62 protein-coding genes and 1 riboswitch (2 of these 63 cut by a window edge) are annotated in these 57,671 nt (G+C 40.8%); of the genes, 16 read left to right on the top strand and 46 right to left on the bottom strand.

Translation table 11 applies throughout. The features are described 5' to 3' along the window. Both AC6CIB_RS18345 and AC6CIB_RS18340 read right to left on the bottom strand, forming a co-directional pair. Window positions 1-148, bottom strand: the beginning of a protein-coding gene (locus AC6CIB_RS18345) for a PQQ-dependent sugar dehydrogenase (protein WP_498283098.1). It extends 950 nt beyond the left edge of the window; only the first 148 of its 1,098 coding nucleotides appear in the window; it begins with the start codon at window positions 146-148; its stop codon lies off the left edge, out of view. Between the two features lie 56 nt (window positions 149-204). Next, window positions 205-1,077 (bottom strand): HAD family hydrolase, encoded by an 873-nt coding sequence (locus AC6CIB_RS18340; RefSeq protein ID WP_498283096.1) that lies wholly within the window; start codon window positions 1,075-1,077, stop codon window positions 205-207. Between the two features lie 160 nt (window positions 1,078-1,237). On the opposite strand from AC6CIB_RS18340, the gene AC6CIB_RS18335 reads away from it, so the two are divergent. Both AC6CIB_RS18335 and AC6CIB_RS18330 read left to right on the top strand, forming a co-directional pair. Then, the gene (locus tag AC6CIB_RS18335; RefSeq protein ID WP_498283094.1) at window positions 1,238-1,474 is read left to right on the top strand and encodes a hypothetical protein; all 237 of its coding nucleotides are present in this window, start codon (window positions 1,238-1,240) and stop codon (window positions 1,472-1,474) included. A gap of 13 nt (window positions 1,475-1,487) precedes the next feature. Next, window positions 1,488-2,801, top strand: coding sequence for a short-chain fatty acid transporter (locus AC6CIB_RS18330; protein WP_498283092.1), 1,314 nt, complete (start codon window positions 1,488-1,490; stop codon window positions 2,799-2,801). Between the two features lie 141 nt (window positions 2,802-2,942). On the opposite strand, the gene sda is transcribed toward AC6CIB_RS18330, so the two are convergent. Then, window positions 2,943-3,074, bottom strand: coding sequence for a sporulation histidine kinase inhibitor Sda (gene sda, locus AC6CIB_RS18325; RefSeq protein ID WP_498283090.1), 132 nt, complete (start codon window positions 3,072-3,074; stop codon window positions 2,943-2,945). Between the two features lie 390 nt (window positions 3,075-3,464). Here sda and AC6CIB_RS18320 point away from each other — a divergent pair, with 390 nt between their 5' ends. Beyond that, window positions 3,465-4,826, top strand: coding sequence for a YjiH family protein (locus tag AC6CIB_RS18320; RefSeq protein ID WP_498283088.1), 1,362 nt, complete (start codon window positions 3,465-3,467; stop codon window positions 4,824-4,826). 180 nt (window positions 4,827-5,006) lie between these two features. Here AC6CIB_RS18320 and AC6CIB_RS18315 read toward each other — a convergent pair whose 3' ends face one another. From AC6CIB_RS18315 to AC6CIB_RS18300, 4 genes are all read right to left on the bottom strand, one after another. Further along, window positions 5,007-6,251, bottom strand: a complete 1,245-nt coding sequence (locus tag AC6CIB_RS18315; RefSeq protein WP_498283086.1) for an ATP-binding protein — start codon at window positions 6,249-6,251, stop codon at window positions 5,007-5,009. A gap of 53 nt (window positions 6,252-6,304) precedes the next feature. Continuing rightward, window positions 6,305-7,855, bottom strand: coding sequence for a hypothetical protein (locus AC6CIB_RS18310; protein WP_498283084.1), 1,551 nt, complete (start codon window positions 7,853-7,855; stop codon window positions 6,305-6,307). A gap of 897 nt (window positions 7,856-8,752) precedes the next feature. Continuing rightward, on the bottom strand, window positions 8,753-9,694 hold the full coding sequence (locus tag AC6CIB_RS18305; protein WP_498283082.1) for an L-threonine 3-dehydrogenase: 942 nt from the start codon (window positions 9,692-9,694) through the stop codon (window positions 8,753-8,755). Window positions 9,695-9,800: 106 nt separating this feature from the next. Further along, the gene (locus AC6CIB_RS18300; protein WP_148996291.1) at window positions 9,801-10,991 is read right to left on the bottom strand and encodes a glycine C-acetyltransferase; all 1,191 of its coding nucleotides are present in this window, start codon (window positions 10,989-10,991) and stop codon (window positions 9,801-9,803) included. Window positions 10,992-11,267: 276 nt separating this feature from the next. On the opposite strand from AC6CIB_RS18300, the gene AC6CIB_RS18295 reads away from it, so the two are divergent. Continuing rightward, window positions 11,268-11,621: an L-lactate permease gene (locus AC6CIB_RS18295; protein WP_498283080.1), complete on the top strand. Its 354-nt coding sequence runs from the start codon at window positions 11,268-11,270 to the stop codon at window positions 11,619-11,621. A 491-nt stretch (window positions 11,622-12,112) separates the two neighbouring features. Here AC6CIB_RS18295 and AC6CIB_RS18290 read toward each other — a convergent pair whose 3' ends face one another. From AC6CIB_RS18290 to AC6CIB_RS18245, 10 genes are all read right to left on the bottom strand, one after another. Continuing rightward, on the bottom strand, window positions 12,113-13,291 hold the full coding sequence (locus AC6CIB_RS18290; protein WP_498283078.1) for a MalY/PatB family protein: 1,179 nt from the start codon (window positions 13,289-13,291) through the stop codon (window positions 12,113-12,115). Window positions 13,292-13,363: 72 nt separating this feature from the next. Next, window positions 13,364-13,870, bottom strand: a complete 507-nt coding sequence (locus AC6CIB_RS18285) for a cupin domain-containing protein (RefSeq protein ID WP_498283076.1) — start codon at window positions 13,868-13,870, stop codon at window positions 13,364-13,366. Beyond that, window positions 13,860-14,558 carry a DNA alkylation repair protein gene (locus tag AC6CIB_RS18280; protein ID WP_498283074.1) on the bottom strand — a complete coding sequence of 233 codons (699 nt, stop codon included), beginning with the start codon at window positions 14,556-14,558 and terminating at the stop codon, window positions 13,860-13,862. The genes AC6CIB_RS18285 and AC6CIB_RS18280 overlap by 11 nt, the downstream gene beginning before the upstream one ends. After that, window positions 14,548-14,700 carry a hypothetical protein gene (locus AC6CIB_RS18275; protein ID WP_498283072.1) on the bottom strand — a complete coding sequence of 51 codons (153 nt, stop codon included), beginning with the start codon at window positions 14,698-14,700 and terminating at the stop codon, window positions 14,548-14,550. Before AC6CIB_RS18275 ends, AC6CIB_RS18280 begins: the two co-directional genes overlap by 11 nt. Continuing rightward, on the bottom strand, window positions 14,697-15,164 hold the full coding sequence (locus AC6CIB_RS18270) for a DinB family protein (protein WP_498283070.1): 468 nt from the start codon (window positions 15,162-15,164) through the stop codon (window positions 14,697-14,699). The genes AC6CIB_RS18275 and AC6CIB_RS18270 overlap by 4 nt, the downstream gene beginning before the upstream one ends. 456 nt (window positions 15,165-15,620) lie before the next feature. Further along, complete coding sequence (locus tag AC6CIB_RS18265; protein ID WP_498283068.1) at window positions 15,621-16,265, bottom strand: YczE/YyaS/YitT family protein; 645 nt, start codon at window positions 16,263-16,265, stop codon at window positions 15,621-15,623. A 122-nt stretch (window positions 16,266-16,387) separates the two neighbouring features. Further along, on the bottom strand, window positions 16,388-16,522 hold the full coding sequence (locus AC6CIB_RS18260; protein WP_498283066.1) for a VOC family protein: 135 nt from the start codon (window positions 16,520-16,522) through the stop codon (window positions 16,388-16,390). A 17-nt stretch (window positions 16,523-16,539) separates the two neighbouring features. Continuing rightward, complete coding sequence (locus AC6CIB_RS18255; RefSeq protein WP_498283064.1) at window positions 16,540-16,743, bottom strand: VOC family protein; 204 nt, start codon at window positions 16,741-16,743, stop codon at window positions 16,540-16,542. Between the two features lie 11 nt (window positions 16,744-16,754). Next, window positions 16,755-17,813 carry an S-adenosylmethionine:tRNA ribosyltransferase-isomerase gene (locus AC6CIB_RS18250; protein WP_498283062.1) on the bottom strand — a complete coding sequence of 353 codons (1,059 nt, stop codon included), beginning with the start codon at window positions 17,811-17,813 and terminating at the stop codon, window positions 16,755-16,757. Then, window positions 17,767-18,501: an SDR family NAD(P)-dependent oxidoreductase gene (locus AC6CIB_RS18245; RefSeq protein WP_498283060.1), complete on the bottom strand. Its 735-nt coding sequence runs from the start codon at window positions 18,499-18,501 to the stop codon at window positions 17,767-17,769. Before AC6CIB_RS18245 ends, AC6CIB_RS18250 begins: the two co-directional genes overlap by 47 nt. 196 nt (window positions 18,502-18,697) lie before the next feature. After that, a riboswitch (ZMP/ZTP riboswitch) is annotated at window positions 18,698-18,795 on the top strand. A gap of 46 nt (window positions 18,796-18,841) precedes the next feature. On the opposite strand from AC6CIB_RS18245, the gene AC6CIB_RS18240 reads away from it, so the two are divergent. From AC6CIB_RS18240 to AC6CIB_RS18225, 4 genes are all read left to right on the top strand, one after another. Continuing rightward, the gene (locus AC6CIB_RS18240; protein WP_498283058.1) at window positions 18,842-19,696 is read left to right on the top strand and encodes a bifunctional 5,10-methylenetetrahydrofolate dehydrogenase/5,10-methenyltetrahydrofolate cyclohydrolase; all 855 of its coding nucleotides are present in this window, start codon (window positions 18,842-18,844) and stop codon (window positions 19,694-19,696) included. 123 nt (window positions 19,697-19,819) lie between these two features. After that, complete coding sequence (locus tag AC6CIB_RS18235; RefSeq protein ID WP_498283056.1) at window positions 19,820-21,361, top strand: FAD-dependent oxidoreductase; 1,542 nt, start codon at window positions 19,820-19,822, stop codon at window positions 21,359-21,361. Window positions 21,362-21,545: 184 nt separating this feature from the next. Then, a complete protein-coding gene (gene ypzF / locus AC6CIB_RS18230) occupies window positions 21,546-21,680 on the top strand; it encodes a protein YpzF (RefSeq protein ID WP_258549622.1) in 135 nt (44 codons plus the stop codon). A gap of 156 nt (window positions 21,681-21,836) precedes the next feature. Then, window positions 21,837-22,301 carry a DinB family protein gene (locus AC6CIB_RS18225; protein ID WP_498283054.1) on the top strand — a complete coding sequence of 155 codons (465 nt, stop codon included), beginning with the start codon at window positions 21,837-21,839 and terminating at the stop codon, window positions 22,299-22,301. A gap of 90 nt (window positions 22,302-22,391) precedes the next feature. Here the strand turns inward: AC6CIB_RS18225 and msrB are convergent, their stop codons facing one another. The 3 genes from msrB to AC6CIB_RS18210 form a co-directional block, all read right to left on the bottom strand. Beyond that, window positions 22,392-23,336, bottom strand: a complete 945-nt coding sequence (msrB, locus tag AC6CIB_RS18220; protein WP_498283052.1) for a peptide-methionine (R)-S-oxide reductase MsrB — start codon at window positions 23,334-23,336, stop codon at window positions 22,392-22,394. 59 nt (window positions 23,337-23,395) lie between these two features. Beyond that, on the bottom strand, window positions 23,396-23,725 hold the full coding sequence (locus tag AC6CIB_RS18215; protein WP_498283050.1) for a CHY zinc finger protein: 330 nt from the start codon (window positions 23,723-23,725) through the stop codon (window positions 23,396-23,398). 291 nt (window positions 23,726-24,016) lie between these two features. Beyond that, complete coding sequence (locus AC6CIB_RS18210) at window positions 24,017-24,688, bottom strand: haloacid dehalogenase type II (protein WP_498283048.1); 672 nt, start codon at window positions 24,686-24,688, stop codon at window positions 24,017-24,019. A 144-nt stretch (window positions 24,689-24,832) separates the two neighbouring features. On the opposite strand from AC6CIB_RS18210, the gene AC6CIB_RS18205 reads away from it, so the two are divergent. The 3 genes from AC6CIB_RS18205 (at window position 24,833) to AC6CIB_RS18195 (ending at window position 28,109) form a co-directional block, all read left to right on the top strand. Continuing rightward, window positions 24,833-26,176 (top strand): MFS transporter, encoded by a 1,344-nt coding sequence (locus AC6CIB_RS18205; protein ID WP_498283046.1) that lies wholly within the window; start codon window positions 24,833-24,835, stop codon window positions 26,174-26,176. Between the two features lie 130 nt (window positions 26,177-26,306). Continuing rightward, window positions 26,307-27,776 (top strand): phospholipase D family protein, encoded by a 1,470-nt coding sequence (locus tag AC6CIB_RS18200; protein ID WP_498283044.1) that lies wholly within the window; start codon window positions 26,307-26,309, stop codon window positions 27,774-27,776. Window positions 27,777-27,851: 75 nt separating this feature from the next. Next, entirely contained in the window at window positions 27,852-28,109 is a 258-nt protein-coding gene (locus tag AC6CIB_RS18195) for a GlsB/YeaQ/YmgE family stress response membrane protein (protein WP_098438646.1), read from the top strand. Between the two features lie 82 nt (window positions 28,110-28,191). On the opposite strand, the gene yxzF is transcribed toward AC6CIB_RS18195, so the two are convergent. From yxzF to AC6CIB_RS18100, 19 genes are all read right to left on the bottom strand, one after another. Further along, complete coding sequence (yxzF, locus tag AC6CIB_RS18190) at window positions 28,192-28,296, bottom strand: small protein YxzF (RefSeq protein WP_498283042.1); 105 nt, start codon at window positions 28,294-28,296, stop codon at window positions 28,192-28,194. Between the two features lie 255 nt (window positions 28,297-28,551). Then, entirely contained in the window at window positions 28,552-28,956 is a 405-nt protein-coding gene (gvpU, locus tag AC6CIB_RS18185; protein WP_498283040.1) for a gas vesicle accessory protein GvpU, read from the bottom strand. Between the two features lie 19 nt (window positions 28,957-28,975). Then, a complete protein-coding gene (gene gvpT, locus AC6CIB_RS18180) occupies window positions 28,976-29,791 on the bottom strand; it encodes a GvpT/GvpP family gas vesicle accessory protein (RefSeq protein WP_498283038.1) in 816 nt (271 codons plus the stop codon). Window positions 29,792-29,806: 15 nt separating this feature from the next. Continuing rightward, window positions 29,807-30,136: a gas vesicle protein gene (locus AC6CIB_RS18175; RefSeq protein WP_498283036.1), complete on the bottom strand. Its 330-nt coding sequence runs from the start codon at window positions 30,134-30,136 to the stop codon at window positions 29,807-29,809. A 22-nt stretch (window positions 30,137-30,158) separates the two neighbouring features. Next, on the bottom strand, window positions 30,159-30,443 hold the full coding sequence (locus AC6CIB_RS18170) for a gas vesicle protein K (protein WP_148970611.1): 285 nt from the start codon (window positions 30,441-30,443) through the stop codon (window positions 30,159-30,161). Beyond that, window positions 30,409-30,684 carry a gas vesicle protein gene (locus AC6CIB_RS18165; RefSeq protein WP_044340208.1) on the bottom strand — a complete coding sequence of 92 codons (276 nt, stop codon included), beginning with the start codon at window positions 30,682-30,684 and terminating at the stop codon, window positions 30,409-30,411. Before AC6CIB_RS18165 ends, AC6CIB_RS18170 begins: the two co-directional genes overlap by 35 nt. Window positions 30,685-30,707: 23 nt before the next feature. Further along, window positions 30,708-31,514 (bottom strand): GvpL/GvpF family gas vesicle protein, encoded by an 807-nt coding sequence (locus AC6CIB_RS18160; protein WP_498283034.1) that lies wholly within the window; start codon window positions 31,512-31,514, stop codon window positions 30,708-30,710. A 10-nt stretch (window positions 31,515-31,524) separates the two neighbouring features. Beyond that, complete coding sequence (locus tag AC6CIB_RS18155; RefSeq protein WP_498283032.1) at window positions 31,525-31,779, bottom strand: gas vesicle protein GvpG; 255 nt, start codon at window positions 31,777-31,779, stop codon at window positions 31,525-31,527. Beyond that, entirely contained in the window at window positions 31,779-32,543 is a 765-nt protein-coding gene (locus AC6CIB_RS18150; RefSeq protein WP_498283030.1) for a GvpL/GvpF family gas vesicle protein, read from the bottom strand. The genes AC6CIB_RS18155 and AC6CIB_RS18150 overlap by 1 nt, the downstream gene beginning before the upstream one ends. 14 nt (window positions 32,544-32,557) lie before the next feature. Then, window positions 32,558-33,481, bottom strand: coding sequence for a gas vesicle protein GvpN (gvpN, locus tag AC6CIB_RS18145; protein WP_498283028.1), 924 nt, complete (start codon window positions 33,479-33,481; stop codon window positions 32,558-32,560). Between the two features lie 28 nt (window positions 33,482-33,509). Beyond that, complete coding sequence (gene gvpO / locus AC6CIB_RS18140; protein WP_034764910.1) at window positions 33,510-33,776, bottom strand: gas vesicle protein GvpO; 267 nt, start codon at window positions 33,774-33,776, stop codon at window positions 33,510-33,512. 85 nt (window positions 33,777-33,861) lie between these two features. Beyond that, on the bottom strand, window positions 33,862-34,122 hold the full coding sequence (gene gvpJ, locus AC6CIB_RS18135; RefSeq protein ID WP_034764908.1) for a gas vesicle protein GvpJ: 261 nt from the start codon (window positions 34,120-34,122) through the stop codon (window positions 33,862-33,864). A gap of 21 nt (window positions 34,123-34,143) precedes the next feature. Continuing rightward, entirely contained in the window at window positions 34,144-34,617 is a 474-nt protein-coding gene (gene gvpQ, locus AC6CIB_RS18130) for a gas vesicle protein GvpQ (protein WP_498283026.1), read from the bottom strand. 36 nt (window positions 34,618-34,653) lie between these two features. Beyond that, window positions 34,654-35,145, bottom strand: a complete 492-nt coding sequence (gene gvpT, locus AC6CIB_RS18125) for a GvpT/GvpP family gas vesicle accessory protein (protein WP_498283024.1) — start codon at window positions 35,143-35,145, stop codon at window positions 34,654-34,656. 50 nt (window positions 35,146-35,195) lie between these two features. Next, the gene (gene gvpA / locus AC6CIB_RS18120; RefSeq protein WP_060674023.1) at window positions 35,196-35,456 is read right to left on the bottom strand and encodes a gas vesicle structural protein GvpA; all 261 of its coding nucleotides are present in this window, start codon (window positions 35,454-35,456) and stop codon (window positions 35,196-35,198) included. 862 nt (window positions 35,457-36,318) lie between these two features. Further along, window positions 36,319-36,915: a hypothetical protein gene (locus AC6CIB_RS18115; RefSeq protein ID WP_498283022.1), complete on the bottom strand. Its 597-nt coding sequence runs from the start codon at window positions 36,913-36,915 to the stop codon at window positions 36,319-36,321. A 9-nt stretch (window positions 36,916-36,924) separates the two neighbouring features. Beyond that, the gene (locus AC6CIB_RS18110) at window positions 36,925-38,103 is read right to left on the bottom strand and encodes an Alp7A family actin-like protein (protein ID WP_498283020.1); all 1,179 of its coding nucleotides are present in this window, start codon (window positions 38,101-38,103) and stop codon (window positions 36,925-36,927) included. 467 nt (window positions 38,104-38,570) lie between these two features. Continuing rightward, the gene (locus AC6CIB_RS18105) at window positions 38,571-39,272 is read right to left on the bottom strand and encodes a GNAT family N-acetyltransferase (RefSeq protein ID WP_498283018.1); all 702 of its coding nucleotides are present in this window, start codon (window positions 39,270-39,272) and stop codon (window positions 38,571-38,573) included. Between the two features lie 12 nt (window positions 39,273-39,284). Continuing rightward, window positions 39,285-40,394, bottom strand: coding sequence for a mandelate racemase/muconate lactonizing enzyme family protein (locus tag AC6CIB_RS18100; protein WP_498283016.1), 1,110 nt, complete (start codon window positions 40,392-40,394; stop codon window positions 39,285-39,287). Between the two features lie 92 nt (window positions 40,395-40,486). Between AC6CIB_RS18100 and AC6CIB_RS18095 the strand changes: the two genes are divergently transcribed. Continuing rightward, window positions 40,487-41,752, top strand: coding sequence for a transcriptional regulator (locus AC6CIB_RS18095; RefSeq protein WP_498283014.1), 1,266 nt, complete (start codon window positions 40,487-40,489; stop codon window positions 41,750-41,752). A 5-nt stretch (window positions 41,753-41,757) separates the two neighbouring features. On the opposite strand, the gene nhaC is transcribed toward AC6CIB_RS18095, so the two are convergent. From nhaC to AC6CIB_RS18060, 7 genes are all read right to left on the bottom strand, one after another. Continuing rightward, window positions 41,758-43,179 (bottom strand): Na+/H+ antiporter NhaC, encoded by a 1,422-nt coding sequence (gene nhaC, locus AC6CIB_RS18090; protein WP_498283012.1) that lies wholly within the window; start codon window positions 43,177-43,179, stop codon window positions 41,758-41,760. Window positions 43,180-43,701: 522 nt separating this feature from the next. Next, complete coding sequence (gene essA / locus AC6CIB_RS18085) at window positions 43,702-44,184, bottom strand: type VII secretion protein EssA (protein WP_498283010.1); 483 nt, start codon at window positions 44,182-44,184, stop codon at window positions 43,702-43,704. Then, the gene (gene esaA, locus AC6CIB_RS18080; protein ID WP_498283008.1) at window positions 44,174-47,170 is read right to left on the bottom strand and encodes a type VII secretion protein EsaA; all 2,997 of its coding nucleotides are present in this window, start codon (window positions 47,168-47,170) and stop codon (window positions 44,174-44,176) included. Before esaA ends, essA begins: the two co-directional genes overlap by 11 nt. Continuing rightward, window positions 47,167-51,633 carry a type VII secretion protein EssC gene (gene essC / locus AC6CIB_RS18075; protein ID WP_498283006.1) on the bottom strand — a complete coding sequence of 1,489 codons (4,467 nt, stop codon included), beginning with the start codon at window positions 51,631-51,633 and terminating at the stop codon, window positions 47,167-47,169. The genes esaA and essC overlap by 4 nt, the downstream gene beginning before the upstream one ends. 27 nt (window positions 51,634-51,660) lie before the next feature. After that, window positions 51,661-52,962, bottom strand: coding sequence for a type VII secretion protein EssB (gene essB, locus AC6CIB_RS18070; RefSeq protein WP_498283004.1), 1,302 nt, complete (start codon window positions 52,960-52,962; stop codon window positions 51,661-51,663). Window positions 52,963-52,976: 14 nt separating this feature from the next. Continuing rightward, window positions 52,977-53,216 (bottom strand): ESX secretion system protein YukD, encoded by a 240-nt coding sequence (gene yukD, locus AC6CIB_RS18065; protein WP_498283002.1) that lies wholly within the window; start codon window positions 53,214-53,216, stop codon window positions 52,977-52,979. A 77-nt stretch (window positions 53,217-53,293) separates the two neighbouring features. Beyond that, window positions 53,294-53,587, bottom strand: a complete 294-nt coding sequence (locus tag AC6CIB_RS18060; protein WP_173107938.1) for a WXG100 family type VII secretion target — start codon at window positions 53,585-53,587, stop codon at window positions 53,294-53,296. A 724-nt stretch (window positions 53,588-54,311) separates the two neighbouring features. On the opposite strand from AC6CIB_RS18060, the gene AC6CIB_RS18055 reads away from it, so the two are divergent. The 4 genes from AC6CIB_RS18055 to AC6CIB_RS18040 all read left to right on the top strand — a co-directional run. Next, entirely contained in the window at window positions 54,312-55,001 is a 690-nt protein-coding gene (locus tag AC6CIB_RS18055; protein ID WP_498283000.1) for a response regulator transcription factor, read from the top strand. Next, the gene (locus AC6CIB_RS18050) at window positions 54,998-56,002 is read left to right on the top strand and encodes a sensor histidine kinase (protein ID WP_498282998.1); all 1,005 of its coding nucleotides are present in this window, start codon (window positions 54,998-55,000) and stop codon (window positions 56,000-56,002) included. The genes AC6CIB_RS18055 and AC6CIB_RS18050 overlap by 4 nt, the downstream gene beginning before the upstream one ends. 100 nt (window positions 56,003-56,102) lie before the next feature. Next, a complete protein-coding gene (locus tag AC6CIB_RS18045; protein ID WP_498282996.1) occupies window positions 56,103-56,864 on the top strand; it encodes an ABC transporter ATP-binding protein in 762 nt (253 codons plus the stop codon). Continuing rightward, window positions 56,854-57,671, top strand: partial view of an FtsX-like permease family protein gene (locus AC6CIB_RS18040; RefSeq protein ID WP_498282994.1) — the 5' portion only. Its footprint extends 1,129 nt past the window's final position; the window shows 818 of its 1,947 coding nt (coding positions 1-818); its start codon is at window positions 56,854-56,856; its stop codon lies off the right edge, out of view. Before AC6CIB_RS18045 ends, AC6CIB_RS18040 begins: the two co-directional genes overlap by 11 nt.

Below are 57,671 nucleotides of genomic sequence, written 5' to 3'. Positions count from 1 at the left end.
GGGCGATTACGTTGCTTTCGACACTCGGTTTACTGACGGATTCACTTTCTTCCTGTTGTTCATCTGGCTGTCCTATTGAGCAGGCACTAAGTAGTAAGCTAAGACCAATGACGAATAAGAACCAACTGCTTCTGTTTCGGTTTCTCATTTTTTCAAGCTCCCTTATTCACTTTTTTTAACCAGTATGGACAAAGGAAGACGTTCTCATGAGTTTGCCGTCTGTTGAAGAGCTTCCTGAATCGCTTTTGCGACACCGTCTTCACGGTTTGTTGCCGTGATGAATGGACAGAATTCTTTTATCTGATCAAGGGCATTCCCCATGGCCACTGGTCTTCCCACTGCTTTCATCATGGATAGGTCATTAAGGTTATCACCCATTGCCATGGCATGCTCCGCTGAAAGACCTTTGTCGTTCAGAAGCTTCTGAAGAGCGACTCCTTTTTGTGCTTCGAGACTATTTACTTCAATATTTTCTTTACCTGATGAGCTGATGGCGATGCCAGTTATTTCATTTAATTTTTCGTTCGCTTCTGTTAATTGCTTTTCATCAAAAGAGAAAACAAGAAATTTGTAGACAAGTTGAGATGAATCTTCGAAAAGTACCCCGTAATCATTAACCAATTTAATATGACCTTTTTCAAATCGTTCTTTGGCCGCTTGTCTCACTTGTTCTTCCGACACATCCGGATTTGCTGTTTTGAAAATATCGACAATCAGCTCGATACCCATTTCATAGTTTTCGGTATACGTTCCTTGATCCGTATAGACTTCAAAGTAAATGCCTATCTCGTTTAAGGCAGCGGCAATTTCTATCGCCCGTGCTGATTCGATACTGGCCTGATAGACGATTTCACCCTTTTTATTTCGAACCTCGGCACCATTGGCACAAATGATATCACATGAGATGCCTGCGTCCTTTATAACGAAACGGGCCTCTTCATAGGATCTTCCTGTAGCAACAATGACTTCTATGCCTTGTCGCTGCGCATCCAGGATGGCTTGTTTGTTGGCTTCACTGATTTCCTGGTTTTCATTCAAGAGCGTTCCATCCATATCTGTTGCTATACATGTAATCATAATTAGACACCTTCCTGTTGTTAAATGTTCATAATTTTTACCCATTGTATCATGAAACATTTATCGTGTTGTACTGAACCACCTCCTGCTGATTAATAACCCTGTAGATTTAGGTATGAAAATATAGAGAACGTTCGTCTACTATGTCAGGAGGGTAATTGTGGATAATCGTACAGATTTGAACAAAGTGTTTTGGACTTCAGCTATTATTGTGTCCATTTTGCTTGTGTTTAGGGCTGCTTTTCCGAGAATTTTTGCTAAAGGAGCAAAGGCAGCTTTTAGTTTCACTACCTATTCGTTTGGATGGTTTTATCTCGCTGCAATGTTTTTCTTTTATCTAAATGAAAGGGTTTTCAGCTATCATTATAGAAGAATTGAAAGGGTGTGTATTAAATAAGGGGGATTAAAAGATGAAAGCACTTATATCATTATCGAACAAAATCATGCAACGCTATCTGCCTGATCCATTTTTATTTGTTGTCATATTAACACTGGCCGTATTTGGATTTGGTCTTATCTTCACTGAAAGTTCAAGCCTCGAGATGGTTCAGTATTGGGGAAACGGATTCTGGAGCCTGCTTGCCTTTTCCATGCAGATGGTCCTAGTGCTTGTTACGGGGTACGTACTGGCAAGCAGTCCACTGTTTAAACGGTTTCTTGGTTTCCTGGCCTCATTTGCGAAGTCACCTGGTTCTGCGATTGTCATTGTTACTGTCGTTTCGATGATTGCCAGCTGGATCAACTGGGGCTTTGGGCTTGTAATAGGGGCATTATTTGCGAAAGAGTTGGCAAAACGGGTGAAAGGCGTCGATTATCGACTGCTGATTGCCAGTGCTTATTCCGGATTTATTGTCTGGCATGCAGGGTTCTCTGGTTCCATTCCGTTATCCATTGCAACAGCAGATCATCCATTCCAGGATATGATCGGTGTCATCTCGACAAGCGAGACGATCTTCGCTACGTTCAATGTCCTGATTGTATTAGCTCTATTTATTGTTCTTCCGGTCATCAACAGGATGCTGATGCCGTCCAAAGAAGAAACTGTAACCGTAGATCCCGAAATCTTTAATGAAACTGCCGCCACTCTTGAAAAAGAGGCATTAACACCTGCTGAGCGTCTAGAAAACAGTATGATTTTATCGATTATTGTTGCCGTTCTCGGGATTGCGTTCCTATTTTCATATTTTGTTCAAAACGGTTTCGCCCTCAATTTGGATATCGTCAACTTTTTATTCTTATTCCTGGGTATTCTCTTTCACGGGACGCCAAAGCGCTTTCTTGCGGCCGTTCAGGAAGCGATCAAAGGCGCGAGCGGGATTGTCATTCAATTCCCTTTCTATGCAGGAATCATGGGAATGATGACGGCATCTGGTCTTGCTGTCGTCGTGTCCGAGGCCTTTGTCTCGATTTCAAATGATGTGACCTTTTACTTCTTCGCCTTTCTCAGCGCCGGGATTGTGAACTTCTTTGTTCCTTCTGGGGGAGGACAGTGGGCCGTCCAAGCTCCTATTATGCTTGATGCCGCTCAAACACTGGATGCGTCTGTAGCTAAGACCGCTATGGCTGTCGCTTGGGGAGACGCCTGGACAAATCTGATCCAGCCGTTCTGGGCATTGCCGGCTTTAGCGATCGCAGGATTAAAGGCGAAGGATATTATGGGTTATTGCGTAATTATCCTTGTCATTAGTGGCGTTGTCATTTCCCTTGGATTACTATTCTTATAAAAAAACTAAAAGTGCCTTAGAGTGTTTCGACTTTGTTGAGGCTCTCTAAGGCATTTTTGTCATTTGACAATAAAAAAGGCTGACCTCCTAGGAAGAGATCAGCCGTTATGTATGGCGTATCATTGTTTTTTACTTTGAGTCTTATCGACCGATTTCTCTTCTCTCCAGCTCTCCTTCTAACATCTCAATAAATTCTTCTTCCAATCCTTCTTCCTGTGCTAATTGATAAACATTAGCCAATTGCTCTTCTGTAAGTATCGTTAAAGATGTCATCGATTACAACTCCTGACTTACCAAGATATGAATTCTTTATACCCTCTTTCATACTACTTAAACCTCATTATTGAAATAATTAATTAGTTTTCATAGGTAAGAAATAACCCGAATTTCAGAATTTTTTTAAAATGTTTTTCATCTTATAATTGAAATTTTTTAAAATTTTAGTAAAATAGAGAGGTACTGAAAGATAGCGCTTTCTTTTTTGTATACAACCATTTAGACAACGATCGTTGAACATTTTATGTTTCACTTTCACACCGTTCGGGAAAAACAGCTAGGTAATGGATAATCTCCTGGTGGGAACTTCTTATGGACAAATTTATATGTATGCATTAGAATGAATAATGTTTCATTTTCCGTTATAACTACATCTGAGGTGAATTTATGAATCGACAACATCGCTTTACATTAACAAGTCATTTACGATTTATCATCCCTTCCCTATTGGGAATTTTTCTTTTTATGGTTCCGATTCCACAGGAAGACGGGATCACGATACCAATCGCCGTTCTTTCAGGACTATTACAGGACTGGATTGGAAGTTATGTACCTGCGATCATGACAGGATTAATCATCCTTACCGTATTAGGAACGTTTATCACAAAGTTCATACGCCCGGCTTTCATTGAAAAATCTCCGTTTTTCACTAGCCTATTCGATGTAAGACCTGTTTGGGTTTTTGTGAGAGTACTAGGTGCTGTGTTTGCGATCATGACTCTATTTAAATTAGGGCCAGAATGGGTCTGGTCAGACGCAACAGGTGGACTTCTATTAAATCCAGATGGACTTCTGGCCATTCTATTTTCTGTATTTTTATTTGCCGGACTTTTTCTACCTTTATTATTGAATTTCGGTCTACTTGAATTATTCGGTGCTCTCTTAACGAAAGTAATGCGTCCCGTATTCGGTTTACCCGGGCGTTCTTCCATCGATTGTTTAGCTTCCTGGTTAGGAGACGGAACGATCGGGGTGCTGCTGACAAGTAAGCAATATGAAGAAGGGTACTATACGAAGAAGGAAGCAGCCATCATTGGTACGACATTCTCTGTTGTATCCATTACCTTTAGTTTAGTCGTCATTTCTGAGGTTGGTCTTGGAAAATATTTCATTCCTTTCTATATAACAGTAGCCATTTCAGGAATTATCGCCGCGATCGTGCTGCCACGAATCCCGCCATTATCCCGTAAGCCTGACACTTACTATAATGATCAAGAAGGCAAGAACACGATGGAAGTCATTCCAGAAGGCTATAGCCGCGTAGGTTATGGATATGAGCAAGCCCTTGTTCAGGCGAAGAATAACAATAGTACTTCTAAGTTTTTCACTGATGGAATAAAAAATGTGTTGGATATGTGGATGGGGGTTGCACCCATCGTTATGGCGATCGGTACAACGGCACTGATCGTAGCCGAGAATACAAAGTTCTTCGAATACATCGGTATGCCGCTTATTCCTTTACTTGAGCTTCTACAAATTCCAGAGGCAGCAGAAGCGTCTCAATCGATCCTTGTCGGTTTTGCCGATATGTTCCTTCCAGCCATCTTTGGAGCTGGTATTGAAAGTGAGCTGACACGCTTCGTTATTGCTTGTTTATCTGTAACACAATTGATCTACATGTCTGAAGTAGGTGGATTATTACTAGGTTCTAAGATCCCGGTTGATTTCAAAGACTTAGTGATTATCTTCTTACAGCGTACATTCTTGACTTTACTTATCATTGTTGCGATTGCTCATATGATTTTTTGATGAAGTAAAACCCAGGTTAAATACAAACCTGGGTTTTTTATTAGGATCTTTTCGTATTTCAGAAGGAAGTAGTGGTTGATGAGATTCTCCATTGAGCATAACTTGGCAACTTCCTCGTCATTTGAATAATCCTCCTGATACATAGTAAAAGGCTGCTTCGCAATGAGGCAGCCTTGGATTTCATTTATGTTTCACCGGTAAGGTTACTTCTACTTTTGTTCCCTTGTTCACTTCCGATTCAATGAGTATAGACCCTTTATGGTCTTCAATGATCTTTTGACTAATGGTCAGCCCGAGTCCCATCCCTTTTTCTTTCAAGGTAAAGAACGGCTCTCCCAGTCTCTTTAATCGATCCGGTGGAATTCCCACCCCTTGATCTTGAATCGAGATGATGAACATTTTGTTCAGAACGTTCCACTTGACGCGGATTTCTCCTTCATCCATCGATTCGATTGCATTTTTTATAATATTTATAAAGACCTGCACGCATTGATTCTTATCTCCAAAGACGTGAATGGAGGATGATGGTACTTGAACATTTAATGTGATCCCTTTGAGGATTGCTTCATGCTCCATTACCTTGATCACATAGTTTAACACCTCATTCATATCAAATACCTTGTATTCCCTCATTTGAGGTTTAGATAAAATGAGTAGCTCTCCTACAATTTGGTTGATTCGATCCATCTCGGATGACATGACGCGAAGATAATTTTCGGATACATGCTCATTTTCTTCAAGCAGTTGAATGAAGCCTTTGATGCTCGTAAGGGGATTCCGGATCTCATGGGCGATTCCCGCCGCAAGCTCTCCGACCACAGATAATTTTTCTTTTCTTAATAGCATTTCTTCTGCTATTTTCTGCTGAGAAATGTCCCGGCCGATGATGACTAATCCCTTTCTTGTCTGATTCGTATGAAATAACGGGACTTTAATGACATCAAAGGTCTTGTATTCACCGTTCGGAAGATAGAATCCCTCTTCACATCTCGTTACCTTTTCCGCTTTCCACGATTGTTCATCGGAGTCAACGCAATAATCGAAGGCATCTTTAAAGAATGGAACAAGCCCTCCTAACTCCCGATCTGTCTTCCCTACATAATTAATCCCTTCAAGATTATAAAGTTTTCGGCCAAATTGATTGACCTTTAACCAGCGGCCCTCTCCATCCTTAAAGCATACAAAATCCGGCAGGGAGTGAAGAAGGGTGGACAGCTGATTTTCTTCTTCCAGCAACTTTCGATGCTCTGCCAGAAACGTTTTCCCTTCTTTTAATAATTGGGCCAGGACTACTACCCCTACAATGGTTACTAGAAGGGCAGCCATTACGTTCCACGGCTTATCGATGGAAAGTAAAACGATGAACTGTATGACAAATAGAGCCATGAGGATCATTATTTTGTTGTAAAATGTATGTTTTATCATATGATTCATTTTCTCCATCATCTAAGTCACCCGTCCCACTCATACTTTTTTCGCTAGAATAAGTTAAATATATATGGACCGATTGAAGTAATATAGAACAAAATATAGATTCCCATGAAGTAAAAGGCACCTGCAAATGATCCCCAATCAGGATCCCGGCCAATTTTCCAAACTGCCCAGGTGATCACACTAATCAACAATAATAGTGCGTAGCCGCTTCCCGGAAACACCAAATACTCCGGTGCCACTTGATAGAAATATGCGTTCATTGCATTGCTAGTGTAGCTGATCGGCATCAGCATGAAAATGATGATCGATGCATATTCCGCCCAGCTGATCCCGTCTTTTTCAAACACGTTTGGTCTGAATATATACAATAAGATTAATAGAAAGAGTGATGGAAGCACCCAGTAAAAGGATGTCAATACCGTCACCAAGCTGCTGAACATCATGAGAACGCCGTTGTTCAATGCTTCTTTTACTGATCTTTTCGACCAGTTCGTACTTTCTGAAACAACCTGATCGTTCTGAGATGCTCCGTATAGTTCATATGTACCACCATCATAATTAAACCAAACCAGTGCTTCGTCTGTTAATTGCACGGGAGAATATGTGACATGCTTGGTCGTGCTTAGAGGAGAACCCTCCAGGATCCCCTGACTTAGAAAAGGAGCCGCATACAGGCTCACCGCACTGTTATCACCAATACGCTGTCCTTCTGAAGTGAACACAACGGATTCTTTCCCATCAACGTTTACAAACTGTACCCCACCGGGACTCGTCAGCTTTTCGCCGGTATCTTTATTTATGAATTCAATCTTACTCCCGGTTAAAATCGATGATCCTACTTCTTGTAATGAAACCTGCACCTTGTATACATTGTAGGAAAGCGTTCCTTGTGTGCGTGATTTCTCATTGTATAGTAAGGTGAGCTGCTCGTCTGCTACTTTAAACGTTATACCGTCCACCTTTTTATTCGGTGCTGTATTTACTAGTAAAAAAGGCTTTTCACTTACTTCACGGTTTTCATTCATATAGTAGACGAAATCATGAGTATCATCTTGTACCACCTGAATGACGGCATTTCCGTTTTCTCCTACATGCACATCAGAAATTCCAGTTGGAAAAGTGTAGACTTCCCTGGAAGAACCTTCATGCACATTATATTCATATAGTTGTTCGTTACTCCAATAATAGACATGGTTTGTGCTTACTCCCAACCCTGTTATCTCTTTCGAAAGGATTTGATCCTCATTGTCCTGGCTTAAAACTAAATTACCATCTTTATAGTAGATGAATTCGTTGCCATCGCTCCAAAATGGATAGCCTCTTGTTATAGTGGTATCAATGACTCTTTCATCAGCTACATTCATTTTATCGTTGATTGTAAAGGCTTGGATCTTCCCATTACTTGATATGTATAGTTCCCCATTGTTTTGAAACACCTGAGGTCTCTCTTTTGATGTAAAGTCTAATGGGAGTGAACGGCTCCAGTTCGCCTGAGGTAGTTCTTTCACTAATAGCAGCTGGTGAAAGAACAAGACAACGATGAATAGAAGCATGATTCCTATAGGTATCCCAAATACTTTCCATTTTTCTCTCATCTGAATCCCCCTTTGTAAAATCCTTAGACTTCTGAATTTTAGCATAATTTATATAGGTTATCACCATTTTTTTCCACAAAAAGGGGCTTGATTTCATTTATTCTTACTGTTTAAGTATAACATTTCCCTTCCAATTTACTATCAATTATTGTCATATTTTGTCGTATTTTAAAATGGCTCTTTTCGCAAAGATTGTTGTTTAATAACAAGGGATCTGTCAGTGTTTGTCAATCAGTATGTGCTGGATGGTGAGGGGAGCCGCTCCGCTTGCAGGCTAGCGTTCGGCCGAGTCTCCTCAGCTTAGCCGAACGGGGTCTCGGCACGTCCAAAATCCGCCGGAGTCTACGAAGTTCCCCTCACCATCTATAAGAAAATTTCGTGACAGAGCTTAAAAGTGACAATAAAATCTAAAGAAAACGGAATTCCTAGTTCATAATAAGAAATCGACCACTGCTCTCTTTAAAAGAGGTTGTTTTCTAAAATTTTATTGGTTTTTATTTAGATTTTATTAAGAAACTCATGCTGAGAAAGTTGATTCTCGCTGCAGGTGCTCGACTCCTGCGGGGATAGCGGGACAACCGAAAAGCGGAGACGGCTCGCCCAGCCCCGACAAGCATAAGATGAATGGGCCTAAGAAGGCGCTCTTTGCCTTCTTGGACCATTTAGCTTATGACCTCGAGGGGCTAGCCGCCGGAGCTAGACAGGTGAGACCCCACAGGCGAAGCCGAGGAGGCTCACCGCCCGCCCCGCGGAAAGCGGGCATCCTGTAGCGGAAATCAACTACTACTTTCTTATGAAAATAGCAACAAACTTTACGAAAAGAGCCTTTAAAATAAAAGATCTTAGGGAATAAAAAAAGATCCCTAAGAAACTATTGCTTCTTAGGGATCAATCTGCTTACTTCGTTTTTAACTTCTCTAACATATCAGCTGTCATTTTGGCTAAGTCGTAATCTGCTTTGAATCCCCATTCGTTCATGGCTGCGCTGGAATCTATGGCGTTCGGCCAGCTTTCAGCAATGGTTTGGCGAACTGGATCTACGCTATAATCCAGTGTAAAGTCCGGTTGGTGGACGCGGATCGCTTTTGCAATATCCTCAGGTGCTACGCTCATGGCAGATACATTGAAGGAATTACGGTGCTCAAGCTTTGAACCGTCCGCTTCCATAAGGTCGATGATCGCATTAAGTGCATCAGGCATATACATCATATCCATATAGGTTCCTTCACCGATGTATGAAGTATACTGGTTATTCTTGATTGCTTCATAATAAATTTCTACTGCATAATCAGTCGTCCCGCCACCTGGTAATGTTTCATACGAAATAAGACCTGGAAAACGCAGTCCTCTTGTATCCACCCCAAATTTAGTGAAGTAATAATCAGACAGAAGTTCTCCTGACACTTTGTTTACTCCGTACATGGTGGTAGGGCGCATGATGGTATCTTGTGGAGTTGAATCCTTTGGAGTTGATGGACCGAATGCTCCAATTGAACTTGGTGTGAAGAACTGACATTCCAATTCTCTTGCTGCTTCCAGGGCATTTACCAGTCCACCCATATTTAAATTCCAGGCGAGTAGCGGTTTTGCTTCCGCCGTTGCAGATAGTAGAGCTGCGAGGTGAATAATGGTATCCACCTTATTCGTTTTGGCAATATCAAACATTTTTTGGGCATTGGTCACGTCTAATTGCTCAAAAGGGCCGTCTGTTACGACAGGGCTGTCTGTTTCTCGGATATCTGTCGCAATGACGTTATCAGAACCGTACACAGTACGTAGTTTATTGGTTAGCTCAGAACCGATTTGTCCCAAGGCACCCGTTACTAAAATCTTTTTCATCGTCTTTCCTCCTGCATTTCCCTATGGTGATAGAATGATTTCATTATTCATACAGATAGGGCTGACTCTTAAAGCCAGACCCTATCACGTTATTTAAATAGGAAGATTAGATAATTCCCATTTCCTTACCGACTTTTTCATATGCTTTAATCGCTTGATCAAGCATGTCTTTCGTATGCGCTGCTGAAGGCATGTTTCTCACACGACCTGTTCCTCTTGGTACGGTTGGGAACACGATGGATTTGGCATATACACCTTCTTCATATAGGCGTTTACTGAAGTCCTGGGTCGCCTGCTCTTCACCGATGATAACCGGAGTGATAGGAGTTTCACTGTTTCCAATGTCAAAGCCAAGCTTTGTCAGCTCTTCTTTCAGATAACGACTGTTTTCCCACATATTATCTTGAAGCTCTGTAGAGTTCATGATGAGATCAAGTGCTTCTGTACAAGCCGTTACATCCGCCGGAGTTAAGGATGTAGAGAATAGGAATGGACGTGAGCGGACCTTTAACCAGTCGATCAGGTTTTGAGTTCCTGCCACATATCCACCAACTACACCGATTGCTTTCGATAACGTACCCATTTGGAAGTCCACTTTGTCTGATAAGCCAAAGTGTTTAACCGTTCCTGCACCTTTACCAAGGACCCCGGAACCGTGAGCGTCATCTACATACGTCATGATATCAAATTCCTCAGCAATTTCAACGATTTCAGGAAGTTTACATACATCTCCATCCATTGAAAATACTCCGTCAGTGATAATCATGATTTTATTGTATTGACCCGATTCCTTCGCTTCTTTTGCTTTCGCACGAAGATCCTCCATGTCTGAGTGACCAAAGCGGATAATCTTTGCTTTCGATAAGCGGCAGCCATCAATAATGGATGCATGGTTCAATTCATCAGAAAGGATGGCGTCATTCTTGTCCATAACCGCAGAAATCGCTGCCATATTACAATTGAATCCTGACTGATAAGCAATGGCTGCTTCTGTGCCTTTAAACTTCGCGAGCTTCTCTTCAAGCTTCACATGAAGATCAAGGGTACCATTGATTGTACGAACGGCTCCAGCCCCTACACCATATTCTTTCACCGCTTCGATCGCTACTTTTTTTAGACGTTCATCAGTTGCAAGTCCAAGATAATTATTAGAAGAAAGGTTAACAAGTTTCTTATCATTGATTGTAATCATCGGTCCGTTTGCACCTTGTAATGGATCGATCTCATTATATAAACCGCGTGATTTTAGGTCTTCAAGATTTTCCTGTAAAAAATGATCTAATGTTTTACTAGTCATATACGTATCCTCCTGTTATGTAAGCGTTTTAAAAACAAATGTCCACTCCAAAAACACACTATTTATCAGTTGACTCTTTATAATTGCTCATGATTATTCTGCTTCTTAGTTTAACATGTTTTTTTGTGATGGACAAAACTTATCTTCAAATTCATCCTATCATTTAGTGTTCCCGTTATACTAAAAATACTTCAGACTTTTTTACAGACCGTTTAAAAAACCAATGTAAAGGGATGAGTAAAAAGTCATCGCTTCTGTTCACTTGAATGACTTAAAATGACAGTCAGTAAGAAGCTGACAGGCATCGCAACAGAAGCGGGTAAAGCTCCCCTCATCGGAGCACTCGGCTCCTTTATCTCTGGGAGCGCCACGTTTAGTAACATGATGTTTTCTCTCTTTCAATTTAGTGTCGCAGATCAAATCGGGGTAGACCAGCAATCTGTTTTATCCTTACAGGTACTTGGAGCAAACGCTGGAAATCTGGTATGTGTCCTGAATGTAGTAGCCGCTGCTTCTGTTGTTCATCTTAGCGGAAGGGAAGGGAAGATCATCCGGATAACCGTTGTTCCCATGTTGCTATATGTTTTGTTATCAGGGAGTATTGGAGCACTTGTTCTTTATTTCTTATAAAAAAGGCTTAGTTAAAACTGATTGTTGGTTTTTACCTACTGGAAGTGAGAGAAGTGGTACCCAAAGAGCACTGAACTCTCATAAATCGTCAGTACCCGCGCAACATTAAGTGGTAGTCTGCCCATTTAATAATTTTCGACAAACAGTTCATAAGTATGAAAAAGTGGATCATAAATCAGGGGAGAGTCTAATTCCATCCTTATTTTACCTGTCAATTGTACTAAAAAGACTTGAAAATCGACTAAATGACCCTATTTCACTTAAAAAGCAGGGTTATTTTTCATTTATAGATCAAAATGATTCTGCGGATTGAAAAAAGGAATGGTTAGATAATAATAGTAGCTACTATGCTATACCATAATAGGCCGATAGCTTCATAATTTCAAAGTTCATCGCTCTCCAATAAAGTTGCTACCGTGTAAATCAACATCAGTCTTTAACACGAAAGAACAAGGATGAACAAATGACATCTCATTTGTTCATCCTCTGTTCTATTTCGTGACGTTACGGTTGACCCTGTAGTCCAGAATCGCCTCGTGGATTCTTCTTAATGCCAAATCGATCCGCTCTTTCGGACAGGCAATATTCATTCTGACAAAGGTATGCCCGCTCTGACCAAATTTAAAGCCTTCATCAAATTTCACTCTGGCTTTGTCTAAGAAAAACGTACACAGCTCTTCACCTGTCATACCTAATTCCGTGCAATCCATCCAAATAAGGTGAGTAGCCTGTGGGGTAATGCCTTTCAGCTCTGGAAGGTGTTGCTCTAAATAATTCAGTACATACTGTTTATTTTCTTCAAGAACCATTAATAGCTCATTGAGCCATGGTTCTCCTTCCTCATAAGCCGCAATCGTTCCTTCAATCCCAAACACATTCGGTCTCATCAGACCATAGCCCGTAAGCTTTTCATTATACTTATCTCTCAGGTCTTTATTCGGTATGAGAAGGATGGAGGTTTGAAGTCCCGCGATATTAAAGGTTTTACTTGGAGCTGCACATAGAATGCTTCGCTCTACTAGGCTGTCATCCCCTTTAAACAGAGGAATGTGTTCATACCCTTTGTATACCAGGTCTCCATGCATTTCATCTGAAATAATCCATAGGTCATGTCGTTTAGCGATCGAACCAATTTTCATTAATTCCTCACGCGTCCATACCCGTCCAACAGGATTATGAGGACTGCAAAGAATAAGAAGTTTCGTTCTGGGATGACGTGCCTTCTCTTCTAAGTCGTCAAAATCAATTGAGTATACTCCATTCTCATAAAGCAACGTATTTTTCATAACCGAGCAACCATGATTCTCAATCGTACTGTAAAAAGGATAATAAACGGGATCTTGAATGATTACACCGTCTCCAGGCTCCGTTAATACGGACAACAATACATTGATACCCGGAATGATTCCAGGGCTAAAGCTGATCCATTCTTTCTCTATTTCCATCTGGAAGCGCCTCTTCCACCATGAAATGACAGACTCAAAGTATCGATCACTAAATGTCGTATAACCGTATATGCCATGCTGAGCCTTTCGATTCATGGCTTCAACAATGGCAGGAGACACTTGAAAGTCCATGTCTGCAATGCACATAGGAATTACATCCTCGGCAGGAAACGACCATTTCACAGAGTGAGTGTTTGTTCTCTCGATGCAATCATTCCAATTCATATCCTAATACCCCTCTCACATATATCTGTCCTTACTTTATACTAGATTTACTTAAGGGTGAATACCTAATTTTTAAATTTGAGATTCTTTCGTTAATCTCATAATGATATCCGAGTGCTCGGGAAAACGGTTGACCAGCTCTTCTCTTTCAAAAAGATAGAAGTCTTCAAATTCAAAACCGGGAGAGACCATACACCCAACCAATGAAAAGCCTTCATCTTCTTTGACAGAACCAAAAATGGCCCCTTTTGGCACCAATACTTGGGGCCTTTGCCCATTCACAATATCCAATCCCAGGGACTCCCTCTGCAATGTTCCATCTTCAAGAATCATATAAATGGTCAATGGGGAGCCATCATGAAAATACCAAAGTTCATCTGACTTCAGCTTGTGGAAGTTCGAAACCTGATTTTCCTCTAATAAAAAATAAATGCTTGTCCAAAGTTTCCTGTCATCCGAAAAACGCTCTCTTATACGACCATCTGTAATGTTCTCCTGAGAATGATAGGAGGCAGCGTAGTAGCCGCCCTCCGGATGAGGAGTCATGTCCAGATGCTTAATATATTCACTACTTTTCAACAGTTTTCCCTTCCTTTCCTCTTCTATGAATATGCTTCAATCCTTCTCGCTTACTTAACGGTGCAAGCTTTTCTGATTCGATGAATTCCTGTACCGCTCCCGGATTCGTTTTTGAATACTCCCTCAACGCCCAGCCGATTGCCTTCTGAATAAAAAATTCTTTTGATTCATTATGCAATAATATGTATCTGAACAGGCGTCCCTGGTCCGTTTTTTCTTTGTACTTCAATTGATGCAAAATGGAGACCCGATTCAACCACATATGATCTAAATGAATCCATTTCTCTAAGTATGCGTCATCTTTTTCATTTTGATAGATTTTCCCTACATGATTGGGCGCAATATGATCAATTGTATCCCACCAGGATTTATCTACACTTATTTCTTCCAAAAATGGCAGGTGGTCTTTCATTAAATGCCTGGATTGTTTATCCAGAAGGGAAAGAGCGATATACTGACACTCCCTTTGCGGTTCAGACCAAAGAGAACGAACAATGTCAGGCAATTCTTCAACCGGTGGTTTACCGTTTTCCTTCAGAAAGCCCCTTAGTAAAGCAGTACGTTCCGGGGTCCTAATGCCAAAGAACTGAAATTGGTTTCTCATATATGCTTCCATTGCTTCTCGATTTTCACTATTTTGATGCTTTTTTAATTGAGTGACGATTTTCTCTGAATACTCATGCCCCATCCTTTTTCTCCCCTTTTTGATTTTGTTCTTCGCATTCGAAACAACTGCTTTTTCCGTTCTCCTTTTGCACACCGTTAAAGAAGCCGTCTAAACAGTAAAGAGGCTTTTGACAGAGATAACAGTAGTCTACCAGCTCTTTCATTCTTTTATTATCTCCTTCTCACGTAAGTAGTAAATATAATCCGTAGAGACCCCTTTTTCTCCCAATTGCCAAAGCATAGCTGTAATATTTCCTCTGTGATAAGTTCCGTGATTCACAATATGATAGAGAATCTCTTCCGTTGTATTTTGACAAGCTTCCCCTATAGAAGTTTCATACGAAATAGTAAGATCTTTATGTTTCCAGGCTGTCATTTCCTTGTGTAAGATTTGAAAAAACGTGTGGCATTCTGACACAGATGAAAACGTCTCGACCTCTACCGGTATTTCCTGTTGACGCAGTCGCGAAAACCAAAGTGCATCTACCTCATACAGATGGTGGAGTGTTCTTTCTACGGAAGGAAACACACTTTTTAGCTCCTTTTGAAAAATTTCATGCGATAACGATTGTAAGTAAGTTAGTAGCTTGTTTGTTGCCCATATATGATAATGCAGATTGTTTTCCATTTAATCCTCTCCTGTCAGCACAAACTCTATTCTTACTTCTTTCTTATGTGGAGAAATACCTCTCTTTAAAAAAGTTGTTTTCTAAAAGTTTGTTGTATTTATATAGATGTTAATAAACACTTATGCTTAGAAAGTTGATTCTCGCTGCAGGTGCTCGACTCCTGCGGGAATAGCGGGACAGTACGAAAAGCGGAAGGGCTTTGACCAGGGGCGACAAGCATAAGACGAGTCTGTCGGAAAGGCGCTTTTTGCCTTTTTGGCAGAATTAGCTTACGACCTTGAGCCCCTAAGCCCTGTAGCGGGACAGGTGAGACCCCACAGGAGCACAGCGACGAGGAGGCTCACCGCCCGCCCCGTGGAAAGCGAGCATCCTGCAGCGGAAATCAACTACTACTTTCTTCTCTAAAATAGCAACAATCTTTACGAAAAGAGCCTAAACAAAAAACGAGACAACCCTTAGCTTGCTAAAGGATTGTCTCGTTTTGTCATCTGTCTCACAATGAAAAAGTGAAGAAGCTTTTTACTTTGAGGTAATGAAAATCCGACGATGGAACCGAGTCCCAGTGCGATAATGACCGTCCCAACCCCGATAGGACCACCGAGTAACCAGCCGAAGAAGAACACAATGATCTCCATCCCATTCCGTACCCATTGAACTTTCCATCCTGTCTTTTCTACTACGAGTAGCATCAGGCTGTCACGGGGTCCTGCCCCCAAGTCAGCTGACACATATAGCCCGATACCGTATCCGATTACCACGATCCCAATAGCAAACACAATCGACTGTGCCAATAACGATTGGGGATCAGGAAGTACATAATTAAATAAGTCTATGAAAATACCGATTAACAGCATATTAATAAAAGCACCGACTTTAGGGAATGACTTCGTTCCAATTCCCGTCACGAACAAGATGACAAAGCCCGCAATAATGGACCATGTACCAATCGTCAGTCCGAGTTGCTTGAACAGCCCATAATGAAACACATCCCAAGGTCCGATTCCAAGGTCTTTCCCTTTGATCGTCAAACTTATGCCAAACGCAAGTACAAGGAGGCCTGTAAAGAAGAACGACCAACGTAAAACTAATTCTCTATTCATGAAAATCCCTTCCTACACCATAGTCATTTCATTTATTACCCGGATAAATGTATCACAGAATACTAAACAAAAAAATTTCATAAAACCTATGGGGTTGGTGGGTTTTGATGAAAATGAACTTTCTACCCTTCAACCAACTCAACGATTTCTCCGTCAGGTCCAATGAAAAAGACCACTTTCCAACCATTTTCAAGAACAACAGGGCCCTCAACAGGTACTAACCCGTTCTCCTTTAATAGACCAATCTCCGTTTCCAAATCGATAACTGCCAAGGCTACATGAAGAAATCTCCTCTTGAGCCGTTATCCTCCCCAGGCTCTTCTATGAGCTCCAATCGACAATCATTTCTTTTCATAAATAGTATTTTCTCACTCACCCATTCGAAATACGTTTCCTCTTCAAACCCAAAATAAGATTTATAGAATTCTTTCGACCGCACTAAACTCTTTACATTCATCCCAATATGATGAAGTCTCATATCCATTCTCCTTACAAAATTACATTCATGTCGCCAAATTCATGCCATTTATAGTTTTTTAATAGGGCCGTTTGATAGGCGTTCAATAACTTTTTTTCTGAAATAAAAGCCTTTAAGAGATCCAGATGACTCGCTTCCGGTTCATGCAGTCCTGTGATGAGACCATCAACGAGTTGAAGAGGGGTATCCCCCGATATATATAAGCTTGTTACCCCTTCAGAAGGCTTTAGCTGGCCATATTGAGTCATGACGGTCTCAAGGGCTCGAACGACTGTAGTGCCCACTGCAATGACCCGTTTCCCACTATTCTTAGCCTTGAGGATTTTGTCCACTGTCCCTGAACCTACATGGTATTCTTCAGGATGATTTTTGGGCGTCGGCCAGCGATCATCTCCATAATAGCTCAAGCCTGCGTGAAGCTGTATGAACACAATCTTAATCCCTTTCTGCTTCAAGGATTGTATCAACTTCCACGAAAAGGCCCTTCCGGCAGATGTCATTTCTACAGACCCCGGGACTGATCCATATACGGTTTGGTAATAATCAAGTGGCCATGAAGAATCAATATATTCATAACGGATCGGCTCTCCGTTTCTGTAAATAAAATCAAATAGCTCAACACCACTCCTGTTAAATTTCAATTGCACCAGTGGTTTTTCACTTCCTTCACCCATCATGTTGGCCAGGACTCCCCCTGAAAAACAAATAGGTTCCCCCGCTTGATAGAAATCTCCTATGATAAGCGCATCCCAACAGTCATCGTCTATTTTTCTGGATAAACGAACTTCGAGATGCTTATTTCCTTGCTTCCCTTTGAGTGATGCAGGAATGGTCCTGCTGTTGTTTAAAACAAGTACGTCCCCCTTATTTAATAATTCGGGTAACTGCTTGAATTGGGTATGATCACATTTACCGGTCTTCCGGTTCAACACCATTAGTTTTACTTCGTCTCTCTCGAATCCTTGATGCTCAATGGGAGACGATGCGTTTAAACGGGAAGGGATATCAAATGTCTTAGCCAGTTCATTCATTCTCCCCGCCCCGATTCCACTGAAATTCTTGTGCTTCAAACCGATTCCCAATCTCGTTTTCCGAAGCGTCGGAAGCAAGATATAAAAAGACGTCAAGATGGTCATGGGGATTGGCAAGTGGATAATCACATTCGGGGACAGCCTTGTCATGCATGTCCGTGTCCATTTCCCCCGGATCGACCATATTCATCCGCACCCCTGTATCACTTAGCTCGTCGGCCCATGTTTGAGTCAATCCTTCGACGGCAAATTTTGAAATTCCGTATGCTCCCCACTCAGCAAATCCTGTTTTACCTGCTTCTGACGTTAAATTAATGATTGAACCTTTCCCTCGATTGATCATTCCAGGAAGGACTCTTTTCGTAACTAAAAATGGGTTCAATGCATTGATTTTTAGCACCTCAAGGAATTCCTCTTCAGGGTAATCAGCCAGAAGGCGGGGGCCAGGGCCAAATACGGATGCATTGTTAAAAAGAACATCGACTCCCCCCAACACTTCCTCCGTTACAGAAACAAAACGGTCTACATCCCGGGAATCAGAAACATCGGCTTCCAAAGCTACCACCTCTGCCCCTAACACCTTCAATTCTTTCTCAACCTTTAGGAGGGATCCACCTGTTCGTGCACAGATCGCAAGCTTTGCCCCTTCCTTGGCACATTGCAAGGCAAGGGCCCTTCCCAACCCTTTTGAAGCTCCTGTTATCATGACTACTTTATTATTCAACATCATTATTTCCCCTTTCATTTCTTTTGTTACTCACAGTTTATGAAAAATCCCCCTTCAACAAATCGTCTATAAGGAGTCAGGGGGAATAGAAAATTAGATGTAGCAGACTATCAGCCTTTTGATGTATTTTCACAAAAAACACGAACATTAATACTAGAAATTTTATTTATATTCGTGTTATAATCAAATTGAAAATGAATATAGCAGTGACTGGCGAAAATGTGGAATCAACCACAAGGGAGCTGCGAACCTTATCAATCATGAGCCATTTAGCCGTTCGCCTGGGCAGAAGGCAAGGGGATACCCTTGTCTTCTTTTACTATAATCAGGAGGGATTGCAGTGGAACCACTAGTATTAGACGGGAAACTTGTTGCATCTGAGGTAAAAGAAAGCCTAAAGTCGAGGGTCGCTGTATTAAAAGAGAAGGGTACTACCCCATGTCTTGCTACGGTACTTGTTGGAGACGATCCATCTTCTGCTACTTATGTGAAGATGAAGGGTAATGCCTGCGCGAAGATCGGGATGGAATCAAGAAGAATTCATCTTCCTAAAGAAACGACAACGAATGCACTGTTGGACGTGATCCAGGAGCTTAATCAAGATTCTTCCGTTCATGGGATTCTCTTGCAGCATCCTGTTCCTCATCATATTGATGAACGTGCTGCCTTTGAAGCGATCTCCATTGAAAAAGATGTTGATGGAGTCACCAGCCACGGGTTCGGTCAAAATTCATTAGGGTTTGGTGAATATCCATCCTGCACACCTGCTGCAATCATGAGCATTATCGATTACTACGGTGTGTCTCTTGAAGGAAAACACGCTGTTGTTGTAGGAAGAAGTCCGATTCTAGGAAAGCCTGTGTCCATGATGTTGTTGAATCGAAACGCAACGGTGACGACCTGCCATTCTTATACAGAGAACCTGCCTGACATTCTCTCTACTGCAGATATCGTGGTGGCAGCAGTCGGTAAACCTAACTTCATTCAAGGGGACTGGTTAAAAGAAGGTGCTGTCGTACTTGATGCGGGCTATAACAAAGGGAACGTAGGAGACATCGATTATGAGGCATGCTATGAAAAAGCGAGCGCGATTACTCCAGTACCAGGTGGAGTGGGCCCTGTAACGATCTCTATGCTATTAAAACAGACCGTTGATTCTGCTGAGAAATATGGTTCTGTTCTTGAACATTCATAATAAATATCCTTTAAGAGACTGACCCGTTTGTTGGAGCCAGTCTCTTTTTTTCCTATTTTGGACTTATTTTTTCTGCATTTCAGGAAAGAATGGTAAGGAATAGAAAGATAAAGGAGCGTTCATATGGACACACAACACCAAAATGCTTTTTCCGAAACACCGGAGCCCTATTGGAGGGAAACGGCTAAACTCCCCCTATTTAAAAAGCTTGATAAAAACATAAAAGTGGACGTAACCGTGGTTGGCGGTGGAATAGCAGGCATCACCACTGCCTATCTGTTAGCTAAAGGCGGAAAAAAGGTGGCGCTAATTGAGGCTAACCACTTATTGAACGGAACAACGGGGCATACAACGGCTAAGATTTCCGCTCAACACGGGTTAATTTATGATGAGCTCATCCAGCATTTCGGAGAAGAGTTTGCAAAGAAATATTATCTGTCACAGACGAAGGCTCTTCAGTTTATCAAAGACACAATATCCAATGAAGATATAGATTGTCATTTTACAGAAGAGGACTCATATGTTTACGCGACTACAGATCAATATTCCCAGAAAGTCCAGAAGGAATATGAAGCGTATCAGAAGTTAGAAATCAAAGGAGAACTTGTCGAAAAGCTTCCCATTGATTTAACCATTAAAAACGCTGTAGTGATGAAAGATCAGGCACAGTTTCATCCTTTAAAATATCTTAAAGCCTTGGTTGACTCTTATACGGGACTTGGCGGTCAAATATTTGAAGGAACATCCGCTAAAACCATTAACGAAGGGGACGCCACTCAAGTTGTGACTGCAGACGGATACCATCTGGATAGCGAGCATGTTGTCATCTGCTCACACTTTCCATTTTATGATGGGATGGGTTTTTATTTCACAAAGATGTATGCCGAACGCTCGTACGTCCTTGGAGTGAAAGCGAAAAAGGACTATCCGGGCGGCATGTACTTAAGTGCAGAAGACCCTACCCGTTCCCTCCGTTATGAAGACGATGAAAATGGGGAAAAAATTATTTTAATCGGTGGGGATAATCATAAAACGGGACAAGGTAAAGATACATTGGATCATTACAATGCACTGAAGGAGTTCGGAGATGAAGTCCTTGGAGTAGAAGAGGTACGTTACAGATGGTCGGCTCAAGACCTCATCACCTTAGATAAGGTTCCCTATATCGGTAAGTTAACGAAAAAACATCCATCCATTTTTGTAGCTACAGGCTTTAAGAAATGGGGCATGACTTCCGGTACTCTATCCGGTCAGATTCTTTCTGATCAAATTTTAGGAAATCATCACATATATGCTGATGTGTATACTCCTTCCCGATTTGTTGCCGACCCTAGCATTAAACACTTCTTCAAGGAAAACCTAAATGTGGCCGGGCAACTCATTAAAGGAAAGCTTCAAATACCAGCTAAAAAGCCACAGGAGCTTCAAAAAGGTGAAGGCGATGTCGTGAACCTGAATGGACGACGCTGTGGAGGATACCGGGATGAATCAGGAAAACTGCACGTCGTAGACACCACCTGTACCCATCTCGGTTGTGAAACCGAATGGAACCACGGAGACCACACATGGGACTGCCCTTGTCACGGATCCCGCTTCTCCATTGATGGGGAAGTGATTGAAGGTCCTGCCAAGAAACCTCTCGACAGATTTGAAGTGAACGATTGAGGGACGGACCTCTGGAAAAAGAACCGGACATACGATGGGTCCCGCTATTTGTCGAATATAGCCTGGGAAATAAACTGAAGCAATAAGGTATTTGACATATTTTGTCGTATCTAAGAGAAGAATATTTCCTGGATAATGCCTCACACTATTAATGCTTGAGTTACTATTTTGGGAGGGATTCTGAATGGGACGTACAAAACAAGGTAACCGTAATGCCCAGAGCAATACGAATGCTAAAAGAGGAAATCGAACGAGTTCTGAATTAGTTGAGTTTACAACCGGGCAAGCGAATACGAAGAAAAACCGACCACAAGACTAGTAACGACTAGCTGTTTGAATGAAGAATAACCGGCAGTAACGCTGCGTCAGGTTATTCTTTTCTTATTTCTCCTGATAATCAGTTCATCTTTCCGTAGAGGAATCTCACTTCGAACCTCGAGTACGTTATAGAGAAATTGATTAGGAGGAATATATGATGCAAGAACAAATGTTATTTCAACAAATGGAATTCATCCGACTTCGCACATTGGCTGCTCTCGATGCGACAACAGAACAACAGGCGGATGAAATGCCTCCTGGATTCAGAAATTCTATCCGATGGAATTTAGGACATATCCTACTGTCTCAGGAAAACCTGTTATTCTCCTTTATAGGGGAAAACGACCGAAAAACACTTCCACCTGAATACGGGGAGCTATTTGGCTTCAATACGAGCCCTGACACCTGGAATGCGCTCACACCTCCTTCACTGAAGGAAATTCCTGAGAAACTGGAGGCACAACCGCAAAGGATGAAAAAAGCGTTCTCCGGTCGCTTGGATGAAACAGGAGAAAAGCCGTTTGTCCTTGGTGAACATACTACGTTTACCACTTTAGATGAAGTTCTTTCCTTCGCTAACTGGCATGAGGGCTTGCACCAGGGAACCATCACATCCATTTAGCGGGTACAGGGAATCGAACATCTTTGGGAAAAGGTTGGAGAGAAGATAAAAAGATAAAAAGGCATGGTGCTCTTGTGCTGCCATTTCTTTTTATCCGCCTCTAAACAAAATTAAAAAATCCCCATAACCTTCTTCTTTTAATTTCTCTTTAGGAATAAATCGTAAAGAAGCAGAATTGATACAATAACGAAGACCCTTAGGACCAGGTCCGTCAGTGAATACATGCCCGAGATGAGAGTCTGCTTCCCTGCTTCTTATTTCTACCCGGGTCGAACGATGCGATACGTCATATTGTTCTTTGACACTTGAATCCATGACGGGCTTTGTAAAGCTGGGCCAGCCGCACCCACTATCATACTGATCTTTGGAAGTGAATAAAGGTTCACCCGAAACGATATCAACGTATAAACCTTCTTCCGTGTTATCCCAATACTCATTTTCGTAAGGTGGCTCTGTTCCATTTTCCTGGGTAACGAAGTATTGCCTTTCTGTTAACTGTTCCTTTAAATGGGATCGATCTTTTGGCCAGTATTTTTTCAAAAAATCTTCTCGCCCGGATCCACGCTTATATAAAGCATATCGGAAGGCATTTTCTTTATAGAAATCCTGATGATAATCTTCAGCTGGATAAAACTCGCTTGCAGGGAGAATCTTCGTCACAACAGGCTTTGCAAAAATACCACTTTGCTCCAATTTAAGTTTTGAATCTTCAGCAAGCTTTTGTTGATTATCGTTATGATAAAAAATGGCTGTACGATAAGAGTCACCCCGATCTTTAAACTGTCCCCCTGAATCAGTCGGATCAATTTGCTTCCAGTATAGATCCAGCAACATCTCGTAAGGGTACTGAATAGGATCAAACGTGATCTGTACCGCTTCATAATGTCCTGTTTCCCCTGACGTCACTTCTTTATATGTCGGATTTGGGGATGTACCTCCTGTATAGCCGGATACAATTCGTTTAATTCCTTCCTGCTCATCAAAAGGCTCTACCATACACCAAAAACAGCCACCAGCAAACGTCGCTAGTTCCATTTCTTCACCTCTTTCGTTTCACGTGAAACACGCATCGGTTATAGATCTTTCACCAAAATTCATCCTTCAAAATATAGATGATAATGACTCTGACACCCGGGGTTAAAGGAGGCTCGACAATGAGGACAGACTGATTGACAATTCATATATTGTAAAATGGTTAACTCATTTTTACATTCTCCACAAAGTACCGCTTTCATATTCCACTCGTTCTTTGACCAAACAATAGGGTCATGATCTGCGATAACGTCATGACATTTATAACAAGGATAGTACGTGTTACAGCACTTAAATTTAATTGCGATGATATCTTTTTGGGTTCGGTAATGCTTACATTTCGTTTTAGAGTCTACTTCTACACCAGATACAGGAATCAACTTTTCAGTCATGTTCATCCTCCCATTTATTTACGTAGTAGATTTCGATATACATAGCCGATATTCCTACAAAAAAATCAAATTAGTCTTCTATGATCGATTCATTCCAGGCTATTAATCTATCTGTACTATACAACGAATTCTAAAAGGAAGGGAGGGGGAAGATTCTTGAAGTTGATAGCATTCGAAACTCCAAGTGGAATAAGAAGGTTGTCGTGGTGCAGTTTCTAAGCGAACGCCACGAACTCAATTCATTTGCCCAAAAACTAACTAACAGGCAGAGGCTGAAACCTCCGCCCCTTTTTAACTCATATGTTCCAGAATACCGGTTAAATCCCTGTATTCAAAGTGCGGTTTCACCCCTAATTCATCCATCACATTATCCTTACGATTAATCCATGCCGTATAGAATCCAAAGTTCGTCGCCCCTGCAATGTCCCATGGGTTAGAAGACATAAACAGAACTTCTTCTCTTCTCACCCCGAGCTTTTCAAGAACAAGCTGGTAAGACATCGGGGTCGGTTTAAACTGCTTCACTTCATCAACTGTCAAAACCTCATCCAGTAAATGCCCAAAGGGAGATTGCTCCACCAGAGGTGAAAGCATATCCAGGGAACCATTGGAAAAAATGGCTTTTTGATAGGGTTTCAGTTCTTCCAATACACTCCCTGCTTCTTCATAGTTGTTCAATTCTAAATAAGCATCCAGCAATTCCTTCTCTTTTTCTTCAGTAAGGTCCACCTCTACTTGCTTACAGGCATAATGGAGTGCATTCTTAGTTATCATAAAAAAAGTCGTATACGTCCCCATTAATTGACGTAAAAAACTATATTCCAATTGCTTTTGACGCCATACCTGGCTGATTTCTTCCCCTTTATCCGGAAAAAGTTGATTACATTTTTCTATGACGGAATGAACATCGAATAACGTTCCATACGCATCGAATACAAAAGCCTTTATATTGAGATTTGTCATACGTATCTCCTCCTATATTTTCCTTTTATAATAGACTATTTTATATAAATTAAACGTTTTCACGCTAAAGCGAATTCATTTCACAACCAGGCTTTTTGTGGTATATTACTTCGAGTATCTAAACATTAATGGAGGTGATTATAAATGACTGCAGAACCACATGCACAAGCATCTCCTTCCTATACCAAAACAATCTTATTCTTGAGCTTAACCGTCTGGCTGGTTGTCATGAATACCACCATGTTTAATGTAGCACTCCCCAATGTCTTAAAGGAATTCTCTTTAGCCCCTTCTGAAGGAGCCTGGATCGTATCGGGATATTCCATCGTGCTCGCCATTTGCACCATTACGTACACGCGCCTGGCAGACTATATTCCGATCAGGAGGCTGCTTATCGTGGGCATCTCCATTTTCGGGTTGGCATCGTTCATAGGCTTCTTTGCTCATACCTTTACCTGGCTATTGCTCTCTCGTTTATTCCAAGCAGCAGGTGCCGCAGCCATTCCCGGTCTATCCATGGTGTTTGCCGGACGATTTGTCCCGATGGCAAGACGCGGTCGGGCTTTAGCTATGATCGCTTCTGCCTCTTCCCTCGGATTTGGATTAGGACCCGTCGTAGGTGGAGTGATTACGGATTATTTCAGCTGGAATTATTTATTCTTAATTACGTTATGTGTTCTTGGAATGATACCTGTACTATACCGCTTCCTGCCGAATGAGACGACCAGGAAAGGGTATTTTGATGTATGGGGAGGACTTTTGACCGGAGTCGGAATTACATTCTTTCTGCTATTTATTTCAACTTTCCATTGGTATTATTTCGCAGGTGCCGTCGTGTTCTTTGGAGGACTATGGATTCGAATCCATAAAATCGAACTACCCTTTATTCAACCAAGTTTGATACGGGACAAAGGATACCGCCAGATTTTATATATGAGTTTCCTTGGTTTCGCCACTCACTTTGCCATTCTAATCGTCATGCCTTTGATGCTTCAGCATGTGTTCGGGAAAAATCCGACAACCGTGGGATTCATTATCTTTCCAGGCGCGATGCTGTCAGCAGTGGCAGCCATTTATGTAGGGAGACTGATTGATCGGTATGGAAATATGAGGGTGATGTTCCTTGCACATATCCTTCTGATCATTTCAACCGTCATCTTTTATATCTTATCACCCCAAAGTGAATACATGATTATGCTGGCTTATATGTTCACAAGCTTTGGCTTCTCAAGTCTTTCGTCAAGCACGACCAACGAAGTATCCCGTGTCATGAGTAATGAGCTGATTGCTTCAGGAATCGGCATGAAACAGCTTACCCATTTCGTAGGCAGTGCGTCTGGTTCTGTTCTGGGAGGAATCATTGTCGAGATGGGCGGAGCAGAATTCCCGGTAAGTTCATTTCAGAATACATTCCTTGTTCTGATCGGATTAATGACGTTATCCCTTTTTCTATTGTTTTTATACCGCCAAAGAATCAACCATCATTAAGATCTGGTCCAGGCAGAGTATCTGCCTGGACCTATTATTTACTAAAAAATAGTGAAGATCTTATCCTGTATGGATTCCCCCACTACCATTAAGGGTATAGTAAGAAAAACAATAGAACAGGGGAATTCAATTGAAAGCAAAGAAAAAGTGGTATAAGAAGAAAAGCTGGTGGATCTGGGGTGTCATCATATTGATCCTTACAGTTGTCATGTTTTACCACCGGGTAAAGCCGTTACCTCCGGGGATATCATATACCGGCAACACCTATACCATACCTGAAAAGGATGTAAAGTTCTTATACGACCTTACGTATCAGAAGGACGGGAAAGAGCTTTATGACCATTCAATCTTTGATGAAGTCTATCGAACCATCGAAAAAGCAGAAGATTTTCTTATTCTAGACTTATTTTTAGTAAATGGTTACACAAAGGGTGATCGTGAGTACCCCAGGATCAGTGAAACATTATCGAAAACGATTCAAAAACAGATGAAAAAGAAACCTGATCTGAAGGTCGTCTTCATCAGTGATGTTGTCAACACCACGTACGGATCCCATACCGCTAAACAATTGGAACCTTTAGAAGACCTGGGGGCTGAAGTCATTTATACCGATTTAAACCGCCTCAGAGATCCTAACATCTTATACTCAGGTGTATGGAGGGCCACCTTAGGCTGGTTCGGTCAGGATGGATACGGATGGCTTCCAAACCCCATGGCCTCATCTGCACCTAAGGTAACCATGAGATCTTATTTGAAACTATTAAATTTAAAGGCAAATCACCGAAAAGTCGTCATTACAGAGAATGAAGGACTTATCCTTTCCGCCAACGCCCATGACGCTAGCGGTTTTCACTCAAATATAGGGTTCACAGTTAAAGGGGAAATTCTTAAGGACATGGTGAAAGCCGAAAAGGCAGTGGCTACATTTTCAGGGGGCAACGTAGAGGCATTTCCTAGCGAGGAAGAATTAGATCAGTCTATTAAAAAGCTTTCCCCTACAGAGACCTCCGTTAAAGCACAAATCCTTACTGAAAAGAAAGTTCAAACAAGTGTCGTAAATGCTATGAAGAAAGCAAATAAAGGGGATGAAGTCTGGATCGGGATGTTCTATCTTGCAGATCGAGACATTATCGATGCCATAGAGGATGCTGCTGCCCGTGAAGTAGAGGTACGATTAGTTCTGGATCCCAATCAGAATGCCTTCGGTCAAGAAAAGATTGGGTTACCCAACCTGCCAATCGCATCAGAGTTGCACAACTTAGACAATGACCATATTACGATTCGTTGGTACAACACCAATAAGGAACAATACCATACTAAGTTCATTTATATAAAAGGGGAAAAAGAGAGTATGGTCATTGGAGGATCCAGTAATTACACATCTAGAAATTTAGATGATTATAACTTAGAAGAAAACATAAAGATTGTGGCCCCAACTGATAGCAAAACCATGTCAAATATTGATAAGTACTTTAACCGTATCTGGAACAACGAAAATGGCACCTACACTGTTAAATATGAGAAATATCAGGATAAACTACCTGCCTTTAAATATGTCATGTATGTCTTGCAAAAAATCTTCCAAGTGACGACCTATTAGGTTTTAATTCCACATTAAAAGGGTATTAAACCAGTAACAACACATCACAAAAAACATTACATGGAGGTTAGAAAAATGGGTATTATTTTGTATTTAATCGTAGGTGGAATCATCGGTTGGTTAGCTGGTCTTATATTAGGTAAAAACGTTCCTGGTGGAATCATCGGAAACATCATCGCAGGTATTATCGGTGCATGGATCGGCGGAGAACTCCTAGGAAGCTTCGGACCATCACTTGCAGGAATCGCCATCATACCGGCCTTACTCGGAGCTATCATCTTTGTATTCCTGTTAAGCTTACTGCTAAGAGGAATGAGAAAGACTTCTCATTAAGAACACTGAAACCCCTGGATCCCAGGGGTTTTCTTTTGCCTTTAAAGATGTATAAAAAAAACAGCCAATGTTGGCTGCCCTCTTAATACGTCATAGATTTCTTATGTCTTCTTTTATTTCGATACTTCTTATAAAACGGGTAAATAATAGGTCCCCATTTGATCAGTCTTCCAATTAAACGTTTCATGCAGGTAACCTCCTTTGTTATAGATTATTTACCCATTTTTCAAAAGGTAAAAACCCCTTTTTGAAAACATGAATATTTATCTAATTACTTCTCCCGGGAAATAATTGGGGTAATAAACAGTCAAACAAGCTATACTCTGCCTGATAATTTCCCCTTAGGAAAACGTAAGCATTCATTCTGGAACTATCCCAGTCTGCCATAAACTAATTGAGATGTAAAAAAGCAAATGACGTTTAAGCCATTTGCTTTTTCCACCTATTCCTTACTACTCTTCGACTCCGAAATCTTCCCTAAGAAAAATCCATCTATCTCACTTAATTTACCACGCCACATAATTTTCCCTTTTGAAGGGGTTGGCTTGCTGTCGCCACAGTATACCTTTGTGTTTTTCAAGTGAATATAATGGGCTTCAGCGCTTTGATTTTCATCAACGGACTCCCCGGCCTTTGCCAGCTCCTCACTTAGCTTCTGAGCCACTTCACTGCCATCCTCAAAGGTTTCACTTAATGAGTCGAAGTATTCCTTTGCGGAAACAAGTGTACCCGTTATGACGGCTCCCTTGACGTTTAACGTGATGTCTAATGAAAAGTCATGCTTGTTTGATGCTTGTACAAAAAATTCTAAGATGCTATCCTTCCCTGTACCTGATTCTAAACTCATTTTCACATCTCCTTTTTCGTTAAGCTACTGTGTCGTCTTCGGTAGAGAGTGTTGTGTCTTCTTCTTCTTGATCTTCATCTTTATCATTATCTTTTTTAGCGGATTTTTTACTTTTAGCGCTTGTCTTGCGGGTAGAACGTTTCTTGCCCTTTGTAGAGCCTGATTTACCGTTTGCTTTCTTCTTGCTTGAGGCTTCTTCCTCATCGTCGCTATCATCTTCATCTTCATCTTCTTCGTCTTCACTGGTGTCTTGGTCTTCTTCGTCATCCTCTTCATCAGTCGCTTCTTCTTTAGACTTTTTAGAAGCTTTCTTTTTCGAAGAGGTTTCTTCTTCATCCTCGGCTTCCTCTTCATCACTTCCATCTTCACGAGTCGCGGCAATTTGATTCATTTTCTCTTCTAATTGCTGCAAACGGTTCTGAAGTTCTTCATTTTCTTGTTTAAGGGCGTCATAGTCCTGGTTCGACTCTTCTTCAGAGCTGTTCGTTTCAGTTGAATTTACGGCCGTTTCCGTGTCTTCAGGTGCTTCTTCATCTTTATCACGCTTAAACAGGTTGGCTGTTGATGATTTTAGTGTCACAGCGGCTTTTCTGGATCTTTCTTTTGCTGCTTTCCCGAAGTCCAGGCTTTTGCTTTTTATTTTCTCTTGATCGATACGGTCTAAAAGTTTTTTCCCGTTTTCAGGTGTTGCCAGGTATCCTACCGTTGCTCCCAACAGGCTTCCAGCTACGGTTCTCTTAATAGGTCCGCTTCTTCTTGTTTGGTTCTCTTGTGTAGTATTTTTTTCTTGTCCTTGATTCTCAACTGTTGTGTTTTGCGTATTTTTTTCTGCCATCGGTAAAACCTCCAATTAGTTTGTTTCCGCCTGGTTAAGACGGTTCGTATCCAGTTTCTTTTCAAGCGATTCTAATCGCTCTTGTAATTTCTTATTTTCCTCTTCAAGTGCTTTCGTGTTGTTATCTGCGGCTTTTGAACTTAGATAGGGGTCATTTTCCCACCAGTCCATGCCTATTTCTTTTGCTTTATCTACGGAAGCAACGATTAAGCGGATTTTAATCGTAAGCAGTTCGACATCGGCAATTCCCACCGTAATATCTCCCGCTACGACAACGCCTTTATCTAATATCTTTTCTAATACATCCACAATTGTGCTGGATTGTACCGGATGCTCCATACCCATCGTGTAACCTCCCTAACCGGAATTACATTAAGCTCCCTAAAGGGCCAAGATCTATATTCAAGTCTTCTGCATCAAGACCAAATACCTCTTTTAACTCTTCCATTTTTTCTTCCAGATTCATAAGGGCAATGCCCAGATTCTCCACTTGTTCATCCGTTAAAGTACCGCCTTCAACACGCCGCATTGCATGTCTCTCGACGATTTGTCTTAATAGTTCTACAACGGTCAATACAAGTTGCGCTAAGCCTTGTTCTGCTTTTTCCGGGTCGAAATTAATTCGCCCATTTGTCCCGCTGGCCTGTGGCATGAATCAATCCCTCCCTTTCTTTATCGAATTGATCGGACGTTACCGTTTTACGCGTCCCTTGCTTATGTTGAACCAATGTCTCAACTGAGGAAATCAGCACTCGCAAGTCTAAATACACGAGGTCGACACCTGCAATGGATATAATCAAATCTCCCTTTATCGCCACGCCTTTGTCGAGAATGACATCTAAAATATCTATAAGGGCTATATCTTTGTTCTCGATCGATTCTCTTACGGTCATATTTCTCATTCCTTATTTTGTGATTAAGAAAAGCTAGAAAAATGATAAGGTGGCCAAGGTCCCGATGCTTCAATTTTCCAACCAGCGTGTCCCAGTTCTTCTTCGTATTGCTTAATTTCCTCTACAAATTCATCAACATTAGATACTGGAAGGAGAAATACACTATTCCAAGCCATATGTTCTTGTCTGCCGGTTACATCCTTACTCCAATTTTTTTTGATATTTCCATGGAGGGAATGTTCTTTCAGCTTTTCATGAACCTCTTCACAGAGTCGATTCTTTTCGTTTTCAAGTTCCCGGTCAATCAGCTGATCGATTTTTTTCTTTTCAAAGAACTGCCTGCCCTTTGGTAATTCACTGATTTCTTTTCTTTTGGCTTCGATAGACGGGTTACTTTCGCTTACTTGTTTCTTCAGAACCTTATCATCACAGTAGATTTTGACGTTCCACTCTTCATTGCCATCCAGTTGTGTAAAGGTCGTTTCCAGCTTGTTTCGATTGCCTTCTATCGTGGACTTAAGGCTTTCTTCGTTCTTGTACAATGTACAGAACTTCAGGGGAATGATGGTATACATCTTTGAAACCATCAGTACGGTTTCGTGATGATGAAACGCCTTTACCTGAAGCCAGTCCATGTCGTTATCGACTTTGTCCTTAATGGTCTCTTCTGAATATTCATTCGGTGGCAGATCACAAACAATCGCTGTCACTTCACCAATTTCAATCGTATATAGTTCACCTTCTCCATCAAATCCTTTCATGGAGGGAAGGCTTTCTTTGTTTGCTTCTTTTGTCGGGATTAAGCCGTATAAATAAAGTAAATCGCTCATCTGATCACCCTTATTTCTTTTTCGTTAATTCTTCCCATTGCTCCATTTCCATCTGTTTCGCAATTTCATATCTTGTCAGCAGGTCATCTTCTTTTTCCTGGAATGCTTCTTCAGGAATTTCACCTAATTCATACATCATTTGAAGCTGAATCAATTTTTGTTGAATGGTAGGAAGGTCGTATAATTCTTTGTCTGCTTCTTCTTTGATCTTCTCTCCGACTTTAATGACTAAATTAATTGGTGCACTCACCAATTTATGAATCATCAGCCTTCCTCAACCTTTAAGCGTATGTTGACAAAATTATAAGCCGGCCAAGGACCGCTGTAGTTAAATTCGACCTTATCCTTCCATTTTTCATGAGCTTCATTGACCTTTTGATCGAATAATTCTTCCTGGTCCCGATCAATTAAGAAAGAAGCGTTGAGAAGCATTTTCTCACTTGAAGGGTCATTTGCCTTTGCTGATACGGCTGTTTCCTCAAGGGGGGCATAGACTTCTTGCTTCACCTCATTTTGTAGGGAAGCAAATAGCTTCTGAGCCATTCCCCCAAGCTGAATACGGTCATAATACCCGGCAGATTCAGATTTCCCTTTAACGGCAGATGCCATTTTTTCTACCTGCGGGTTTTCTTTGACCATCGCTTCAAGCCATTCCTTTTTACCGATAACCTTTAAGCCTAGCTCGATTTTTCCTTTAATTGCCGGGAAAAGGGTCTCGAACTGAGGATAAAGATTTTCAAGCAGGGCTTGCACATCGTCTCTTGATTTAAATACATTCCCGAAGCTGATTGGGATAACTGTATCCTCTTGATCCATCACCCGGGATACGGCACCTTGGTGCATGAGCAAATTTTGCTTCTTAGGATGATAGATTTTCATCGGTACTTCTGCTGCTACCATAGCGGCGTCCTTATAATTGATCGTGAACGTCTCGCGTTCCTCGCCCTCAATTTCAATCGAGCCAAAATGATCGTCTTCTTCTGTTTGAATGGCACAAAATATATAAATTCCCATTTCTTCCTTACTCATCATGAAACTCTCCTTTATTCCTCAGATATCTTCATACGTTGGCATGCATCTATAATTAATTGTTCTGCTTTTTCTTGTGAGTTTTCTCCGTCGATACATCGACTTACACTGTGTGCTACTATATCAATACATAGACGTTGAAAGTCTGAATCCTTACCGTCTATGGGGATGTCTGATTCAATGGCGAGCCTCGCGATCATTAAGGAAGCACGCAAGCTCGGTCCGTTCATTTCGTTGGTACATTGATCACGTAATGTAGAGACAAGTGTTGTAATCGCTCTTGCTTCACTCTTAACCAAGTTTGCTTTTTCCGATACAATCATTGCCTCTTGTTCTGCTCCCTTGTAATCTACGCTAATGGTAATTAACCGATCCAGGAGAGCATCCTGTGTTTGATAAACCCCTGCATATTCTTCAGGATTACTAGTAAATATAATTGCAAATTCCGGGTGTACGCGAATAAAAGGTTCAGTTAGCTTCGATCCATATAAAGGAATGATTCCTTCTTCTAAAATGGATAGAAAGATATTATTCGTTGTCGGCTGTGATCTTGTAAATTCATCATATACAAGGGTATACCCATTCTTTACTGCTTCAAGTAAACGTCCGTCTCTCCATGTCTCGGTGACACTTTCATCCTTTTTGTAAACAGATCGAACATATTGATCGACAACTTTTTTACTTGTATAACCTGTAAAATCACCGATTAAGTCTTTGTTATTTAGTTCATGATTTCCGTGCATGAGCATCACCGGTCTTTTTCTCTTCTTCGCCAATGCAAGTGCAAGAGACGTTTTTCCGGCTCCGGAAGGACCTGTAAAATGTACAGGATATCCAGCTTTAAGGTATTGCAATGAGCGCGAAAGCAATTCTTTCGTTTCATCGTCTTGTATTAATGCCCTGCTATCCTTTTTGATCCGTTTAGTTAAGACCGTCACTTACAATTCCCTCCCACTCGCTCATCCACTACATTTCCTGTCCGATGGCACTTCTGTAACGGATATCCCGTCGTTTAAATGATGTGACTTCCTTTTCTTTATTGAGAAGAACATCATATGTTCCTAGCATTTCGTCTTTAGCATATTTCTTCATATATTCTTTTTCTTCAATTACCTCGACTTGAAGCTTCCAGCCTTCATCTTCTGTCAGTTCTACTGACGTAATTTTGTGAACTGGAGCTACATGTTCATTGAAGAAGTCCGTCACACTATTCATGATTTCTTTGATTACCATAGTAACCTCCTACTGTAGATGAAAGGGGAGGGTGCCCATAATGGCCCCCTTCAAACGCCTTCTCATTCTTTTGCTGCCACTCCAATTAAATGCTGAACTGGGAGCTTCTTTCATTTTGCTGAGTAGCAAGACCGTTTTCTTCGACATCATCTCGTAGTAGGCCCACTGCTTCTGCATAACGCAACCATGTATCTACGCTGGCAATGACGACCCTTGCTTCAACCGTTAAAATTTCAATACCAACGACAGATACTCTTGCAAATGCATCAATGACAATACCTTTGTCAAGTATACGGTCAATTACTTCTGCTAAACTTGAACTATTATTACTCTTTTGAATAGCCAATTGTTATTCTCCTTCCGGCGTTTAAGAACAGATAGTCTTAATGTCTTTTGAAGATTTTATGTTTTCCGAACTTTTAATTTCAGTAGAACTCTTGATGTTAAAGGAGCTCTTGATGTCACTTGCTCCTTTAATATTTCCCACGCCTTTAATTTTTGTTTGTTTATCATTCGATGAAGAGATTTTCTTTTGAAATTCTTCTCCTGCTTCCTTTGCATTTCCTAACTTTTCTCGAACGGAAAGCAGGACATCCTGTACTTTTCCCTTTGCTTCTTCAGCTTTGGCATGAACATTATCCGCATTTTTCTCTTTCGCCTTCTCTAACTTCTCAGATGCTTCGTTAACTTTTGATTGAATACCGCCTTCAACACTGTTCACAAATGTTTCTTTGGCTTTCTCTTTTATCGTATCTTTCACTTTCTCTTTCACGGGCTCTGGAGCGTGATCGTATGCTTTTTTAGCCATCTTGCCAACTGCTTTTTTCACCGGCTTACTCATGTAATGCCCCCTTTAGGGATACGAAAAGCTAAATCGTTATTTCTTGGATTCCACCAGGCTGTTAAGCATTTCTTCGATTCGTTCTAAACGTTCATTCAAATTCTTGTTTTCTTCTTTGATTTCTTCTAATTCTTCTGATTGATTGGAAGAATCCTCGCTGCTTCCTGCCTTAGCATCAGTGTTTTCCGATGCCTCTTCTTTTTTCTTCTTTGGAGCCAGCAAGCCACCTTCCAGCTTGCTCATATATCCGGTAGCAGATTGTCTTAAGGTAATAATGGCTTGCTCTGTCAGGAATTCCTGTGCTGATCTTCGCAGTTCTTTACTTGCGGCTTTCATCACTTCAGATTTCCCTAAACTGTCTACTACTTTCTTACCTGTACCTGGATTTGAAAGTAACCCGATTCCGGCTCCGACTACTCCACCGATAATCGCATAATTCATGGATTGTCTGTTTTCAGCTGTTTGCTCTTCGGTTTCTTCAGTGCTTTTCGTATCATCTACTTGTTGACTGCTTTTTGATTCCGTCATATCCATCCTCTTTTCTACTAAAATAGTAAAACTATATTTTATTTACTTGTTTAAATGCTAAACGCTGTTCCTCTTTCATTTTCCTGCTTTGCCAAACCTTCTTCTTGAACTTCGTCTCTTAAGAGCCCAACTGCCTCTGCATATCGTAACCAAGTATCTACACTTGCAATGACCACTCGCGCTTCTATTGTAAGAATTTCTATTCCCACTAAGGAAACTCTGGCAAATGCATCAATGACTATTCCTTTATCCAGGATTCTATCAATTACTTCTGCGAGACTTGAGCTATCGTTACTTTTTTGAATACTCATCGAATCTCTCCTCTTAATTGGTGTATCCAATGACTAGGTGCAAGATTTATATTCGGTTTAATCGGTGTTTACCTCGATTTCCACCTATACTAAACTTGCATATGGTAATTATTTGAAGTAAACTGCCATTTTTTATACACATTTTAATGTGTTTTTTTCACTTTGTAACATTTCTCTCTTACAGTTGAGTGGCTTTTAAGGTTTTTTGCAGAAAAAATAATTCAAATAATACAATTTCATTACAGTTTCTAAAGGAGAAATCGAGTTGAATTTAAGGAGGAAGTGTGATTTTTTTCGTATGAATTGTGATGTTATTCATATTAGTGAGTAGTAGTTGATTTCCGCTGCAGGATACTCGCTTTCCGCGGGGCGGGCGGTGAGCCTCCTCGGCGCAAGTGCCTGTGGGGTCTCACCTGTTCCGCTTCTCCCGCAGGAGTCGAGCACCTTCCACTCCAATCAACTTTCTCAACATGATTTTATTTATTAGAACCTAAATAAAACCCCACCTTAAAAGATAGCGTTGGATCATTTCCGCTTAAGTACGGGAAGGCGGCAAAAATAAATATTTTAGAAAAATGCTATTTTCCATTGGATTGTTCTTTGTTATTATTAAGCTCTGTCACGAACTTTCATATTGACGGTTAGGGGAACTGCTTAGACTTCTGCGGAAGTACGGGCGTGCTGAGAACCCGTTCGGTTAAGCTGAGGAGGCTCGGCGGAACGGTTCCCCTCACCATCTAGCACACAACTGATTGACAGAGCCCCTGGCAGACCTTATCTTATGTTGCTGCAAAACCAACCTTTGTTTAAAGAGCCTACATATAAAAAAGAACCTGAAGCAAAGTGCTTCAGGTTCTTACTATTATTTATTCATTTGGGAAAGAAAATCGCCTAAAAGATCTTCCATCGTTTCTTCTTTAGGCTCTTCTTCAACGGTTTCCTGGGGCTTCATGGCACTTTCCCAGTCAAAGTTGTCCAATTCTTCGTCAGTCGAGTAAGAACGCTCATCTATTGCATCTTCTTCCGGGGCATCATCCATCACTTGATCAAGGGACCACTCTCTTGATGAATCGTGACTTGCTGCAGATTCTTCCTGAAGATAGAGTGCTTCATTGATATCCAACGAATTGCTGCTTAAGGAAGCTAGAAGAGAGGCAGTACGAACCGGGTTTGAGAGCAGTTGGTATACGATACTCCCCAACAGTGCTTCTGAGTGTTCATGCTTCAACCAGTCACGCTGGGATTTATCCAATCCCTTCGGAAGGGGGATCGTAATGGCTTCTCTCTGTTTGGAAATCGTATCATTTACTCCATTTAATACAAGCTCTGCAATTTTACTGGAGAAATTACGTTTTTCTGTTTCCTTAAGCTTTTGTAAATGCTTTAATACATGATCAGGTGTATCAGAAGGAATTCGAAACGTAATCGGTTGTCCCCTCGACATCCCTTTTCCATTCATACCATCACCCTATTTGGTTTTCGCTAATTTTTGTTCTTCTTTCTGGGTATGTTGTTTTTGGGTCTTTCTTGAAAAGTCAGCAATCAGCTTGTAATAAGCATTGGCCATCATCCAAATGCTTTCCTTCTCATCTTCAAAGAAGTCGATATTGTACCCATCAAGATTATTATTAAGCGTCTTGATATACTCTTTCAGGACGCTTGATCCTCCACCAATGAAGTAGCAAATTTCCGTTTGAGAATTCTTTTGCCACATATTGCGAAGGTGACGATATTGCTTCTTAGCAAGTTCAAGCATAATGCGGTCAACGATGTCGTGTACGCTTGTACGACTTCCTTTAACCATAATATGATTGCGATCATTTTTCTTTGTGATGATTTCGACCACATCACGGCGGCTGTCAAGCTCAATACCGTGTCTTGAGCGTATCTCTTCACGGATTAATTCAAGAGATTCAGAAACCCCGAGGTTAAATCCTTGGGCTTTATCATCGTCTACTTTTCGATCTTTAATCACAGCGATATCCGTTGATAACCCGCCGATATCTTGAATTAAGATACGTTTATCAATGAGATCTTTATTGATGATATTTAAGTTATTATCCATCACAAGGTTGATGAATGCCGCAAATCCTTCAGGATAAACCTTTACTTCATCAAATTTAATATTTACTTTGATGCCTTGATAGCGGGGAGTGACCAGGAACTCAACTTGGTGTACTGAACCTAACAGTCTAGAACGGTACCCGACATCTTTTCCTTCCTTTACTTCGCGAAGTGGAAGTCCTGTACCCAATGTGTAATTTGCTTCTATTACATTGTTATTCTTCTTAAAATTAGAATCATTGCGTGCTGCATCAAGAGCAATGGAAGCAAACAGCATGATCAGTGTTTGATCTTCTTCTGATTTACTACTGCCTGGATCCAGTTCAGTCGAGTTGTTACTCTTCGTAGCCAGATTACCTACACGATAAATCGCATTATTATCTTTAAGAGTAGGGGAGTGGACACGGATATGTATGCCGTCCAGTGGGTCCTGTGTATCCAGCTCCTCAATTCCGATAATAGGACGATCTTCAATATCCCTTGCGATGACGTTCGGAATATTTACCTCACCATCCATCTTTCCAAAAATACCTTTAAGAGAATCATTACCAACGTCAATGGCTGCAATGCGTGAACTCGTCATTAAAATCATCCTTTCATTCATGAGTAAGAATTTGTCAAAAAATTTCAACTCTTACTCTCAGAGTATACAATTTCACGTCTGCGGTCAATCCTACTTTTCTATCGAATATTTACAAGGGTATCGAGATCAAGATGTATACAAATTGTTTCGTTGTATACGTATTTCGTACACATGCTTATATACCAATATGTGTACTTATTTGTATACTTGTACACATTTTTGTATACAATTGTGTACTTATTTGTACACTTGTATACATTTTTGTTTACAACCATATTTTAGTAGAGAATTTGCAACTATCAACCCACTACTCTAGTAATCTATTACATTATTTAAACGGTTTTAAAATTGGAATCAGAAACATTTAATAATGGGATTCCTAAAAATTCAAATGAACATAAGAAAAGAACAGCCCCTTAATATGAGACTGCTCCTATGAATACATAATTTCTACATTTGATAAAGGTTCATTGAAATTTAACGAACTCAATATGATACTTTTCTTGAAGGATCTTCATACCAATACCACGCCAACCTGTGGTCAGAAGTGATTGTTGAGTGGGAAAATCGTCCATTGAAGTGCTCAACCGTTTCTGGTCGGTTTGTGCAGATGATTTATTTACTTCTTTAACAAATATATAGCGTATTTGATCGCCATATTTATTTTTCAAAGCTGCTATCTCCATGCCTTGAGCAAATTTATCTTTCAAACTTGGGATATTAAAAGGAGCTACTGTACAGCTTATATAATTAATATCACCGGGAAGGTTGTTAAGTTCCTCCATAATGATTGTGCCTAACACTTGCTGCAATCGATTTCCCCGATATAAAGGATGCACAATAGAGATTTCCTGGTAGATTACTTGATTTAACTCATCTACATTTAATCCTATATCCAATCCCAAATGTTCATCATCGATTTCGGGTTTAAGAAGCGCTCTGAAAGCAATGAGCTCCTGCTCCAGAAAAGCACCAATCATCACGCCATTTCCCTTAAGAATATACTCATATTCTCCTCGCGAGAGGGGTTGTAAACGTGTTTTATCCTCTAAATCAGCGACTACTATATCTTGCAATGAAAGAATTTCTTCAATGTGGAGCATAGATAATGTATGAACAGAATACAATCTGTTCTCCTTGATTAACTTTCCTTCGTGAAGTGAGTGCACACACTGTCCTCCTTATCCAATCGAGTCTTGGAACACTGTCAGTTCTTTCAGCACCAATTTATTTATATCAATCCCTAATCCAGGCTTATCAGAAAGACGAATAAAAGGAACATCATAGAAAAGATTTCCCACATCTTTTGAAAATTTCAATGGTCCCGTCAGCTCTACACTTGTTATGACCCTTTTTGAAAATGCCACATGGAAGCCTGCAGCAGAGCCAATAGAGGATTCTACCATGGAGCCTACCTGACACTCCATTCCAGCCATTTCAGCCTGATGAACAAGCTTTACAGCAGGAAAGATCCCACCACATTTCATTAATTTGATATTCACCTTATCAGCTGCCTTTTTTTGAATGATTTCTCTCATTTCCCTTGTTCCTTTAAGGCCTTCATCAATCATTAAAGGCAAAGACGTCTTGGATTTTACAGTCACCATTCCGTCAATATCATCAGCGAGAACCGGCTGTTCTATCCAATCCAATTCTATGTCATTCAACGAACGGAGAGCCTTTAACGTTTGCGAACTGTTTTTCCATCCCTGATTTACATCAACGCGAATAGCAATATGATTCCCTACCCTTTCCCGAACCTTTTGAATGCGCTCGACATCTGCTTTTACTTCCGTACCTACTTTCATTTTAAAAGAAAGATATCCTTTATCCGCCATGATGGCCGCTTCATCTGCCATCGCTTCAGGCTCTGCTATGCTTAATACATGTGTAAGGGGGAATTCTTCATGATAACGGCCCCCAATGAATTGATAAACAGGCTGAGTGAGCTTTTTCCCTATAATATCAAAGCAAGCAATGTCAATGGCTGCTTTTGCACTTGGAACCCCATAAATGGATCCATTCATGATTTCATGAAGTTTCTCTATATTCATTGGATTCTGTTCTAACACTGCAGGCCCTAAAGTGCTCTTTAGAACTTGGTATGTACTCTCCCAGGACTCTCCTGTAACATGCTCATCTGCGACTGCTTCTCCATACCCAGTGATCCCCTCGTCGGTTTCAATCTCTACGATGATGGAAGGCATATCATGATAAGTATGGTAGCTCACCACAAAAGGAATATGAAGGGGCAGACGAATAGCATACAAGTTTAATCCGGTTATTTTCATAGATATACAACTCCTTTTCATTTACACTACTATTTATCAATGGGTATAATGTCGTTATATAGTCGTTAATTAAATCGAAAGTAGGAGGAAGCATGGAAAAGATTAAAATAGCTGTGATCGGGTCTCAAGACTTTATCCAGGGTTTACACTCCTTAGAACACCTCATGACTGACATCGAATTAGAACCCTACATTTATCAAGATCCATATCAATCCAGAGAACTGATCCAACACTTAAAACCTTGTGATGCCATATTTTTCTCAGGTGCCTTACCTTATTTTTATTCAAAAAATATATGCGATCAATTATCTGTTCCTTCCTTATTCCTGGAACAGAATGAAATGGCCATCGCCTCTTCACTATTATCTATTACCTATCATCAAAAAATTCCGATAGACCGCATATCGATTGATTTGATGGAGACCAAATTCATCAAACATGTATCGATGGATATAGGAATTTCTATTCCTGATGCTCATGTTTTGGAATATAAAGAACAGCTTCCTTATCATCTGGAACTAACCTCCATTGTTCAATACCACTACTCACTTCACCAATTGGGAAACACTGATATGGCCTTAACAAGCATCCACGCCGTATATGATCGCCTGAAAGAACTTGGAGTTCCTACAGAAAGAATGGTAGATCCCACCAGGTCTTTGTTAGACGGCTTTTACCAGGTAAAATCATTAGCCCTACTAAACAAAAGAAAAGCTTCTACGATTTCAGCTATCTATCTATCCCATGATCAATCACATCAGGACTCTAAACAATGGTTACAATCATTTACCCATGATATTCAAGGTTCCGGACAACAAATTGATCAACATACATACTTACTACATAGCACTGTTGGACATATAGAGTCACTAGTCTCTCATAACTATTTCGAGGATTTGATTTCCAGATGGAATGGTCAAATGAAAATTGGATTTGGCTATGGAACAACGGCAATAGAAGCAGAACAAAACGCTAGAATTGCCCTGCGTTTTGCTCAGAATGACCCTTTCGGGAAATGTGGATATATATTAACAGATGATAAAAACCTTCTTGGTCCTTATCCGAAAGAGACTAAATTACAGCGTCTCAAGAATAATGATCCAAAACTCTTTGATATTGCCAAGGAAATTAAAATAAGTCCGGGAAATCTGTCTAAATTGATTGAATTTAGAAGGAAGCGTTCTTCCTCGCAGTTTACTGCAGCTGAATTAACTGACTATCTTCAAATTACCCGTCGCTCAACTGAACGCATAATCAAAAAACTGGTAGATCACGGTTCGATCAGGGTAGTAGGGGAAGAGATGACCTATCAACAAGGTCGTCCCCGTTCCATTTACGAACTACATCTCCCCTTTTAGAATAATTAAGAGTTTAAGGTCATTTCATCTTCATCTTTAGAGTTCACTAATTCGGGTTTCGAAAGTTTTGTAATGGTAAAACCGGTTAACGCGTAGGCAATCGATAGTAAAGGCACTACAAAATTCAACACGGCATAAGGAGCATATTCAAAAGCATGAACGCCTAACGTACCAAATATAAATACTCCACAAGTATTCCATGGTATAAAGACAGAGGTTAAGGTTCCCCCATCTTCAAGTGCCCTTGATAAATTCTTAGAGTGTAAACCCTTTTCCTCATACGCTTTAGCATACATTCTTGAAGGTACAACAATAGAAATATACTGTTCTGAACAGGTGGCATTTGTTGCAAAACAAGAAACAACGGTTGACGCCACCAATCCTTTTGCTGTTTTGGCTACCTTTAACACCTGGTTCACAATGGATTTCAGCATTCCTGTATGCTCCAATATCCCTCCAAATGTCATCGCTACAATGGTCATGGAAACCGTATACATCATTGAATCCAGTCCACCCCGGTTAAAAAGATCATCCACCATCGCATTACCTGAATCAATGACGAAGCCGCTTTGCAAGGCAGCAAACGCATCAGAAAATGATCCACTTTGGATGAATACCTGCGATAAAAGTCCAAGTAGAATCCCCACTACCAGAGCTGGAATGGCAGGTACCTTTTTAGCTACTAAAATAATGACGATTAATGGAATCAACAACAAAAACGGTGAAATCACAAAACTATCCTGAAGCACATTGACTGTTTGTTCAATGTCGTTGGTATCAATCTTATTTGAACCGAAGTTTCTTCCTAGAATGGCATAAACGATTAAAGCAATGAGTAATCCCGGCACTGTTGTAAAGAGCATATGACGAATATGTACAAACAAATTTGTATTCGTTAATCCAGAAGCGAGGTTCGTGGTATCAGAAAGCGGTGACATCTTGTCCCCAAAATAGGCGCCGGAAATGATCGCCCCGGCAATCATAGGCGCTGGAATTCCCATACTTATACCGATTCCCATACCAGCGACTCCAATTGTCCCCATCGTTGACCATGAACTGCCAATCGCCAACGCAACAACAGCGCATATAATCGTAATCGAAACTAAGAAGAGGGATGGTGTGATGATTTTCAAGCCATAATAAATCATCGTAGCGACGATCCCTCCACCGATCCAAGCACCGATAGTCAGTCCAACAAGCATGATGATGACTACAGCTGGCAGGGCAAGACGTATCCCTTTATACATAGAATCTTCAATTTCATTCCACGTATAACCTGCCCGCCAGGCCACAATGGCTGCTACCGTTGTTCCAATAATCAATGGAATATGCGGACCCTGCTCAAGAACGACAATCGTGACGAACATCACCACGATCATGACAGTGAGCGGGATAATGGCCATCCAAAACGGCATTTCTTTTTTCATATTTGTTCCCCCTATACCCCTATTATTTTTTGACAGTTCTAAATAGTCGTTAAATAGACGCTATTAAAATAATGATATACGGAGAAACAAAGCGAGTCAATTTAATTTTTGTTACCGCTTACAACGTGAATGCACTTCGACTCTTTTAATGAATACAGTCGTTTTACTTGAAGTAGAAATCAAAAAAGAAAACCCCGACACACCTTTATGCAGAGGTTTTCTTACATTTCATATGAATAGAAAGGATATTATTGTGCTGTATAGCCACCTGACGCATAAGTTTACTGGAGTTATATTATTGCTGTAGAAACTTTTCGCTAGATTGCTTTATTTGGGCTTCTTTACCTGTCCAACCACCCTTACCCTTAGCCCTGCGTGTTTCGACGTAACGAGTGGCCTCCTGAGCGTTCTCGAGTTGATATATTTTGGTAATCACCTTATTAATACTCCCCATGAAGTTTAACAATGCTTAAACTTATAGTAGAAGAGGGTCCCGATTCAGACGGACCCTCTTCTTGTTCTTCACCTCAACCTTTGCATACCTTGAGTCGTTCTATTCCAAATGACAATGACAACAATGAGAAGTAACACACAAATACCTACAAATACAGCAATCAAAAGAGAGAGGGAAGAAGAAGATGTACTTCCTTCTTCGAGACTCCCTAGCCTTGCTGATTCGGATTGACTAAACAGTTTCAGGTTTTCGGCTTTCGCTTTTATCGTATTTGTATCTTTTTCTTCACTTTGAAATATCTTTTCTTTCAATTCGTTTATTCCGTTACTAGAATTCCCATCAAATGTCAGGTTTTTCTGTTCATCAGGAATTTGGATCTTTTGATTTGTTGAAGATTGATCATGGATGAGGTCACTATTCTTTTTGAATTTATTTTCCTGATAGTCGTTAGGCATTAATTCATTTATGTCGGTAGTGGCCAGTATAGGCGGGGAAAACATCATGATCATGCTGACAACCAGAGCCAGCTGAACAAGTACTTTACCCCTCATACGCTTCCGTTCCCTCATCTTTGATTCGATTAGAACGTTTATCCAATAAAACCTGTGCAACAGTTAATGCAATAACGACTAACCCTAATACAATAACCGCTTGATTGAATAATGAGTCTGCCCCATATTGAATCGACATATAAACGGTGGACATTGGATCCTTGAAATTAAAATTAGGCGTAGTTAATGCGAGTAATGGTGTCACAAACAGGGCGATGATTCCCACCGAAACAAACCATCCTAACAAGCGATGTGTAACAAAAGCAACTCGAATTAGTCCTGAACCCGCTATTAAAAGGAGAATGGTAAAGATCGTCCACTCAACTGAACGGGATTCCACCAATGGATAGATGTCCAATCCATACAGACTGATGACAAATCCAACAATTAGATTCAGTAGAAGGAAAATCACTCCTTGAATCCAGAGAGGAGCATTTTGGAAGTAATAACTTGTGTATCCAATAAGCAAGCTGGATAACAGGATAATAAACAAAATAACGACCGGTGGAAGTACACTTGCTTTCTTTTCTTCCGGAACATCTCCCTTTACATTAAGAGGGTTCGTCAAGAAATCATACACATATCCATTGGATTGTCCGTCAACGAACGCATTCCCCAGTACACTAAACACATCATCACGAATTAATTGAGTGGAAGCTACATTCGTTGCCCACTTATTATTCAGTGTATCCGCATCACTTTGAACATTCGATACATTCGATTGAAGCTCGTTGGTATAGGATACGATTGTATCTTGGTTTTCACTCACAGTATCCAGGAAGGAATGGATAGACTTGATTTCACTTCCAATTTGCTTCTGGTTTCCTACTAAATCAGGGCCTGCTGCCCCTGAGGCCGGTGTTGGCGCCGTTTGCTCCGGCTGTTGTATTCGATTTAATACGTTTGTGGCTTCTTGATTAATCGCATTCAGGCTCTCTGTAAGCTGTGATTGCTGGTCATCAAGGGTTTGATTGTATTCTGCCGCAAAGACGGTAAAGGAGTCTTGAAGTGTGTTGAGAGCATCCTCAGTATTCGGCAACCCTGTATTTAATTGTTCCCACTCCGCTTGTTCAGTCTGCCTCACTTTCAAAATCTCATTTACCTCATTTTTCAGATCTTCATCCTGAAGAACGGCCGCTTTCACTCCATTCTCCGTTAACATACCGTTAAGAGTCGCTTCATACCGATCTAGGTAAGAGTAATATTGTAGAAGATCCATAAGCTTATAGTTATTAATTCCGCGAGAAAAATAGCCATATAAGGTGTTTCTTCTATTTTCAGATAAAGCGGCTGAGTTCAGGATGGAACTTTCTTTCTCCTCGATTTCGGCAACGATATTCGAAATATTGTCAGAGAACATTTCCAATTGGTTTATCAGAGCTTCATTCGTCTCAGTCAATGTTGTTATCTGATCTTTAAGTTCTTGATTTTCGGTTGTAAGAGTTTCAACCTGCTTGGACAATTCGTCGATTTTATCAATTAATGTCTGATTATCTTCAAGAAGTCTTGATACTTCTCCCAACAGTCTATCCACTTCAGCCTGAAGAGGGTTTTCTGAGCTATTATTTTTTCCTTGCAGCTGCGTTCGAACCTGCAGGATGCGATCATTGATTGTTTGAATATTGGTCACAGCTGCCGTTATAGCTTCAGGTGTTGGTTCTGTTAAATTAGTCAGTGTTTCTTTCAACGCACCGATTTCTGTTGAAATGGCTGTCAGTTCATTTATTTCCGGGTCTAAATTCGGTGGTGCAGGAGAAGGATCGCTTGGTTCCCCTGGATCGGGCTGACCTTCCTGGGAGGAAATGACTACCTGTTGAGGGCCAGGCTCCTCTCCGTCTTTTGGCGGCTCAGGAATCTCAGGAGGAGCAGGTGGATTGAAGATCACCCCATCTCCTTCAGCCAACTTATTGTTAAGTTCAAAAATATTTCCTTGCAGGTTATTTAACGTCGTAGTGTCCTGTAATTGCTGATAGAAATTCAATACTCTCTCCTGAAAGGAATAGAAGTCTTTTACTTGTCTCCCCACTTCTTCAAATCTGCGCTGCTGTAAGTCAGTAAATACCTCTTGATTTGTCTCCATATTGCTATTTAACTGAGTCAAACCTGCCGTTAAGACTTCACTTTGTTCCGAGAATAGTGATTTGGATTTTATGTAGCGCGGCTGCTGGTTTTCAGTTGATTCATTGATCATCTGTACGGATTGAGCTTGAATATCGGCGAGTAATTGCTTTTGATTATCCTGATATTCTCTATATTGATTGACATATTCGACAAAACTGGAAAGGCTTTGTTCAAAGGATTCCAGCGTGTTTTGCTGCTGCGGAGTCCGGCTATCTGCCTGCTGAATCGAGTTTTGCAGATTAGATAGCATCGACGTTTGTTGGTGAATTTGGCCAGCCAGATCTTTTGAGCTAGGTTTATAGAATGATAACATCGTTTCCTGGAAAGCCTGCTCTTTTTGTAAAATTTCATCGAATTCAGCACGGATATTTTCCATGTCTGCTGATACGTAATTCCAATAAAGAGAGGACATCTTATGATTGACCCTTTTTGTGGCCTTTTCAATTTCCAAAAGGACCTTTTCCTTGTTTACAGCATTTAGTTGCGTTTGGACCTTATAATTTAGATTTGTTTTTTCCGGTCTTTCTTCATCATACGTCATGACTTTATCAGAGAAGTCGGAAGGAATATAGACAACAGCATCATATTTAGAACTCTGAAGACCGTTTTCTCCTGCACTTCTGCCTACAACCGTCCACTCAAATGTCGATTGATCTTCAAGTATCGACGTCACGTCACCCCCAAATGCCAAAGGCTCTCCATCCACTTCTGTTCCTGCGTCTTCATTTACAATGGCAATGGCCTGAGTAGCGTTTTCCTTCACTTTCAGAGGACTTTCACCAACTGAACGGAAGAATAGAAGAGGAGTGGCAAGAATCATCATGACCGCTAATAAAAGTTTAAATAGACTTACTTTCTCTGTCATGCGTGTACTTTCCTTTCCGTTACCATAAGTGGTATTTGAATTTTTGTTTCTTTACCGTTTTCTACATAATAACCAAACCCTGGTTGGATTTCTGGTTCCCTTCGATCATAGCTGAGCGTGAACAACGTTTGTTCAGATTTCTTCATTAACACTAGAGCTTGTCGAATCTGCTTCAGTTCAACTGTTAAAGCATCATAACCCTTAGTTAGTTCACTGTTGTTTCCGGAAACAATCACGCAGAAGCCTAAATGGCTATAATTTTTCATGCATTTAACGATTCTGTCTTGAAACATTGCATCCAGATTCTGTAGAAACCTTGCATATCCATCGACAATAAGCATAACAGGAGAGAATGATGGAAGGGGACTCCCCTTTTGAATAGATAGATTATATTGCTCTTCTCGTATACTAAATATTTCTTCTACCCGGTTAAGCCACATTGCGATATGGTCTTTGTTCTCCATGTAAACCACTTTTTCTTCCTTCATCAAATTCGATAATCCCCTGTCAATGGAATCAAATATCGCTATATGTTCACTATCCTGCAATAACGCTGTATTGGCTAAAACCTTCAGGACGTTCGTTTTTCCTTTTTGAGCTTGTCCCAATACCAGGCAATGCTTCGTCTTCTTGAAGTTTACATACACGGGCTTAACTAATTCTTCGTCTAAGCCGACCGGTAGCAGTCCTTCTTTCCTGCCTGAATCTGTATACTGGGTAAAGTTGACCATCGTCAACTCTGTCGGGAGCATAGGCACCTGATCTGGTGACATTGATCCCTTATACTTTTCTTTCAATAACTGAATTTCTTCTTTTAAAAGGTTCATCTGCTCATAATCGTCCTTCCCTTCTGTTGGAAGGAATACTTGAGAAAAGAAAGCTGTATCTTTCTTAACAATCGCTCTACCTGGAATGGCTTCCGGGGTAAAAGGCAATCTTCCAAGCATCGTGTATGCCTCTGAGCTATCCATCAAATAGTGGACGATTTTTGTTTTAAGGTTATTCATTAAAGATTGTCGGACAGTATTAACGCGGGTGGCTGTAAAGTACATGTACACTCCCAATGACTGTCCATCCCTTGCAAATTGATTAATTTGCGTTTCAAGTTCTTGCATCTCTTCTTTAACCAGATCAAAATTGTCGATGGTTACAAATAAGAGAGGAAGTTTTTCATCACTGATCGTGTTATACATCTTTATTGAACTTACTTCTTTCTTTTGGAAAAGCTGTTTTCTGCGAGCTAATTCATCATCTAAAATACCAATGAATTTCTCGATCTTTCTTTCTTCATCGAGGAGGAAATAGTCTGCAGTATGTGGCAGATGCTTTAAAGGCAGTAAGCCACCGTTTCCAAAGTCGAGTAGATAATAATGAACTTCCTCGGGTGTGTACTGAGTGGCCATCCCCATCAATAAGGTAATCAGCGTTTGGGTTTTCCCATATCCTGAAGAACCAAAGACGCCGATATTCCCGTCCTCAATCACCTCATAATGGTACGGGGTCTGGCTCTGTTTCTCAGGTTCATCAATCATAGAAAGTAAGATCTTATTCTCCTCTCTCTGGGCAAATGATGTACGGTAGATGCGATTTGAAAGAGGAGGGAGCCATGGACTGGAAAGCTTCTTCACATTCATTTGTTCCTGTAACGCTTCAATACGATCGACGACCGCGTCAATTTCACTGATCAATTCCTTCTGATTGCTTGGATTAGTCGATACTTCCGATAAAGGAATCAACCCTAAATCCGTGACAATCGCCACTTCATCCTCTGATTCAAAAGATTCCTCCTGATAAGGGGCTCCACTCCAGGCTGATTGAAACAGGTCATATACCTCGTTATTTCCCACCTGTAAATATCCTCTTCCTGTTACTGTCAACGAGGCTGCATCCCCATTTTTAAGGATTTCACGACTGTCCTCCGTATTCTGAACTTTCAGAGCAACACGGAAACGGGCATTACTCCATATCTGATTATCAATGACTCCTCCAGGCTTCTGAGTTGCCAGGATAAGATGAACTCCCAGGCTACGACCGATACGGGCTGCACTTACAAGTTCTTTAATGAATTCGGGCTCTTCACTCTTAAGTTCAGCAAACTCATCTGATATTAAGAATAAATGAGGAAGAGGCTCTTCCGTTTTGCCTTGCTTGTAAAGGCGGGTGTAGTCGTTGATATGATTCACTTCGTAACGATCGAATAAGCGCTGTCTGCGCTTCAACTCACTCTTAATGGAAGCCAGGGCTCTCGTACTGAAGTTCTTACTTCCTTCAATATTCGTTATCGTTCCTAATAAATGTGGGATACTTTTAAATGGCTGAGCCATTCCTCCACCCTTGTAGTCAATTAATAAGAAGGCTACTTCGTGAGGATGGAAATGAACCGCTAAAGAAAGAATGTACGTTTGTAGAAATTCACTCTTCCCCGAACCGGTTGTTCCTGCCAGTAAACCATGGGGTCCATGAGCCTTTTCATGCAAATTCAGCTCGACAATATCTTCCTTTCCTTTCAAACCAACAGGAACAGCTAAAGATTTAGCTGATTCTCTGGATAGCCAGTTCTCTTGAATGGGAAGCTGATCAACATCCCTCACTCGAAGCATGTCCAGAAAGGAAACACTTGAAGGGATGGAGTTTGTCATGCCGATTTGATGATTAAGCGTCTTCAAGGTTCTTGCATACTGCTCATTGCCTTCATGCTTGTATTCATCCATTTCGAATGGAATCTTAACCGCCTTTTTATTCTGAATCAGAATGTCCCCTTGCTTGTCATTGATATAACGTACGAGGGTGTGGATATTATCAGATAAGCTCTCTTTCGCTTCTGCAGCGAAAATAACGGACATTCCCAGGTGAGAATACTCACCTTCGAGGTATTGCAGAATCACATGGTCGGAAATGAGCTGATGGTTTGTAATGATAAAAACGTAATGTGGTGAAAAACGAACTTTATCTGAGTCCTCTTCAATATCTCTTTCCCGCAGGACCTCGTAAATGGAAGAAAGGATTTGATCCCTGGTTTTCTCGTTATAAATGAATCCTTTAGCAAATGACTGAGGTAATTGAAAGTGCGGTAACCACTTCATCCACTCCCAGTCTTCATACTCTTCCTCATGAAAAATATAGACGAATCGCACATCATGGTAACTATGAAAGAAAGCCAATTGCCCGATTAGCTGGTGAATCTCGTTTTTATAGACGGACTCTTTACCGATTAAACCAATGGCTCCTTTATGTAGGTCAGCCGTTACAGGTAATGGATCAATCTCACGATAGACCATTTCTAACTTCTGGGACTCCTCTAATAATTCATCCATTTCACGGTTTGACATATCAGAGGAATTCACTGAAATACTGTAGCTTGCAGGTACTTTCCCACTTCCTAATCTAAACTGAAGGAAGTCCGGACTTTCAAGAGTCCTTTCCCAAAGACGATCGGAAAGTTGCTCTGTAAGATACTTCATTCTTTCATAAGCAGGAAAGTGAAATTGCAGAACATCTGCCTGTTTTTCGGCAAGCTCATGAAGTTCTTTTCTCTTGCTCTCTAAATAATGAGTATAGATACGCTTCCTTCGTTCTTTGGATTTCTTTCTATTGCTCTTATCTTTAAAGAATTGAACGGTGGATGTTACTAAAGTGGTGGTAAACATCACCATTGAGATAATAATGAAAATTCCACGTGGAATCACGAGCGCTACAATGGCCATGACGATTAACATCATCAATGGGGGAAGAATAATCAACCATAAACTTCGATTTGTATCACTCGATTCCTGACTCGGAAATGACAATTGAACCTTTTCATCAGGAAGGTCATAGATCATTCGTGGCGTTCGGCGATAATTAGGGTATTTCTTGTGCATTTCTGATGTAGGACGTAGAGATTCAATTAATTCAGTTTGATAGTCATCGATACTATGTATCTCGATTAAATCATCTTCTAATAGGGTAATAGTGAAGAAAGGAGAAAATAAAATGTCTCCAACCTTAAGCTTATGTTTCCCAGTGACCAAGTGTCCGTTTAGATAAAGCGAAGACGCCTCACCAGTATCCATTACCCAGTCATCATCGCCATTTTTATACCAATGACAAGATTGAATGAGATCCTTTTTCTTATAATAAATAGTTGCATCCGTTTGTTCAGTCGATATACTGATTTCTTCTTTATGACCGACATAATAAATTTGAGAGTTTGTTGGAAAAGGCGTGACCATTATGTGTAATTCCTTATCACCTGCAAGCAAGGATTCTTTGCGGCCTGGTTTAAAAACCCTTACTTCTTCCCCGTCTTGATAAAGCCTGAAAGCATCGCCTGAGTGCTCTACTAGAATGGACTTAGCAGACAAGGGCAACGACAAAAACGTGATTGTATCTTCTAATCGTGGACCTAATGTAATTTTTTTATTTTCATCCTCAATCATAATCGACTGATAGTAGTGATCGTGAAAAATCCACAGGGCATACATATGCTCACCCCCCAGTTAGTTTGTTAGTCAGGATTCTTTCTTATCATCAGCTTCAGCTGGAGGCGTGGAATTCTCTCCATCAGTAGCCGCCGGTTTTTGTTCAGGTGTCTTTTTCTCTTCAGTCTGTTGCGGTTCTTCCGTTGTTTGTGCCGGTTGTGATGGCTGTTCATTTTCCAATGCTTTCATTTCTTCCTCATATTCAGCTATTTCACTTTCAATCTCATCTAATTCCTGCTGTCTTTCCTCGCTATCAAGATCCCCGTCTGCCTTGACTTGCTCGCGGTACTTAAGAAGTCCAAACAGAATTAAATCCCGATCCTCTAAGAACCTTGCTGTTTCCAACGCTTCCTTAGCCTTTCCTCTTCCAATATTAATCCAGTACTCATAATAAAGAGGGTCCGATTGAAGAGAGACGGTGTTACGTACATTCTCTTTTTGGTCTTCAGTTAATGATTCGTTAATAATATAGGAGAGTGCGAGTTGATATTGAGTGACCTTCGGGATTTCATCGATCTCATAAGGCTGAAGTTCGGTTACCACATCACTATACTTATTTAGGAGGAAACTCTCTTGGGCGGCTACAACTCTTTCTTGCTTTGGAAACATAAAGAAAAGAGAATAAATAGAATAAATAAGTGCTGGTATCAAGAGTAATGACACTCCCAGCAGTACATACCGATTTAGTTTCCACTTTTTCTTACTAACAGTCATGAGGAGGGAATCAGACTTTTTGGCTTCTTTTATAAAGCGGTTTAACACTTCTCCGACACCGTCAATGTTTTCGGCTTCTAAGATATCTTTAGTCATTGGCGACAATTTTAACGTCTCACTGAACTTAATGTAATCATCAAATGTATGTTGCCGATCCACAATAGCTGCTACCGTGGCTTTTGTCTCCTTTAACAATAGATTCGCATCTTTTTCATATGGGGGTAGGCTCTCCTTTACACCATAATGGATAAAGTGTGGAGTCAGTCCTTGATCAAACACAATATTGTCTGGACTAATAATGAGATGCAGGCGTGACAAGGTATGATTTCGTACGTTTTGTACCAGTTGATAGGCAGACATCAACCGTTCCTTCTCATTCGCCTTTAATTGGGGATAAAAAGAGAAGGAGTCAGGTATGGTAATCACGATGCATAATTCATCATTTTCCATCGTGATTTCTTTTTGTATGGCCGGATTAATATTCTTCAGAAAGTGAATTTCCGCTATTTCATCCAACTTAATCTTTTCTTTTTGAAAGATCAATGTCATCTTATTATCTTTTCTATGTACAGCGGCTTCCAGCTTGTCTTGTAGGTATGATCCACTTATTTGTGACATTCTATTGGTCTCCTTTATAAAATTTCAATTCGATCTCCAGAATGAATTCCTGCATCAATCAACCGTATGTTACCAGGAATCACTTCTCTTTTATTCACAATCCGAATCCAATAGCCTTCCCTAGGCTCAGCTGTAAGCTTCTGAGACTGCCATACAAGATCAATCAGTTTTTTTACAGTATGATAGTTTGATAACCTAAGATCAAAGCTCTTCTCGTCATATCGCTCTAAATCAATGGTGATGTCAATATACATGTCCGCGTTCACCTCATAAGGAAGGAGCGCCACATAATGATAAGCGCTCCTTCATGTTTAAATTGATGGGGATAAACTTATCCACGAATTTGATTGGCAATTTGGGCATCTGCATCTTCAAGAGACTTAGCAGTGCTAGTCAATTGCATTGAGATGTCTTCAAGTAGCTGCTGCATTTGTAGGAATGAAGGACGAAGTGTTTGATATTGCTCTGCAAACGCACGGCTTGATTCCCCTTCCCACATACCTTCCAATTCTGAAATCATATTATCCAGTCGTGAAATTTGTTCTCCAACCTGGCTGCTTTCACCGGTGTAACGGTTAGACATACTAATCAATTCAGCTGGGGTAACACGTATAATTCCTGACATGTAATTCCTCTCCCTTAAATGAAATTGTTGGTGGTAATCATCTATATCAAATCAGAGTACCCAAATAAGAAACATAAACCTACTAAACTATGTAACCCGTTTTCTTGCATCAAAATCCTTTTTATTACAATTGTTTCCACACTTCCAATATCATACTATTATAAACATACATATAAACACAATTTTTACAGGAAAAAGGAAACTTTATAACTAGAAGAATAAATACTTTCAGGTCATTTGATACAAAAATCACTTTATACAACCAGGATAATAGTGCCAAAACAAAGACTTAAGTCTCCCCAATAAAACGTTAATAGGTGATTACCTATTGTAGAACCAGACCAATTAGTTACAAGTACTTACTATATATCCTTATTTTTACTTTTATAAACCATTTTCAAAAAAATCACATGTCATTTTTTTGCGATTTAATTTAAGAAACTTCCCCCTTCTAGTCAGGAGTAAGTTTTCTTAAATGTTGGTTTGGTTTAATAAGAAAGAAGGTAAGAGCTTCTTACAGATTCTCTACGTTCCCTCTCTGCCCATTCATCTGATACGTTACATCATACTTCTCTGCCAGGATATCCATATCCGAATGATATGCTTCCACCAACTTGTCATACTCCTCCATTTTGGCAAAGGTATTCCTTTTACTCGCTTTATGGCAAATACATGCGATTTCCTATACAATTTATGTAAACAGCAAGATTGTGGGGTGACTTATTTGTTCAAATTATTACTAATCGAAGATGACACAACCCTATTTAATGAAATCAAGGAGCGGCTTTCCCAGTGGTCCTATGATGTATATGGAATTACTGATTTCAATCACGTGATGCAGGAATTCACCGAGGTAAAACCGGATCTTGTGATCATTGATATTCAATTGCCTAAATTCGATGGCTTCCACTGGTGCCGGATGATCCGCACACACTCCAAGGTGCCGATCCTGTTCCTGTCTTCCCGTGATCACCCGACTGATATGGTCATGTCCATGCAGCTTGGGGCAGATGACTTCATCCAGAAGCCCTTTCATTTTGATGTCCTGATCGCAAAGGTACAGGCTACACTCCGGAGGGTGTATAACTATAACACCGAACAGGTGAGCATCAAGACCTGGTGCGGGGCAACCGTCGATTTTGAACGTAACACTGTATCCAATGAACGGGGTTACATTGAATTGACAAAGAATGAGATGTATATCTTAAAACTTCTAATAGATCAGAAAAATAAGATCGTCAGCAGGGATGCTTTGATTAATAGCCTCTGGGATGATAAACGTTTCATCAGCGACAATACGTTGACCGTAAATGTGAACCGCCTTCGGAAGCGGTTGGAAGAGATTGAATTGGGCCGCTTCATTGAAACCAAAGTCGGCCAGGGGTATCTGGCCATTGAAGAGGATTCGCCATGATCCGTATATTTTTATGGGAACGAAAAAGCTGGATATTGTTCTTTATCGTTCTTCACCTTTTATTGATCTTTATCGCCTATATCGATACGGCCATCCCCTTACAACCGATCCTTTATATGGTGTTTCTGTCGCTGTTCTTTTTCATCGTTTTTGTTTTCATTCGATACCAGAAGGAAACCCGTTTCTTTAAACGACTGAAGGAATGGGATCAAAATCTCAACATCACTGGGGTGGATGCTCCCGATACTCCTTTTGAAGAAATTATTTCAGATAGTTTATCAGAGCAAGCAAACCTTCTGAGGAAGGCAGCATCTGAAAATCGGATGCTACTCGAACAGGAAAAAGATGACCTCCTGTCCTGGATTCATGAAGTGAAAACCCCATTGACTGCTATGCATTTGATGATTGAGCGTATAGAGAACGAATCTTTAAAGGCTCCAATAAAGTACGAATGGCTGCGGATCCACCTTCTGTTGGATCAACAGCTTCATCAGAAGCGGATGGCGTTTATGGAGAATGATCTATATATCGAGAACACCGATCTTGAGACGGTTATATTTCAGGAAATAAAAACGCTGCAATCCTGGTGTATTCAAAAAGGAATCGGGTTTGACATTCAAATGGATGTCACGGAAGTGCTGAGCGATACAAAATGGCTGGCTTTTATGATCAGGCAGCTTTTAACCAATGCCGTAAAATACAGCACCTCCTCGGATATTATCATTAAGAGTGATGATCATGACGGGAGAGGGGTCCTCACCATTCAGGATTTCGGGAGGGGCATAGATCCCAAGGACCTGCCAAGGATCTTTGACAAAGGCTTCACCTCGACCATCGACCACAATGATCAATCCTCCACCGGCATGGGGTTGTATCTAACGAAAAAAGTGTCGGAGTCTTTGCTGATTTCCATAGAGTTCGAGTCCAAACGAGGAGAAGGAACACGGATCACCCTCACCTTTCCTAAGAAGAACGATTTCGTCCAACTTACCGGCGTGTGACAAAAATGTCACATGCTTTTCTGTTTTGTTCGAACAATAAAAGGAAAAGAAACTTCCTGCTTTTTATAATAAGAGTATCAAATCAAAGGAGTTTTTCACGATGACGATATTAGAAGCAACAAAACTTCATAAAAGCTACGGAAATAAATTCAACAAACAGGAAGTCTTAAAGGGAATCGACCTATCGATCCAAAAAGGCGAATTCGTCAGTATCATGGGGGCATCCGGTTCCGGAAAAACGACTCTTTTGAACGTCCTTTCCTCCATCGACAAAGTGAGTGAGGGTTCGATTAAGATTGAAAGCAATGAGATGACGATGATGAAAGAAAAGCAGCTGGCTCAATTCCGAAAAAATCATCTGGGCTTTATCTTTCAGGAATACAACCTGCTGGACACGTTAACGGTGAAAGAAAATATTCTTCTGCCTTTATCCATCACAAAGACACCCAAAAAGGAAGCCGATCAGAAATTCAACGATCTTGCTTCAGAGTTGGGGATTCTTGAATTAAAAGATAAGTACCCGAACGAAATCTCAGGTGGGCAAAAGCAACGCACATCAGCCGCTCGTGCATTCATCCATGAACCAAGCATCATTTTCGCCGACGAGCCAACAGGTGCACTCGACTCAAAGTCAGCCTCCGATCTTTTGAACAAGCTGAGTGAGCTAAATCAAAAGCTGAAGGCGACGATTGTCATGGTGACTCATGATCCAGTAGCTGCCAGCTACTGCAGTCGGGTGATTTTCATCAAGGACGGGCAAATCTATACTCAATTAAATAAAGGTGAACAGGAAAGACCGCATTTCTTCAAGGACATCATGAAAACCCAAGGCGTGCTGGGTGGGGTGCAGAATGAACATTAATACCCTTATCTTCAGAAACCTGAAGAAGAATTTGAAGAATTATTATCTGTATGTATTTGCTTTAGTCTTCAGTGTCGCTCTTTATTTTGCCTTTGTGACCCTGCAGTATGATCCATCCATGGATGCAGTGAAGGGATCCATCAAAGGCGGCGCAGCCGTTCGTGCCGCTTCCGTTTTACTTGTCGTCATCGTCTCTATTTTTCTTTTGTATGCGAATACGCTCTTTATTAAAAGAAGAAGTAAAGAAATTGGGTTATTTCAATTAATCGGAATGACCAAGAATAAGATCTTTCGTATTTTGAGCGTGGAGAACTTCATCCTTTATTTCGGGTCATTGATACTCGGAATCTTAATCGGATTCTCCTTCTCGAAATTGATCATCATGATTCTATTCAAAATAACCGGAGTCGAGGCGATTGCCACACTCCACTTCTCTATCCAGGCACTTATCCAGACCATCATTGTTTTCTGCGCGATCTACCTGTTGATCATGCTGATGAACTTTGTATTTATTAAAAGACAAAGCATATTATCACTGTTCAGGGTCCGTTCTTCAACGGAAACAAAAGTGAAAAAGATGTCCAAGTTTGAAATCATCATCGGGATCTTCGGGATGATCTTGATTGCCTCGGGGTACTACGTATCTTCCAAATTGTTTGGCGGGGACCTCACGACCATGCCCCAGCTGTTTGGGGCCATGCTCTTAATACTTGGCTCGGTCATCATCGGGACCTACCTGTTTTATAAAGGATCCGTGAGCTTCATTTTTAACGTCATACGAAAGAAGAAAGATGGTTATCTAAATAT

The sequence above is a fragment of the Rossellomorea sp. GQ25 genome (assembly GCF_059758515.1).
The sequence above is the reverse complement of the archived record's forward strand: the minus strand, read 5'-3'. Positions and strand labels throughout refer to the sequence as shown.

Coding starts and splice junctions, on each gene's coding strand:
- esaA (WP_498283008.1), bottom strand. CDS start 47,170: ATGACAGAGAAAGTAAGTCTATTTAAACTTTTATTAGCGGTCATGATG.
- yxzF (WP_498283042.1), bottom strand. CDS start 28,296: ATGAAACGTTTAATTGGAAGACTGATCAAATGGGGACCTATTATTTAC.
- sda (WP_498283090.1), bottom strand. CDS start 3,074: ATGACATCTTTAACGATACTTACAGAAGAGCAATTGGCTAATGTTTAT.
- nhaC (WP_498283012.1), bottom strand. CDS start 43,179: ATGAAAAAAGAAATGCCGTTTTGGATGGCCATTATCCCGCTCACTGTC.
- AC6CIB_RS18245 (WP_498283060.1), bottom strand. CDS start 18,501: ATGTTGAATAATAAAGTAGTCATGATAACAGGAGCTTCAAAAGGGTTG.
- AC6CIB_RS18330 (WP_498283092.1), top strand. CDS start 1,488: ATGAAAGCACTTATATCATTATCGAACAAAATCATGCAACGCTATCTG.
- AC6CIB_RS18305 (WP_498283082.1), bottom strand. CDS start 9,694: ATGAAAAAGATTTTAGTAACGGGTGCCTTGGGACAAATCGGTTCTGAG.
- AC6CIB_RS18235 (WP_498283056.1), top strand. CDS start 19,820: ATGGACACACAACACCAAAATGCTTTTTCCGAAACACCGGAGCCCTAT.
- AC6CIB_RS18315 (WP_498283086.1), bottom strand. CDS start 6,251: ATGATAAAACATACATTTTACAACAAAATAATGATCCTCATGGCTCTA.
- msrB (WP_498283052.1), bottom strand. CDS start 23,336: ATGGAACTAGCGACGTTTGCTGGTGGCTGTTTTTGGTGTATGGTAGAG.
- AC6CIB_RS18045 (WP_498282996.1), top strand. CDS start 56,103: ATGACGATATTAGAAGCAACAAAACTTCATAAAAGCTACGGAAATAAA.
- AC6CIB_RS18205 (WP_498283046.1), top strand. CDS start 24,833: ATGACTGCAGAACCACATGCACAAGCATCTCCTTCCTATACCAAAACA.
- AC6CIB_RS18175 (WP_498283036.1), bottom strand. CDS start 30,136: ATGGGTATGGAGCATCCGGTACAATCCAGCACAATTGTGGATGTATTA.
- essB (WP_498283004.1), bottom strand. CDS start 52,962: ATGTCACAAATAAGTGGATCATACCTACAAGACAAGCTGGAAGCCGCT.
- AC6CIB_RS18115 (WP_498283022.1), bottom strand. CDS start 36,915: ATGAATGGAAAAGGGATGTCGAGGGGACAACCGATTACGTTTCGAATT.
- AC6CIB_RS18210 (WP_498283048.1), bottom strand. CDS start 24,688: ATGACAAATCTCAATATAAAGGCTTTTGTATTCGATGCGTATGGAACG.
- AC6CIB_RS18255 (WP_498283064.1), bottom strand. CDS start 16,743: ATGAGACTTCATCATATTGGGATGAATGTAAAGAGTTTAGTGCGGTCG.
- AC6CIB_RS18225 (WP_498283054.1), top strand. CDS start 21,837: ATGCAAGAACAAATGTTATTTCAACAAATGGAATTCATCCGACTTCGC.
- gvpU (WP_498283040.1), bottom strand. CDS start 28,956: ATGAGTTTAGAATCAGGTACAGGGAAGGATAGCATCTTAGAATTTTTT.
- AC6CIB_RS18310 (WP_498283084.1), bottom strand. CDS start 7,855: ATGAGAGAAAAATGGAAAGTATTTGGGATACCTATAGGAATCATGCTT.
- AC6CIB_RS18100 (WP_498283016.1), bottom strand. CDS start 40,394: ATGAAAATAACCGGATTAAACTTGTATGCTATTCGTCTGCCCCTTCAT.
- gvpQ (WP_498283026.1), bottom strand. CDS start 34,617: ATGAGTAAGCCGGTGAAAAAAGCAGTTGGCAAGATGGCTAAAAAAGCA.
- AC6CIB_RS18340 (WP_498283096.1), bottom strand. CDS start 1,077: ATGATTACATGTATAGCAACAGATATGGATGGAACGCTCTTGAATGAA.
- gvpT (WP_498283038.1), bottom strand. CDS start 29,791: ATGGCAGAAAAAAATACGCAAAACACAACAGTTGAGAATCAAGGACAA.
- AC6CIB_RS18095 (WP_498283014.1), top strand. CDS start 40,487: ATGGAAAAGATTAAAATAGCTGTGATCGGGTCTCAAGACTTTATCCAG.
- AC6CIB_RS18150 (WP_498283030.1), bottom strand. CDS start 32,543: ATGAGTAAGGAAGAAATGGGAATTTATATATTTTGTGCCATTCAAACA.
- essA (WP_498283010.1), bottom strand. CDS start 44,184: ATGAGGGGTAAAGTACTTGTTCAGCTGGCTCTGGTTGTCAGCATGATC.
- yukD (WP_498283002.1), bottom strand. CDS start 53,216: ATGTATATTGACATCACCATTGATTTAGAGCGATATGACGAGAAGAGC.
- AC6CIB_RS18275 (WP_498283072.1), bottom strand. CDS start 14,700: ATGAAAGAGCTGGTAGACTACTGTTATCTCTGTCAAAAGCCTCTTTAC.
- AC6CIB_RS18270 (WP_498283070.1), bottom strand. CDS start 15,164: ATGGAAAACAATCTGCATTATCATATATGGGCAACAAACAAGCTACTA.
- AC6CIB_RS18290 (WP_498283078.1), bottom strand. CDS start 13,291: ATGAATTGGAATGATTGCATCGAGAGAACAAACACTCACTCTGTGAAA.
- essC (WP_498283006.1), bottom strand. CDS start 51,633: ATGTATGCCCTGTGGATTTTTCACGATCACTACTATCAGTCGATTATG.
- AC6CIB_RS18170 (WP_148970611.1), bottom strand. CDS start 30,443: ATGCCACAGGCCAGCGGGACAAATGGGCGAATTAATTTCGACCCGGAA.
- AC6CIB_RS18265 (WP_498283068.1), bottom strand. CDS start 16,265: ATGAATAGAGAATTAGTTTTACGTTGGTCGTTCTTCTTTACAGGCCTC.
- gvpA (WP_060674023.1), bottom strand. CDS start 35,456: ATGAGTATTCAAAAAAGTAACGATAGCTCAAGTCTCGCAGAAGTAATT.
- gvpT (WP_498283024.1), bottom strand. CDS start 35,145: ATGACGGAATCAAAAAGCAGTCAACAAGTAGATGATACGAAAAGCACT.
- AC6CIB_RS18295 (WP_498283080.1), top strand. CDS start 11,268: ATGACAGTCAGTAAGAAGCTGACAGGCATCGCAACAGAAGCGGGTAAA.
- AC6CIB_RS18195 (WP_098438646.1), top strand. CDS start 27,852: ATGGGTATTATTTTGTATTTAATCGTAGGTGGAATCATCGGTTGGTTA.
- ypzF (WP_258549622.1), top strand. CDS start 21,546: ATGGGACGTACAAAACAAGGTAACCGTAATGCCCAGAGCAATACGAAT.
- AC6CIB_RS18320 (WP_498283088.1), top strand. CDS start 3,465: ATGAATCGACAACATCGCTTTACATTAACAAGTCATTTACGATTTATC.
- AC6CIB_RS18110 (WP_498283020.1), bottom strand. CDS start 38,103: ATGACGAGTTCACGCATTGCAGCCATTGACGTTGGTAATGATTCTCTT.
- AC6CIB_RS18165 (WP_044340208.1), bottom strand. CDS start 30,684: ATGACCGTAAGAGAATCGATCGAGAACAAAGATATAGCCCTTATAGAT.
- AC6CIB_RS18280 (WP_498283074.1), bottom strand. CDS start 14,558: ATGGGGCATGAGTATTCAGAGAAAATCGTCACTCAATTAAAAAAGCAT.
- AC6CIB_RS18155 (WP_498283032.1), bottom strand. CDS start 31,779: ATGATTCATAAATTGGTGAGTGCACCAATTAATTTAGTCATTAAAGTC.
- AC6CIB_RS18300 (WP_148996291.1), bottom strand. CDS start 10,991: ATGACTAGTAAAACATTAGATCATTTTTTACAGGAAAATCTTGAAGAC.
- AC6CIB_RS18215 (WP_498283050.1), bottom strand. CDS start 23,725: ATGACTGAAAAGTTGATTCCTGTATCTGGTGTAGAAGTAGACTCTAAA.
- AC6CIB_RS18050 (WP_498282998.1), top strand. CDS start 54,998: ATGATCCGTATATTTTTATGGGAACGAAAAAGCTGGATATTGTTCTTT.
- AC6CIB_RS18060 (WP_173107938.1), bottom strand. CDS start 53,587: ATGTCAGGAATTATACGTGTTACCCCAGCTGAATTGATTAGTATGTCT.
- AC6CIB_RS18160 (WP_498283034.1), bottom strand. CDS start 31,514: ATGAGCGATTTACTTTATTTATACGGCTTAATCCCGACAAAAGAAGCA.
- gvpO (WP_034764910.1), bottom strand. CDS start 33,776: ATGGTAATCAAAGAAATCATGAATAGTGTGACGGACTTCTTCAATGAA.